The 57671-nt window shown below is 69.3% G+C and carries 48 protein-coding genes (2 of these 48 cut by a window edge); 34 read left to right on the top strand and 14 right to left on the bottom strand.

Annotated elements, in window-relative coordinates; all coding sequences use genetic code 11:
* The 9 genes from AVME950_RS06975 to nudB form a co-directional block, all read left to right on the top strand.
* Positions 1-83 carry the end of a hypothetical protein gene (locus AVME950_RS06975; RefSeq protein WP_272565475.1) on the top strand. It extends 484 nt beyond the left edge of the window, so only the last 83 of its 567 coding nucleotides appear in the window; its start codon lies off the left edge, out of view; its stop codon occupies positions 81-83.
* Positions 80-1645 (top strand): ubiquinone biosynthesis regulatory protein kinase UbiB, encoded by a 1566-nt coding sequence (ubiB, locus tag AVME950_RS06970; protein ID WP_284405492.1) that lies wholly within the window; start codon positions 80-82, stop codon positions 1643-1645. Before AVME950_RS06975 ends, ubiB begins: the two co-directional genes overlap by 4 nt.
* A 61-nt stretch (positions 1646-1706) precedes the next feature.
* The gene (locus AVME950_RS06965) at positions 1707-3158 is read left to right on the top strand and encodes a high affinity choline transporter 1 (protein ID WP_284429240.1); all 1452 of its coding nucleotides are present in this window, start codon (positions 1707-1709) and stop codon (positions 3156-3158) included.
* 62 nt (positions 3159-3220) lie between these two features.
* Positions 3221-3544, top strand: a complete 324-nt coding sequence (locus AVME950_RS06960; RefSeq protein ID WP_284408231.1) for an FmdB family zinc ribbon protein — start codon at positions 3221-3223, stop codon at positions 3542-3544.
* Positions 3545-3554: 10 nt separating this feature from the next.
* On the top strand, positions 3555-4175 hold the full coding sequence (locus AVME950_RS06955) for a DUF502 domain-containing protein (RefSeq protein ID WP_272565470.1): 621 nt from the start codon (positions 3555-3557) through the stop codon (positions 4173-4175).
* A 77-nt stretch (positions 4176-4252) separates the two neighbouring features.
* A complete protein-coding gene (aspS, locus tag AVME950_RS06950) occupies positions 4253-6067 on the top strand; it encodes an aspartate--tRNA ligase (protein ID WP_284405495.1) in 1815 nt (604 codons plus the stop codon).
* A gap of 104 nt (positions 6068-6171) precedes the next feature.
* Positions 6172-6993, top strand: a complete 822-nt coding sequence (locus tag AVME950_RS06945; RefSeq protein ID WP_284405496.1) for a CsgG/HfaB family protein — start codon at positions 6172-6174, stop codon at positions 6991-6993.
* Between the two features lie 224 nt (positions 6994-7217).
* Positions 7218-9872 carry a chemotaxis protein CheW gene (locus AVME950_RS06940; RefSeq protein ID WP_284429239.1) on the top strand — a complete coding sequence of 885 codons (2655 nt, stop codon included), beginning with the start codon at positions 7218-7220 and terminating at the stop codon, positions 9870-9872.
* A 5-nt stretch (positions 9873-9877) separates the two neighbouring features.
* Complete coding sequence (gene nudB, locus AVME950_RS06935) at positions 9878-10339, top strand: dihydroneopterin triphosphate diphosphatase (RefSeq protein ID WP_284429238.1); 462 nt, start codon at positions 9878-9880, stop codon at positions 10337-10339.
* Positions 10340-10359: 20 nt separating this feature from the next.
* Here the strand turns inward: nudB and AVME950_RS06930 are convergent, their stop codons facing one another.
* Positions 10360-12099: a response regulator gene (locus AVME950_RS06930; protein ID WP_284405499.1), complete on the bottom strand. Its 1740-nt coding sequence runs from the start codon at positions 12097-12099 to the stop codon at positions 10360-10362.
* 130 nt (positions 12100-12229) lie between these two features.
* Between AVME950_RS06930 and AVME950_RS06925 the strand changes: the two genes are divergently transcribed.
* The 7 genes from AVME950_RS06925 to AVME950_RS06895 all read left to right on the top strand — a co-directional run bounded on the left by AVME950_RS06925 (position 12230) and on the right by AVME950_RS06895 (position 17672).
* On the top strand, positions 12230-12970 hold the full coding sequence (locus AVME950_RS06925) for an endonuclease/exonuclease/phosphatase family protein (RefSeq protein ID WP_284405500.1): 741 nt from the start codon (positions 12230-12232) through the stop codon (positions 12968-12970).
* A 20-nt stretch (positions 12971-12990) separates the two neighbouring features.
* Entirely contained in the window at positions 12991-14211 is a 1221-nt protein-coding gene (clsB, locus tag AVME950_RS06920; protein WP_284429237.1) for a cardiolipin synthase ClsB, read from the top strand.
* A 120-nt stretch (positions 14212-14331) separates the two neighbouring features.
* Complete coding sequence (gene folE / locus AVME950_RS06915; protein WP_272565459.1) at positions 14332-15057, top strand: GTP cyclohydrolase I; 726 nt, start codon at positions 14332-14334, stop codon at positions 15055-15057.
* A gap of 1 nt (position 15058) precedes the next feature.
* Entirely contained in the window at positions 15059-15481 is a 423-nt protein-coding gene (locus tag AVME950_RS06910) for a BLUF domain-containing protein (RefSeq protein ID WP_284429236.1), read from the top strand.
* A 100-nt stretch (positions 15482-15581) separates the two neighbouring features.
* A complete protein-coding gene (locus tag AVME950_RS06905) occupies positions 15582-16463 on the top strand; it encodes an EamA family transporter (protein ID WP_284405502.1) in 882 nt (293 codons plus the stop codon).
* A 3-nt stretch (positions 16464-16466) separates the two neighbouring features.
* Positions 16467-17327: a DUF429 domain-containing protein gene (locus AVME950_RS06900; protein WP_284429235.1), complete on the top strand. Its 861-nt coding sequence runs from the start codon at positions 16467-16469 to the stop codon at positions 17325-17327.
* 81 nt (positions 17328-17408) lie between these two features.
* Positions 17409-17672 (top strand): hypothetical protein, encoded by a 264-nt coding sequence (locus AVME950_RS06895; RefSeq protein WP_284429234.1) that lies wholly within the window; start codon positions 17409-17411, stop codon positions 17670-17672.
* Between the two features lie 40 nt (positions 17673-17712).
* Here AVME950_RS06895 and AVME950_RS06890 read toward each other — a convergent pair whose 3' ends face one another.
* On the bottom strand, positions 17713-18111 hold the full coding sequence (locus tag AVME950_RS06890; RefSeq protein ID WP_284429233.1) for a 4-oxalocrotonate tautomerase: 399 nt from the start codon (positions 18109-18111) through the stop codon (positions 17713-17715).
* Between the two features lie 110 nt (positions 18112-18221).
* Here AVME950_RS06890 and AVME950_RS06885 point away from each other — a divergent pair, with 110 nt between their 5' ends.
* Both AVME950_RS06885 and AVME950_RS06880 read left to right on the top strand, forming a co-directional pair.
* The gene (locus AVME950_RS06885) at positions 18222-19121 is read left to right on the top strand and encodes a LysR substrate-binding domain-containing protein (protein WP_284424712.1); all 900 of its coding nucleotides are present in this window, start codon (positions 18222-18224) and stop codon (positions 19119-19121) included.
* A 258-nt stretch (positions 19122-19379) separates the two neighbouring features.
* On the top strand, positions 19380-20474 hold the full coding sequence (locus AVME950_RS06880; RefSeq protein ID WP_284405506.1) for a BMP family ABC transporter substrate-binding protein: 1095 nt from the start codon (positions 19380-19382) through the stop codon (positions 20472-20474).
* 50 nt (positions 20475-20524) lie between these two features.
* On the opposite strand, the gene AVME950_RS06875 is transcribed toward AVME950_RS06880, so the two are convergent.
* Positions 20525-21280, bottom strand: a complete 756-nt coding sequence (locus AVME950_RS06875; protein WP_272564920.1) for a sulfite exporter TauE/SafE family protein — start codon at positions 21278-21280, stop codon at positions 20525-20527.
* A gap of 152 nt (positions 21281-21432) precedes the next feature.
* Between AVME950_RS06875 and AVME950_RS06870 the strand changes: the two genes are divergently transcribed.
* From AVME950_RS06870 to AVME950_RS06830, 9 genes are all read left to right on the top strand, one after another.
* Positions 21433-22404 carry a LysR substrate-binding domain-containing protein gene (locus AVME950_RS06870; protein WP_284429232.1) on the top strand — a complete coding sequence of 324 codons (972 nt, stop codon included), beginning with the start codon at positions 21433-21435 and terminating at the stop codon, positions 22402-22404.
* A gap of 180 nt (positions 22405-22584) precedes the next feature.
* The gene (locus tag AVME950_RS06865; protein WP_284429231.1) at positions 22585-25872 is read left to right on the top strand and encodes a 3-keto-5-aminohexanoate cleavage protein; all 3288 of its coding nucleotides are present in this window, start codon (positions 22585-22587) and stop codon (positions 25870-25872) included.
* 37 nt (positions 25873-25909) lie between these two features.
* On the top strand, positions 25910-27370 hold the full coding sequence (locus AVME950_RS06860) for an FAD/NAD(P)-binding protein (RefSeq protein ID WP_284429230.1): 1461 nt from the start codon (positions 25910-25912) through the stop codon (positions 27368-27370).
* Positions 27371-27438: 68 nt separating this feature from the next.
* Entirely contained in the window at positions 27439-28722 is a 1284-nt protein-coding gene (guaD, locus tag AVME950_RS06855; protein WP_284429229.1) for a guanine deaminase, read from the top strand.
* Positions 28723-28818: 96 nt separating this feature from the next.
* Positions 28819-29385, top strand: coding sequence for a dCTP deaminase (gene dcd / locus AVME950_RS06850; protein WP_272564912.1), 567 nt, complete (start codon positions 28819-28821; stop codon positions 29383-29385).
* A 157-nt stretch (positions 29386-29542) separates the two neighbouring features.
* A complete protein-coding gene (locus AVME950_RS06845) occupies positions 29543-29866 on the top strand; it encodes a hypothetical protein (RefSeq protein WP_284429228.1) in 324 nt (107 codons plus the stop codon).
* 155 nt (positions 29867-30021) lie between these two features.
* Entirely contained in the window at positions 30022-30255 is a 234-nt protein-coding gene (locus tag AVME950_RS06840) for a hypothetical protein (RefSeq protein ID WP_284429227.1), read from the top strand.
* Between the two features lie 97 nt (positions 30256-30352).
* Positions 30353-31231 carry a KPN_02809 family neutral zinc metallopeptidase gene (gene ypfJ, locus AVME950_RS06835; protein WP_284402275.1) on the top strand — a complete coding sequence of 293 codons (879 nt, stop codon included), beginning with the start codon at positions 30353-30355 and terminating at the stop codon, positions 31229-31231.
* Between the two features lie 167 nt (positions 31232-31398).
* Positions 31399-32868 carry a DEAD/DEAH box helicase gene (locus AVME950_RS06830; protein ID WP_272564908.1) on the top strand — a complete coding sequence of 490 codons (1470 nt, stop codon included), beginning with the start codon at positions 31399-31401 and terminating at the stop codon, positions 32866-32868.
* A gap of 92 nt (positions 32869-32960) precedes the next feature.
* Here AVME950_RS06830 and AVME950_RS06825 read toward each other — a convergent pair whose 3' ends face one another.
* The gene (locus tag AVME950_RS06825) at positions 32961-33806 is read right to left on the bottom strand and encodes a symmetrical bis(5'-nucleosyl)-tetraphosphatase (RefSeq protein WP_284429226.1); all 846 of its coding nucleotides are present in this window, start codon (positions 33804-33806) and stop codon (positions 32961-32963) included.
* Between the two features lie 247 nt (positions 33807-34053).
* On the opposite strand from AVME950_RS06825, the gene AVME950_RS06820 reads away from it, so the two are divergent.
* The 6 genes from AVME950_RS06820 to AVME950_RS06795 all read left to right on the top strand — a co-directional run bounded on the left by AVME950_RS06820 (position 34054) and on the right by AVME950_RS06795 (position 47219).
* On the top strand, positions 34054-34344 hold the full coding sequence (locus AVME950_RS06820; RefSeq protein WP_272548868.1) for an H-NS histone family protein: 291 nt from the start codon (positions 34054-34056) through the stop codon (positions 34342-34344).
* Positions 34345-34878: 534 nt separating this feature from the next.
* A complete protein-coding gene (locus AVME950_RS06815) occupies positions 34879-37794 on the top strand; it encodes an aconitate hydratase (RefSeq protein ID WP_272564904.1) in 2916 nt (971 codons plus the stop codon).
* A 74-nt stretch (positions 37795-37868) separates the two neighbouring features.
* Entirely contained in the window at positions 37869-41207 is a 3339-nt protein-coding gene (locus tag AVME950_RS06810) for an EAL domain-containing protein (protein ID WP_284429225.1), read from the top strand.
* A 77-nt stretch (positions 41208-41284) separates the two neighbouring features.
* Positions 41285-43807, top strand: a complete 2523-nt coding sequence (locus AVME950_RS06805; protein ID WP_502869383.1) for a putative bifunctional diguanylate cyclase/phosphodiesterase — start codon at positions 41285-41287, stop codon at positions 43805-43807.
* Between the two features lie 102 nt (positions 43808-43909).
* A complete protein-coding gene (locus tag AVME950_RS06800; protein ID WP_284429223.1) occupies positions 43910-45121 on the top strand; it encodes an FAD-dependent monooxygenase in 1212 nt (403 codons plus the stop codon).
* Positions 45122-45407: 286 nt separating this feature from the next.
* On the top strand, positions 45408-47219 hold the full coding sequence (locus tag AVME950_RS06795; protein WP_284429222.1) for a leucine-rich repeat domain-containing protein: 1812 nt from the start codon (positions 45408-45410) through the stop codon (positions 47217-47219).
* A gap of 129 nt (positions 47220-47348) precedes the next feature.
* Here the strand turns inward: AVME950_RS06795 and AVME950_RS06790 are convergent, their stop codons facing one another.
* The 8 genes from AVME950_RS06790 to AVME950_RS06755 form a co-directional block, all read right to left on the bottom strand.
* Positions 47349-48590 carry an MFS transporter gene (locus AVME950_RS06790; RefSeq protein WP_284429221.1) on the bottom strand — a complete coding sequence of 414 codons (1242 nt, stop codon included), beginning with the start codon at positions 48588-48590 and terminating at the stop codon, positions 47349-47351.
* A 47-nt stretch (positions 48591-48637) separates the two neighbouring features.
* Positions 48638-49243 carry a hypothetical protein gene (locus tag AVME950_RS06785; RefSeq protein ID WP_284429220.1) on the bottom strand — a complete coding sequence of 202 codons (606 nt, stop codon included), beginning with the start codon at positions 49241-49243 and terminating at the stop codon, positions 48638-48640.
* Positions 49244-49344: 101 nt separating this feature from the next.
* Entirely contained in the window at positions 49345-50787 is a 1443-nt protein-coding gene (locus AVME950_RS06780) for an amidase (protein ID WP_284429219.1), read from the bottom strand.
* A gap of 17 nt (positions 50788-50804) precedes the next feature.
* Positions 50805-52295 carry an ABC transporter substrate-binding protein gene (locus AVME950_RS06775; protein WP_284429218.1) on the bottom strand — a complete coding sequence of 497 codons (1491 nt, stop codon included), beginning with the start codon at positions 52293-52295 and terminating at the stop codon, positions 50805-50807.
* Between the two features lie 125 nt (positions 52296-52420).
* On the bottom strand, positions 52421-53359 hold the full coding sequence (locus tag AVME950_RS06770; protein ID WP_284429217.1) for an ATP-binding cassette domain-containing protein: 939 nt from the start codon (positions 53357-53359) through the stop codon (positions 52421-52423).
* Positions 53356-54372 carry an ABC transporter ATP-binding protein gene (locus tag AVME950_RS06765; protein WP_284429587.1) on the bottom strand — a complete coding sequence of 339 codons (1017 nt, stop codon included), beginning with the start codon at positions 54370-54372 and terminating at the stop codon, positions 53356-53358. The genes AVME950_RS06770 and AVME950_RS06765 overlap by 4 nt, the downstream gene beginning before the upstream one ends.
* A 28-nt stretch (positions 54373-54400) precedes the next feature.
* The gene (locus AVME950_RS06760; protein WP_284429216.1) at positions 54401-55288 is read right to left on the bottom strand and encodes an ABC transporter permease; all 888 of its coding nucleotides are present in this window, start codon (positions 55286-55288) and stop codon (positions 54401-54403) included.
* On the bottom strand, positions 55288-56250 hold the full coding sequence (locus AVME950_RS06755; protein WP_272548856.1) for an ABC transporter permease: 963 nt from the start codon (positions 56248-56250) through the stop codon (positions 55288-55290). Before AVME950_RS06755 ends, AVME950_RS06760 begins: the two co-directional genes overlap by 1 nt.
* Before the next feature lie 301 nt (positions 56251-56551).
* Between AVME950_RS06755 and AVME950_RS06750 the strand changes: the two genes are divergently transcribed.
* Positions 56552-56821, top strand: a complete 270-nt coding sequence (locus AVME950_RS06750; protein WP_272564890.1) for a YfhL family 4Fe-4S dicluster ferredoxin — start codon at positions 56552-56554, stop codon at positions 56819-56821.
* A gap of 60 nt (positions 56822-56881) precedes the next feature.
* On the opposite strand, the gene pth is transcribed toward AVME950_RS06750, so the two are convergent.
* A complete protein-coding gene (pth, locus tag AVME950_RS06745; RefSeq protein WP_284424693.1) occupies positions 56882-57490 on the bottom strand; it encodes an aminoacyl-tRNA hydrolase in 609 nt (202 codons plus the stop codon).
* A 132-nt stretch (positions 57491-57622) separates the two neighbouring features.
* On the bottom strand, positions 57623-57671 hold the 3' end of the coding sequence (locus AVME950_RS06740) for a 50S ribosomal protein L25/general stress protein Ctc (protein ID WP_272564888.1). 587 nt of this gene lie beyond the right edge of the window; the window shows 49 of its 636 coding nt (coding positions 588-636); its start codon lies beyond the right edge, outside the window; its stop codon occupies positions 57623-57625.

The raw sequence follows: 57671 nt of genomic DNA, 5'->3' as shown, positions 1-57671 counted from the left end.
CGCAGGCGCTGCGCCAGTTCGTCGGCGCACGCCGGGCGTCCTCCGCCGGCGAGGCCGGCGGTACCGACCGATTCGCACCATGAGTCGTTTCCTTCGCGGCGTCACCATCGTCTGGGTGGTGCTGCGCTATGGGCTGGACGAGCTGGTCCTGACGAGCTTCCAGAAGCCCTGGCTGCGCCTGGTGGCGCGCATCGTGTCGATCGGCCGCAACCTGGACGCCCCGCGCGGACAGCGCCTGCGCGAGGCGCTGGAGCGGCTGGGCCCGATCTTCGTGAAGTTCGGCCAGGTGCTCTCCACCCGGCGCGACCTGATGCCGCCCGACATCGCCGACGAGCTGGCGCACCTGCAGGACCGCGTGCCGCCCTTCGATCCCGACGTGGCGGTGGCCACCATCGAGCGCGCCTTCCGCCGTCCGCTGGCCGAGGTGTTCGTGTCGTTCGACCGGGTGCCGATCGCCAGCGCGTCCATCGCCCAGGTGCACTTCGCGGTCGTGCGCGACCGCAAGGGTGTCGAGCGCGAGGTGGCCGTCAAGGTGCTGCGCCCGGGCATGCTGCCCGTGATCGAGAACGACCTGGGCCTGATGCGCCTGATGGCCGGGTGGGTGGAGAGCCTGTCGGCCGACGGCAAGCGGCTCAAGCCCCGCCAGGTGGTGGCCGAATTCGACAACTACCTGCACGACGAGCTGGACCTGGTGCGCGAGGCCGCCAATGCCGCGCAGCTGCGCCGCAACATGCAGGGGCTCGAACTGGTGCTGATCCCCGAGATCCTCTGGGACTTCTGCCATGCCGAGGTGCTGGTGATGGAGCGCATGAAGGGCGTGCCCATCAACCAGATCGAACGCCTTCGGGCCGCGGGGGTGGACATCCCCAAGCTGGCGCGCGACGGGGTCACGATCTTCTTCACCCAGGTGTTCCGCGACGGCTTCTTCCACGCCGACATGCACCCGGGCAACATCCAGGTGAGCCTGGAGCCGGAGACCTTCGGGCGCTACATCTCGCTGGACTTCGGCATCGTCGGCACGCTGACCGAGTTCGACAAGGAATACCTCGCGCAGAACTTCACGGCGTTCTTTCGCCGCGACTACAAGCGCGTGGCGGAGCTGCACATCGAAAGCGGCTGGGTGCCGGCCCACACGCGCGTGAACGAGCTGGAGGCGGCCATCCGCACCGTGTGCGAGCCGTACTTCGACCGCCCGCTCAAGGAGATCTCGCTCGGCATGGTGCTGATGCGGCTGTTCCAGACCTCGCGGCGCTTCCATGTGGAGATCCAGCCGCAGCTGGTGCTGCTGCAAAAGACGCTGCTCAACATCGAGGGCCTGGGGCGCCAGCTCGACCCCGACCTGGACCTGTGGAGCACCGCCAAGCCGTTCCTCGAAAAGTGGATGCTCGACCAGATGGGGCCGCAGCGCCTGTGGCGCGAGCTGCGCGCCGAGGCGCCGCGCTTTGCCAAGATGCTGCCCGAGCTGCCGCGCCTGCTGCATGGCTACCTGCGCGAGCGGCCGCACGACCACCGGCGCGAGCTGCTGGAACTGCTGGCCGCGCAAAAGCGCACCAACCGCCTGCTGCAGAGCCTGATCTACGGTGGCATGGGATTTGTATTGGGGCTGCTGGCGATGCAGCTGCTGATCCGCGTGCGGCTCTTCTAGCCTTTTTCCGACCCCTCCCTTTCCCCTTACCCCTCCCTACGCGACATACGAGGAGCATGCCGTGCTGTTGACCCTGGTCATTGTCTATCTGCTGATCACCATCGCCATCGGCCTGCTCGCGGCGCGGCGGGTGAAGAACTCGGCGGACTTCGCCATCGCCGGGCGGCACCTGCCGCTGTACATGATCGTGACGACCACGTTCGCCACGTGGTTCGGTTCCGAGACGGTGCTGGGCATTCCGGCCAAGTTCATCGAGGGCGGGCTGGGCAACGTGGTGGAAGACCCGTTCGGCGCGGGCTTCTGCCTGATCCTCGTGGGGCTGTTCTTCGCGGCGCGCCTGTACCGCATGACGCTGCTGACCATCAGCGACTACTACCGCGAGCGCTACGGCCGCGCGGTCGAGATCGTGTGCTCGCTCATCATCATGCTGAGCTACCTGGGCTGGGTGTCGGCGCAGGTGACGGCGCTGGGCCTGGTGTTCAACCTGCTGTCCGGCGGTGCCATCAGCATTCCGATGGGCATGACCATCGGGGTGGTCTCCATCCTGGCCTACACGCTGTTCGGCGGCATGTGGTCGGTGGCGGTGACGGACTTCATCCAGATGATCATCCTGGTGGGCGGGCTCACGATCATCGCGGTCTTCGCCGGCAACATGGCCGGCGGGGCGGACAAGGTGATCGAGCTGGCCAGCAGCCGCGACCTGTTCCGCTTCCTGCCCGAGCCCAAGCTGCACGACATTCTGTTCTTCATCGCGGCGGGCATCACGATGATGTTCGGCTCCATTCCGCAGCAGGACGTGTTCCAGCGCGTCATGTCGGCCAACAACATCCGGGCGGCCACGCGCGGCCCGGTGATCGGCGGCATCTGCTACATCCTGTTCGCCTTCGTGCCCATGTTCCTGGTGGCCAGCGCGCTCATCATCATGCCGACCGAAACGGCCGAACTGCTCAAGGACGACCCGCAGAAGGTGCTCCCCACGCTGGTGCTGCAGAAGATGCCGTTCATCATGCAGGTGTTCTTCTTTGGTGCGCTGCTGTCCGCCCTCAAGTCCACGGCCTCGGCCACGCTGCTGGCGCCCAGCGTCACGTTCACCGAGAACATCTGGCGCCAGTTCCGTCCGAACGGCACCGACAGCGACCGCCTGCGCACCATGCGCATCAGCACGCTGGTGTTCAGCGCCCTGGTGCTGGCCTATTCGATCCACATGCAGGGCACGTCGATCTATGAACTGGTGTCGGGTGCCTACCAGGTGCCGCTGGTGGGGGCCTTCGTGCCGCTTGTCTTCGGCCTGTACTGGAAGCGCGCGACAACCCAGGGCGCCATCCTGGCCATCATCGCGGGCCTGTCGTCGTGGCTGCTGTTCCTGGCCACGCCGGCCGGCGCCGTGTTCCCGGCCCAGCTGGCGGGCGTGCTGGCTGCCACGGCGGGCATGCTGATCGGTTCGCTGGCGCCGCAGGGGCTGCGCAACGTGCATGCATCGCACCACCCGGTGGCAGGGGTGGAGCAGGCGTGAAGGGGGTTGGGACGTGGTGCCTATAATTGAAGGTTTTGCACTTTCCATCGCACACGCTCAAGATGCCTATCTATGCTTATAAATGCGGTTCCTGTGGCCACGCCAAGGATGTGCTGCAAAAAATCTCGGACGCCCCCCTCACGGTGTGTCCGGCCTGCGGGGCCGAGGCCTTCACCAAGCAGGTGACGGCGGCCGGCTTCCAGCTCAAGGGCTCGGGCTGGTACGTGACCGATTTCCGGGGCGGCAACAGCGGTGCGGGCGGCTCCAAGCCCGACGCCACGGCCCCCGCCGCCGCATCGCCTGCCAGCGACAGCGCCCCCAAGAAGGAATCCGCCAGCCCGGCGCCCGCGCCGGCCGCCAGCAGTTCCGACACCAAGAAGAACTGAACGGCCCCGGATGTCCGCTTTGCGCAAATGGCTGTTCACCGGCCTTCTGGTCATCGTTCCCGGCGTCATCACGGCCTGGGTGCTGAACTGGATCGTGAGCACGCTCGACCAGACCCTGCAGATCCTGCCCGGCTCCTGGCAGCCCGACAAGCTGCTGGGCTTTCACATTCCCGGCTTCGGGGTGCTGCTCACCCTGGGCATCCTGCTCGCGGTCGGCGCGCTCACCAGCAACTTCGCGGGGCGCAAGCTGGTGGAGTGGGGCGATGCCCTGGTGAGCCGCATCCCGGTGGTGCGCTCGATCTACTCCAGCGTCAAGCAGGTGTCGGACACGCTCTTTTCCGAGGGCGGCAACGCCTTTCGCACCGCCGTGCTGGTGCAGTGGCCGCGCGAGGGCGTGTGGACGGTGGCGTTCATCACCGGCACGCCGAGCGGTGAAGTGGCGGCCTACCTGCGCGATGAATACGTGAGCGTCTATGTTCCCACCACCCCCAACCCGACGGGCGGTTACTTCGTGATCCTGCGCAAGAGCGATTGCATCGAGCTCGAAATGAGCGTCGATGCGGCACTCAAGTACATCGTCTCCATGGGGGTGGTCGCACCCCCGGATCTCACGCCGCCCGATTCCCGATAACACCTCGTCGCATGCCCGCTTGCCGCGGGCGTGCGGAAACCTTGTCGCGCTCCACGAGGGCGCAGGAAGACTCTCCAATGGCCATGCGTTCCCACTACTGCGGTCTCGTCACCGAAGCCCTCCTGGGCCAAACCGTCACCCTCGCGGGCTGGGTGAACCGCCGCCGCGACCATGGCGGCGTGATCTTCATCGACCTGCGCGACCGCGAAGGCTACGTGCAGGTGGTGTGCGACCCCGACCGCGCCGAGATGTTCAAGACGGCCGAAGGCGTGCGCAACGAGTTCTGCGTGCAGGTCAAGGGCCTGGTGCGCGCGCGCCCCGAGGGCACGACCAACGACAGCCTCAAGAGCGGCAAGATCGAGGTGCTGTGCCATGAGCTGAACGTGCTCAACCCCTCGGTCACGCCCCCCTTCCAGATCGACGAGGAAAACCTGTCGGAAACCACGCGCCTCACGCACCGCGTGCTGGACCTGCGCCGCCCGTACATGCAGAACAACCTGATGCTGCGCTACCGCGTGTCGATGGAGGTGCGCAAGTTCCTCGACGCCAACGGCTTCGTGGACATCGAAACCCCCATGCTCACCAAGAGCACGCCCGAAGGCGCGCGCGATTACCTGGTGCCCAGCCGCGTGCACGACGGTCAGTTCTTCGCGCTGCCGCAGTCGCCCCAGCTGTTCAAGCAGCTCTTGATGGTGGCTGGCTTCGACCGCTACTACCAGATCACCAAGTGCTTTCGCGACGAAGACCTGCGCGCCGACCGCCAGCCCGAGTTCACCCAGATCGATATCGAAACGTCGTTCATGGAAGAGCAGGACATCCGCGACATGTTCCAGGGCATGATCAAGACGGTGTTCCAGAACACGCTGGGCGTGGACCTGGGCGAGTTCCCGGTCATGACGTACCAGGACGCGGCCTACCGTTACGGCTCCGACAAGCCCGACCTGCGCGTGAAGCTCGAATTCACCGAGCTGACGGAGGTGATGAAGGACGTGGATTTCAAGGTGTTCTCGGGCGCTGCCAACATGAAGGGCGGCCGCGTGGTGGCCCTTCGCGTGCCCGGCGGCGCGCGCGAGACCGGCGGCCTCTCGCGCGGTGAGATCGACGGCTACACCGAGTTCGTGAAGATCTACGGCGCCAAGGGCCTGGCCTACATCAAGGTCAACGAGCTGGCCAAGGGGCGCGACGGTCTGCAGTCGCCCATCGTCAAGAACATCCATGACGCGGCCATCGCCGAGATCCTCAAGCGCACCGGCGCCCAGGACGGCGACCTGCTGTTCTTCGGCGCCGACAAGGAAAAGGTCGTCAACGACGCCATCGGCGCGCTGCGCATCAAGATCGGCCACAGCGAGTTCGGCAAGAAGAACGGCCTGTTCGAGGACCGCTGGGCGCCTCTGTGGGTGGTGGACTTCCCGATGTTCGAGTTCGACGAGGACTCCCAGCGCTACACCGCCGTGCACCATCCCTTCACCGCGCCCAAGGACGGCCACGAGGACTGGATGGTCACCGCACCCGAAAAGTGCATCTCCAAGGGCTACGACATGGTGCTCAATGGCTGGGAGATGGGCGGCGGCTCCGTCCGTATCCACCGCGCTGACGTGCAGCAGAAGGTGTTCGATGCCCTCAAGATCACGCCCGAGGAAGCGCAGCAGAAGTTCGGCTTCCTGCTGGACGCCCTGCAGTACGGCGCGCCACCGCATGGCGGCCTGGCCTTCGGCCTGGACCGCATCGTCACGCTGATGACGGGCGCCGAGTCGATCCGCGACGTGATCGCCTTCCCCAAGACGCAGCGCGCGCAGTGCCTGCTGACGCAGGCGCCGAGCCCGGTGGACGAAAAGCAGCTGCGCGAGCTGCACATCCGCCTGCGCAACCCCGACGCCGTCAAGGCGGCCTGATCCGTCCAGGCGCACGGCCGATCCCCCGGGACCGCTGAAGCGATGGACCCCCAAGCGGCAGGAGCGTCATGTTCCTGCCGCTTTTTTCATTGAAGGACGCGTTGATGCAAACCCGCAAAGTGACCCGGCTCTCCGTGACCCTGCTGGCCCTGGTGGCTGCGCTGGCCGGCTGTGGCGAGAAAAAGACCGAGCTGGGGCAGGGCGGCTCCGTCGTCACCGGCTCGGCCGGCCCGGAAGGGGCGCGCAACGCCGCGCGCGAACTGGTGCGCTGCGACGCGCCCGTGGCCACGCTGGCGCTGGCCGAGAACCCGAACGGCTACATCATGGGGTCGGGCTACCAGCTGCCGGCCTCGCCCGTGCCGCTGATCAAGCTGCTGGCGCAGCAAAGCGGCTGCTTTCGCGTGGTGGACCGTTCCGCCGGCCTGCGGGGCACGGTGCAGGAGCAGGACCTGAAGGACGCGGGCGTTCTGCGCAAGAACTCCACGGTGCAAAAGGGCCGGGGCTACGAGGCGCAGTACACGCTCACGCCCAGCCTCACGTTCAGCGAGCAGGACGCGGGCCGCGGGCTGTCCGGCGTCATCGCCATGATTCCGGTGCTGCGCGACATCGCGGGCCTGGCCGGCCTGGTGGAGCAGGTCAAGTTCAAGGAAGCGCAGACGGCCCTGCTGCTGTCCGACAACGAGACCACCGAGCAGGTGGCGGCCTCCACCGGTGCGGCGCGGTCCACCGACCTGGGCGTGGGCGGGCTGGTGTTCGGCAAGCTGGGCGGGGCGGCCGGCGCGGGCTGGAGCAATACCAACGAGGGCAAGGTGATCGCCGCGGCCTTCCTGGATGCGCACAACCAGCTCGTCACGCAGGTGCGCGCGCTGCAGGCCAAGGAAATGCCGCCGCCCGTGGCCACGGCACGCCAATCCTCGGGACGCTGACGCACCGGGCGCAGCGACTCGGGGGGCGTCGGATCGCCCGAGTGGGTGATGGGGCAGGGAAGGCGGAACAGGGTGCGGGGTGTGGCACGCATTGTGCTGCTGTCTTCGGCCCCGTCGTGCAGGCCCTGCCTGGATGGCAGAGGGCAAACCCCATGCCGATGGCATGCGGTTTGCGCCATGCATGCATCACAATCTGGGCCATCGCCCAGGCAAAAGGACTTCCTGTGTCTCACGCGTCTCCCTTTCTGGCCACCCCCGAGCAATGGTTACGGTACATGCCGGCGGCGCAGCACCAGCGACAGGAATTGAGACTGGTCGAGAACGCATGGGACCACCTGTCCTTGCTGTCATCCCTGTCGCTGCTGTCGTCCAAGGCCTCCTCCGGCCATGATCTGGCGCAGGCCCGCAGGGACTTCGCGGCGCTGTCGGCCGACCTGATGCGCGGTCTGGCCGGCGAGGCGCTCAAGAACCGGATCAGCGATCTCGCCTCGCGCGCCCAGGTCTGCATCGATGTGCTGGTGCGCAACCTCTTCGAGCGCACGGCCGACATCGGCTTTTTCGCCACCGACGTGGGCGTGGCCGAATTCCTGGGACATCCCGACCCCGGCACCCGCCCCGCCATCGCCGCCCGGCTGCGCGAGTACGCCGACAAGTACACGGTCTACGGCAACATCTTCCTGTTCGACACCGCTGGCCGGCCGTGCGCCCAGTTGCATGCGGTGGAGCCGATCGCCTCCGAGGCGCAGCGGCAGGCTGACCAGGCGTTTCTGCAGTCGGTGCTGCAAAGCCATGCGCCCTATGCCGAGCACTACGCGGTGCACGGTTTCAGCGGCGAGGCTGGCAAGACGCTCATGTACGCCCGGCGCGTGGATTTCGAGGGGCATGCGGCGGGTGTGCTGTGTCTGCAGTTCAAGCTGGCCGACGAAATGCCGGCCATCTTCGCCTCGGTGCAGGACGGCGGTCGCCCGCAGGGCCAGGGCTGCGACGCCGTGCTCGCGCTCACGGACGGCCAGGGCCGCGTGCTGGTGTCCAGCGACCCGCTGCAGCTGCCGGCCGGCTGGCCGGTGCCGCAGGCCGCGGCCGCCGGTGTGCAACCGATCCACCATGCGAGCCGGCGCTACCTGATGGTCGTGCGCGATGCCGAGGGCTTCCAGGGCTATGCCGGGCCGGGCTGGCGCGGCGTGGCGCTGCTTCCCCTGGACGTGGCCTTCGACGAGGCGGCCCAGAGCGATGCCGGCGCTTTTCCCGTCGAACTGGCAGGCCACGCCGATGTGCTGTCGCAGGAACTGCGCGATATTCCGGCGCGCTCGGCCACCATCCAGTCGGCGCTGGAGCGCTCGGTGTGGAACGGCCTGCTGGACCTGCACCAGCTCGGTGGCGACGCGGCGGCGCCCCGCGAGCTGCAATTCGCCAAGACCTTGCTGTCCGAGATTGGCGCCACCGCCCGCAAGACGGCGCTGGCCTTCGCCAGTGCCCTGCAGGACCTGTACGGCGTGGTCATGCGTTCGCTGCTGAGCGATGCCCGGGGCCGCGCGTCGCTGGCGATGCAGATCCTGGACCGCAACCTGTATGAGCGGGCCAACGACTGCCGCTGGTGGGCGTTGACGCCGCAATTCGCCCGCACCCTGGAGGCCGGCACGCCGGGCTGCGAACAGGCCACCGCGGTGCTGCAGGGCATCAACCGGCTCTACACCGTGTACGCCTGCCTGGTGCTGTTCGACCGCGAGGGCCGCGTGGTGGCCGTCTCCCAGCCCGGCCAGGCGCGGCAGGTGGGCACGTCACTGGACGAGGAATGGGTCGGCCGCTGCCTGCGCCTGCAGGGCAGCCAGGGTTACGTGGTGAGCCGCTACGCGCCGAGCCGGTTCTACGGCCAGGGCCCGACCTTCGTCTATGCCGCAGCGGTGCGGGGCGAAGCACGCGGCGAGGGCAACGGCCGCGGCACCCCGGGACCGCTGCTGGGCGGCATTGCGATCGTCTGGGATGCGGCCGAGCAGCTGTCGTCCATCCTGGCCGACTGCGCGCTGGGTGCGGGCGGGCGCGACGTCCTGGCGTTCGTCGATGCGCAGGGCGCGGTGGTCTGTGCCACGGGCAGCGAGGCGCAGGCGGCGCTGCCCGCCTGGACGGCCGGCCGCACCGAGCCCCGCATGGCGGTCCTGGGCCGCCACCTGTACGCCACGGGGTTCGCGCGGGGCCAGGGCTACCGCGAGTTCCGCGCGCAGGACGGCTATGACCACGGCCTGGGCTGCGCGGTGCTGCGCCACGTGTGCGAGCACCAGGCCGCCGCGGCGCTGGCGCCCGCGCTGGCCACGTTGCCCGGCGCGCGCATCGAGGCGGCGCAGGGCCTGCAACTGGCATCGTTTCGCATGGGCGCGCAGTGGTTCGGGCTGGAGGCCGCCTCGGTGGTGGAGGCCGCACCCGACGTGACCGTGCTGCACGCGGGTGGCCTGCGCGCGCCGTTCCTCGGCCTGGCGCAGATCGGCCACCGCGTGTGCCCGGTGGTGGACCTGCGCAGCGTGATCGCCGCGCCGGCAGGCCAGGCGCATGCGCCGGCCCCGCGCGAGGGCGACCCCAACCGCCAGATCGTGGTGGTGCGCGCGACCCTGGACGACGGGCGCCTGCAGGAGTTCGCGCTGCGGGTGGATGCGCTCGGCGCCATCCTCGAACTGGACCGCCGCACGCTGCAGCCGGTGGGCGTGGGAGCGGTCGCCGGAGCGGCGCCCTTGATCGATGCCGTGGTGCCGGTCGCCACCGCGGGCGATCCGGCCGGCCGGGCCATGCTCTGCCGCATCTCGCCGCAGTGGCTGCAGCAGTGCGCGGCCGGTGCGCTGGCGGACGCGCCCCGGCAGGACCTGCAGTCCTTGCTCGCCGCGGCGGCCTGATCCCGTTGCTGGGCGCGTTCAAGATCCCCGAGTCGGTGCTGGTGGTGGTCCACACCCCGGCGCTGGATGTGTTGCTGATCCACCGGGCGGGCGGTGGCGACCACTGGCAGTCGGTCACCGGCAGCAAGGACTGGCCCGAGGAGCCCTTCGAGGATGCGGCGGTGCGCGAAGTGCGCGAGGAAACCGGCATCGATGCCCGCGCCCCTGGCTGCGTGCTGACCGACTGGGCGCTGGAAAACGTCTACGACATCTGGCCGCAGTGGCTGCATCGCTATGCGCCGGGCGTGGTGCGCAACCGCGAGCGGCTGTTCGGCCTGTGCGTGCCCCAGGGCACGCCGGTGGTGCTGAGCCCGCGCGAGCATGTGGCGTGGCGCTGGCTGCCTTGGCGCGATGCGGCGCTGGCCTGCTTTTCGCCCTCCAATGCCGAGGCGTGCCTGATGCTGCCCCGGTTCACACCGCCCGCCTGACCGAGGCCTCCTGGCCAGCGCTACATCGGCCGCAGGCGCAGCACCGCAGCGAGATCGGCCGGTTCGGGCAGTGGCGAGGCGGGTGACGAAGGCGAGGCGGGCGTGGCGGCGGGCGTGCTGGCGGCACTGGACGTGCGCAGCACCAGCTCGCCCGGCTTTCTTTCGGTGGCCTGGCCCAGCACGGCGCGCGGCGTGGTCGGGCCGCAGCGCGAGCGCAGGGCGTCGATGGCCGCTTGCCGCGCCGCAGCGTCGTCGATGCGGGCGGCGTGCCGGGTCAGCATCTGCTGCGCCAGGTCCAGCAGCTTGGTGTTGAGCGTGGTGCCGGCCGCTTCGAGCAACTGCGCCACCGCGCCACCGGGATCGCCCGACAGGCTGAGCGCCACCGCGTTCTCGGCGGCCTTGTTGATCTGGGGCAGGCAGCCGCGCACGATGTCCGAGTAGTCGGGGTGGACCAGGCAGGCATTGGCCATCAGCTCGCACAGGCCGCGCGTGTTGGCGTAGCGCATGCCGATCGCGGTGACCCACGCCGGTCCCTCCTGCAGGTCGATCGAGGTGGCCGCCAGCACGGCCAGCAGGCTGCTCAGGTTGCAGGCGGCTTCGTAGTCGAAATCGCCGATGCCGATCTCGCGCGCCATGGAGCGCACCCCCGCCACGGCCTGGGCGAACTGGCGCTGCTGGATCTGCTGCAGCGCCGCCACGATTTCGCTGAAGCGCTGCACGCGGCGGCTGTCGCCATGGCGCTCCAGGATGCGCACGAAGTCGGCCATGCAGCGCTCCAGGCCCTTGCGGTCGTTGCCCGCGAAGTGCGCGAAGGCCAGCAGCACCAGCGACTGGTAGTCGAACAGCTTGGAGTCGATGCCCAGCACCGCGGCGCGCGACAGGGCCTTAGCCGCCGTTTCGCGGTCGCCCATGTAGTGGGCCATCATGCCGAGCTTTTGCAGCCGCACCACCGAGTCCGGCGTGAGGCCGCTGGCCGTGCGGTAGGTGGCCATGGCGTCCTCGAAATGGCCCATCTCGACCTGCGCGCGCCCCAGCACGTCATACGCGTCGGCGAACGAGGCGTCCTCCCCGATCAGGCCCTGCAAGGTGGTGATGGCCCGCGGCGCCTGGCCGGACTCGATCTGCGCCCGCGCCACCCCCAGTTTGGCCCAGGGCAGGGCGCGCGCCTCGATCACCGCCTCGAACAGGGTTCGGGCCTCGTCGTGCCGCGCCAGGCGCAGCAGCAGCTCGGTGCCGATGCGCGCGGCATACAGCCAGTAGGGCTTGCGCGCCTCGAAGCGCTCCACGCACAGCTGCGCGGCGGCCTCGAAGTCTTCCCGCCCGATGGCATCGAAGATCGGGCGCAGGTGGGTCTTGCGCAGGCGCGCCAGGCCCAGCCGCTCGAACAGCGCGCTGGGCGTGAACGGCTTGAGCAGGTAGCCGTCCAGCGCGGATTCGGCCGCCTCGGCCACCGCGGCGTAGGATGCCTCGGCGGTGACCATGAAGAACACGGTGGAAAACGGCAGCATCTGGGCGCGCCGCAGGTCGTCCAGCAGCGTCTGGCCGGACTGCCCGGATTCGGCGAAATACTGCTCGCACAGCACGTAGTCGAACACGGTGTGCTCCAGCCGGCTGCGCGCGTCCTGCACCCTGCTGCACTGCACCACGCGGTGGATGCCGTACTCGCGCAGCTGCGCCACCAGGATGCTGCGCGAGGTCGCGTTGCTGTCGATCACCAGCGCCTGGGATTCCGTGGAGTCTGGTTCTTTGGCGGTGGCCATGGCGGTGCGGCGCGCGTCCCGTTGAGCAAAGAGCACAGTGTAGGCCGCGCGGCGCGAGCCCGAGGGTGGAAAAAAGCCCCTTCCCGCAGGCTGACACCGGAACGACGCGCGCCTGCGACACAATCGCGCCATGGACCCCTCCGACATCCTGCGCGTTGCCACCTACAACATCCACAAGGGAGTACAGGGCCTGGGCCCAGCCCGCCGCCTGGAGATCCACAACCTGGGCCATGCCGTCGAGCAGCTCGACGCCGACATCGTCTGCCTGCAGGAGGTGCGCAAGATGCACCGCCGCGAGCAGCAGTACTTCCAGCGCTGGCCCGACATGCCCCAGGCCGAGTTCCTGGCGCCCGAGGGCTACGAGGCGGTGTACCGCACCAACGCCGTCACCCGCCATGGCGAGCACGGCAATGCGCTGCTGTCGCGTTGGCCGGTGATCGGGCACCGGCACGAGGACATCTCCGACCACCGCTTCGAGCAGCGCGGCCTGCTGCATGTCGAGGTCGAGATCCACGGCCGCCGCGTGCATGCCATCGTGGTGCACCTGGGCCTGATCCCCGGCAGCCGCGTGCGCCAGGTGGCGCAGTTGCAGCGTTTCATCGCCCGCGAGGTGCCGCCGGACGAGCCGCTGGTGGTGGCCGGCGATTTCAACGACTGGGGCCTGCAGGTCAAGCGCGCGCTGGCGGCCTGCGGGCTGTACGAGTACGAGGAGGCGCCCCGCACCTTCACCTACCCGGCGCGCCTGCCCATGGTGCAGCTCGACCACGTGTACGTGCGCGGGCTCACGCCGCTCGGCCTGCACGTGCCGCGCGGGCGCATCTGGTGGCGCATGTCGGACCACCTGCCGCTCATCGCCGAGTTCCGCCTGTGAGCCGCGGGGGGCTTTGAGCCATGTCGCATGCCGCCGTGCTCGGCGCGGACCACCGCGTCCGCTTGCTGCAGGGGTCCGAGGAGCTGTTCGCGGCCCTCGTGGCCGACATGGACGCCGCCACGTCCGACATCCAGTTCGAGACCTACATCTTCGACTGCACCGGCACCGGCGCCGCCATTGCCGAGGCGCTGGTGCGCGCGGCCGAGCGCGGCGTGCGCGTGCACCTGGTGGTGGACGGGGTGGGCACCGGCTCGCTGCCAGGCCCGTGGCCCGAGCGCTTCCAGGCCGCGGGCGTGCAGATGCAGGTGTATTCGCCGGTCGGCACGCTGGGCCTGCTGCTGCCGCATCGCTGGCGCCGGCTGCACCGCAAGCTGTGCGTGGTGGACGGCTGCGTGCTGTTTTGCGGCGGCATCAACGTGCTGGACGACCTGCACGACCCCAACCACGGCGTGCTGGAAGCCCCGCGCTTTGATTTCGCGGTGCGTGCCGAGGGCCGGCTGGTGGAGCAGGCCGACGAGGCCATGCAGCACGTGTGGTGGCGGCTCAAGGCGGTGCGCGACGCGCGCCGCCACCGCCTGGCCGATGCGCTGCGCGACCTGCGCGCGGCCGCCCGGGCCCGGCGCGCGCAGGAGGACGCGGACGACGCGGGCCCCCGCATGCGGGCCGCGCTGGTGCTGCGCGACAACCTGCGCAACCGCAGCCGTATCGAGCGCGCCTACCGCCGCGCCATCGCCAACGCGCGGCACGAGATCATCATCGCCAACGCCTACTTCGTGCCCGGCGGCAAGCTGCGCCGCGCGCTGGTGCTGGCCGCGCGCCGCGGCGTGCGCGTGCGCCTGCTGCTGCAGGGGCGCTACGAATACTTCATGCAGTACCACGCGGCCCGGCCCGTGTACGGCGCGCTGCTCAAGGCCGGCGTGGAGATCCACGAGTATTCGCCCAGCTTTCTGCACGCCAAGGTGGCGGTGGTCGATGCGCTGGGCGAACACCCCTGGGCCACCGTGGGCTCGTCCAACCTGGACCCGCTGTCGCTGCTGCTGGCGCGCGAGGCCAACGTGGTGATCGAGGACGCGGGCTTCGCCGTCGACCTGCGCGAACGCCTGGTGCACGCCATGGAGCATGCCGGCCAGCGCATGGACCCGCGCGCCTACGCCGAGCGCCCCTGGCGCCAGCGCGCGCTGGACCGCATCGCCTTCGCCATCATGCGCGCCGCGCTCTGGGTGACCGGCAACCGCTACTGAGCCGGTGCGGCTTGGGTTTGATGCTATTATTTTTATAGCTATACGCCCTAGAGGAATATGCGCTGGGGGCCAAAAACACTCGGCAAGCCGGGGCGGGCATTCGCTGGTACGATGCCGCCCATGTTCAGACAACTCGCCGCCGAATCGAACGACGCGCCGCCCGAAGAGGGCACGCCCGTTTCCGTCAAAATCCGCGAACGGCTGGCCGCGGCACGCAAGCGCTTCAATGCGAACGACAACATTGCCGAGTTCATCGAGCCCGGCGAGCTGGAACTGCTGCTCGACGAGGTCGAGGCCAAGATGCAGGGCGTGCTCGACAGCCTGGTCATCGACACGGCGACCGACCACAACACCCAGAACACCGCGCGGCGCGTGGCCAAGATGTACCTCAACGAGGTCTTCAAGGGCCGCTACGCGCAGCAGCCGGCCATCACCGAGTTCCCCAACGCCGAGCACCTGAACGAGTTGATGATCGTCGGCCCGATCACCGTGCGCAGCGCCTGCAGCCACCACTTCTGCCCCGTGATGGGCAAGATCTGGATCGGCGTGCTGCCCAACGAGCACACCAACGTCATCGGCCTGTCCAAATACGCGCGGCTGGTGGACTGGGTCATGGGCCGCCCCCAGATCCAGGAAGAGGCCGTGGTGCAGCTGGCCGACCTCATCATGGAAAAGACCCAGCCCGACGGCCTGGCGATCGTGATGGAGGCCAGCCACTTCTGCATGTCCTGGCGCGGCGTGCGCGAGATGGACAGCAAGATGCTCAACTCCGTCATGCGCGGCGTGTTCCTCAAGGACCCGGCCCTGCGCCGCGAATTCCTCTCGCTCATTCCCGGAAGGAACTGACATGCTCGTCCGACTGCTTTACGCCAGCCGCACCGTGGACACCTCGCCCGACGCCATCGAAGCCATCCTCAGCCAGTCGCGCCAGCACAACCCCACCTGCGGCATCACCGGCGTGCTCTGCTACGGCGGGGGCGTGTTCCTGCAGGCGATCGAGGGCGGCCGCTCCGCGGTGAGCGCCCTGTACGGCCACATCCAGAAGGACCCGCGGCACAAGGACGTGGAGCTGCTGCACTTCGAGGAGATCCACGAGCGCCGCTTCGGCGGCTGGACCATGGGCCAGGTCAACCTGACCCGGATCAACCATTCCATCTTGCTCAAATACTCCGAAAAGCCCGAGCTGGACCCGTACTCGGTGTCGGGCCGCGTGTCGTTCGCGCTGCTGGAAGAACTGATGGCCACGGCGTCCATCATCGGCCGCGCCTAGGCGGGCCTGCCTCCCCCGTCCCCCACCCGTCCTCCGAGGCCGCAGGCGCCATGCGCTGCGGCCTTCTGCATTCAGGCTTCCTCTCCCCCGTTTCACCACCGTGACCTTCAACGCCTTCGCCCTCATCCTGCTGGCCGGGCTCATCCACGCATGCTGGAACATCGCGGCCAAGAAAGCGGGCGGCGATTCGCGCTTTGCCTTCTTCACCTCGGTGCTGATGATGCTGGGCTGGGCGCCGCTGGGCTGGTGGCTCGGGCGCGATGCCGTGCCCGAATGGGGCGCCAGGGAATGGGGCTTCGTCGTGGCCAGCGGGCTGCTGCACGTGGCGTACTACGTCATCTTGCTGCGCGGCTACCGCCAGGCCGACCTGACCGTGGTGTACCCGCTCGCGCGCGGCTCGGGGCCGCTGATGTCGTCGCTCGTCGCCATCACGTTCCTGGGCGAGCAGATCTCGCTGCTCGGGGGCCTGGGCATCGCGGGCGTGGTGGGCGGGGTGTTCCTCATCGCCGGCGGCCCCGCGCTGCTGCGCGCCGCGCATGATCCGGCCGCGCGGCAGCGGGTGCATGCGGGCATCCGCTACGGCGTGCTCACCGGCGCGTTCATCGCCAGCTACACGGTGGTGGACGGCTACGCGGTGAAGGTGCTGCGCATGTCGCCCATCCTCGTGGACTACATGGGCAACTTCGTGCGGGTGGCGGTGCTCGCGCCCGTGGTGCTGCGCGACCTGCCGGCCGCGCGCGTGCTCTGGCGCGTGCAGTGGCGCTTCGCCCTGCTGGTGGCGGCGGTGAGCCCGGTGGCCTACGTGTTGGTGCTGTACGCCATGCAGGAGGCGCCGCTGTCGCACGTGGCGCCGGCGCGCGAGGTGTCGATGCTGTTCGCCGCTCTCATCGGCGGTCACCTGCTGGGTGAGGGCGATCGGGCCGCGCGCATCGCGGGCGCGGTGCTGATCGCAGCGGGGGTCACCGCCCTGGCGCTGGGGTAGGGCATGGATGCGGGTGACAGCGCCGTGCCGCCGCTGCCGATGCTGATCGGCTGCGATTTCTCCAGCAGCCCCAGCCGGCGCAAACCCATCGTGGTCGCCAGCGGGCAACTGGCCGGCGCGCGCGTGGTGCTGTCGGGGCTGGAGACCTTCGACACCCTGGCCGGCTTCGGCCGCTGGCTGGCCGAGCCGCGTACCTGGGTGGGCGGGTTCGACCTGCCGTTCGGCCTGCCGCGCGAGCTGCTGGCGCACCTGGGCTGGCCGCTCACCTGGCACGCGAGCATGCAGCACTACCGCGGCCTGAGCCGCGCGCAGATCCGTGACACCTTCGCTGCGTTCTGCGATGCGCGCCCGGCGGGGGCCAAGTTCGCCCACCGCGCCGCCGACGGGCCGGCGGGCTCCAGCCCGTCGATGAAGTGGGTCAACCCGCCCGTCGCCTACATGCTGCACGCGGGCGTGCCGCTGCTGCTCGATGCCGGCGTGCACCTGCCCGGCCTGCATGCGGGCGACCCGGCCCGCGTGGCGCTGGAGGCCTACCCCGGCCTGTTGGCGCGCGAGATCCTGGCCCGGCGCAGCTACAAGAGCGACGACCGCGCCAAGCAGACGCCCGACCGCCTCATCGCCCGCAAGGACCTGGTCACGGCGCTGGAGAACGGCGCCACCCGGCTGGGGCTGCGGCTCAAGCTCACGCACGCGCAGCGCGATGCGCTGGTGGACGACGCCAGCGGCGACCGCCTGGACGCGGTGCTGTGCCTGGTGCAGGCCGCCTGGGCGGAGCAGCGCCACCGGCAGGGCGATGCGCTGTACGGCCTGCCGCCGGGGCTGGACCCGCTGGAGGGCTGGATCGTCTCGGCGCCCGTGGATTGAGGCCCGGGCCCTCACAATGGCAACGGGGCGGCGCCGCAGGCCGCGCCCGTCCATGCTCAACAGCCATGTCAAAGACACGCCATGACTTCGTCGCTTCCCGATTTCCGCACCCGCCCGGCCGGCGCCTTCGCCCTGCGTTGCGGCGCCGCGCTGCTGGCAGCCGCATGCCTGGCCGGTGCTGCGGGGGCCGCGCCCGCGCCGTGGTACTTCTGGCGCAGCAAGGTCGACGGCAAGCGCGTCTGCGCCCAGGTGTCGCCAGGGCCAGGCTGGGAGCGCGACAGCACGCCTTACGACGGCCCGGGCTGCGAGGCGCGCCGCCGGGTGTTCGTCATCCCGATGCGCTGACGTTGCCGCCGCAGGGCGTGGCAGCACCTGCACCGCGCCGCTATACGCCGGCCTGCTGGTGCCGCCATTCCTGGCTGCGTCCGCCGTAGCCGTAGGCGGCCGCGCGGGCATCGATCAGGTGGATGTAGCTCACCTCGTGCAGGCGGGGCAGCAGGCCGGCGAACGCGGCATGGATCTCGCGCAGGTAGCGCGCCTTCTCCGCCTTGGTGTTGGTCTCGTCGGTGATGCTGATGTCCAGGTGGAAGGCGGTCTGGCCCAGCTCGGCCAGCGAGACGCCCCCGATGAACCATTGGTCGGCCGCGATGAACTGCACCGTGGTGGCGATCACGGGCAGGGCCTTGCCCAGTGCGTTCTGGGTGATGTCGGCGACAGCCGCGGTCGCGCGGCGGGCCAGGGCGGCATCGGCGGGGCCGGACAGGTGGATGGCGATGTGGGGCATGGTGCGGGTGCTCGTTGAGAAGATGCCGTGATTTTTCGCCGCATCCACCGTCCTGAAAAGCGGGATTCATGGATACCATCCATCGGTTATTCCGTTGGATGCACTGCGCCATGCACGCCTTTCCCCTCGACCAGCTTCGCACCTTCGCCGCCGTGATCGACGCGGGCAGCCTCACGGCTGGCGCGCCGCGGGTGTTTTTGTCGCAGTCGGCCGTCAGCGAGCAGTTGCGCAAGCTCGAAGAGCAGGCCGGCCAGTCGCTGCTGCTGCGCTCCAAGGCCGGCGTGGCGCCCACGGCAGCAGGCGAGCGGCTGCTGGGCCATGCGCGCCAGTTGCTCGCGCTGAGCGAGGCGGCCTGGCGCGATCTGCACGGCGTGGCGCTGCAGGGCACGCTGCGGCTCGGGGTCACCGATTACTTCCGCCCGGCCGATCTGGCGGGCCTGCTGGCGCGGGTGGAGGCGCAGTACCCGCAGGTGCGGCTGCAGGTCACGGTGCAGAAAAGCGGGCTGGTCGAAGCGGGCTATGCCGGCGGCGAGTTCGACGTGGGGCTGACCATGGCCTTGCCCGCCGCGCGCACGACGGCCGGCGCGGCCCGCGCACGGCCTGCCGCCAATGCCGCCACGGCGAAGGCGTCGCTGCTGCGCCAGGAGGCCCTGCACTGGATGGCCGCCCCCGGCGTCACGCGCGTGCGGGGCGAGCCGCTGCGCCTGCTCGCGCTGCCCGACAGCTGTTCGCTGCACCAGTTCACCGTGGCGCTGCTGGAACGCCGCCGGGTGCCTTACCGCATCGCGCTGCTGGCCTCGGGCGTGGCGGGGCTGCAGTCGGCGCTGGCCGCGGGCCTGGGCGTGGCCTGCCTCAATGCCTCGGCGCTGTGCCCCGGCGTGCGGGTGCTGCCGGCGCCCCACGGCCTGCCGGCCTTGCCGCAGGCGGGCTTTTATCTGCTGCCGCCCCGGGCCGGGGAGTCGGACTTCGTGCGCGAGGCGCGCGGGGTGCTGGCGGCGGGCTTTGGCTGATCCCCGCACGTCCGTGCGGATTGCTATTAAAAATATAGCGATATGCCCTAGTTCCAATTGCGCTGGAGGCACTTTTCGCCCCCAATCATTGAAGGGCTGCCCGTCCATGCCTCGGCCCGGATGGCCGCAGGGGCGCCCGCCCGCATGGCCCTGCCGGCACGGGGGGCGGGCCGGCTGACTACAATCGCGCTCCCCGAAAGGCGGCTGTCCCGGCCGCCTTTCGCGTTTCCATCCCCCGGGACCATGTAGAGGACCACCATGTACAAAAACCTCGCAGCCACGCTCGTGGCCGCTTGCTGTTGGCTTTCCCCCGCCTTTTCCCAAACCGGCCAGACCGCCCAGACCGTCCCCCCGGCCGTGGTGAAGGCCGGCTTCGTCTATGTCTCGCCCATCACCGAAGCGGGCTGGACGCGACAGCACGACGAGGGCCGCAAGGCCGTCGAGGCCGCCTTGGGCGACCGCGTGCGCACCACGTTCGTGGAGAACGTGGCCGAGGGCGCGGACGCCGAGCGCGTCATCCGCGACCTGGCGGCCACGGGGCACCAGATCATCTTCACGCCCAGCTTCGGCTACATGGAGCCCACGCTGCGGGTGGCGCGGGACTATCCCGGCGTGAAGTTCGAATCCATCACCGGCTACCAGACCGCGCCCAACGTGGCCACGGCCAACGCCCGCTACTACGAGGGCCGCTACCTGGCCGGCGTCGCCGCCGGGCGCATGACGCGCACCAACGTGGCGGGCTACGTGGCCGGCTTTCCCATCCCCGAGGTGCTGCAGGGCATCAATGCGTTCACGCTGGGCCTGCGCTCGGTCAACCCCCAGGCCACGGTCAAGCTGGTGTGGCTGGACGTGTGGTTCGACCCGCCCAAGGAACGTGATGCGGCCATGGCGCTGTTCAACCAGAATGTGGACGTGGTGGCCTTCCACACCGGCTCCACGGCGGTGATGGCCGCGGCCCAGGAGCGCGGCAAGCTCGCGATCGGCTACCACTCCGACATGCGCCGAATGGGGCCGGACGCGCAGATCCTCGCCGTCACGCACCAGTGGGGCGGCTACTACACCGAACGCGTGCGCGCCGTGGCGCAGGGCACGTGGAAAAGCGGCAACCTCTGGGGCGGCGTGCGCGAAGGCATGATCCGCGTCGAGGGCTTCGGCAGCAAGGTGCCGCCGGCCGTGAAGGCCGAGGTGCTGGCCCGCCAGGACGACATCGCCAAGGGGCGCTTCCACCCGTTCCGCGCGGGCGCGACGCCCGTGCGTGACAACACCGGCCGCGAGGTCATCGCCGCGGGCCAGACCCTCGGCGATGCGCAGATCCTGCAGATGAACTGGCTGGTCGAGGGCGTGCAGCGCTGAAAAGGGCGGGGAGGGGCCTTGGCGAGGGGCCGTCCTCTCTCTTTCGGCCGCTACAGGTGGCGCGCCACCAGCTGCGGCAGCGACGAGGCCAGCAGGGCGACGCCCGACGCGGTGAGCAGGCCCAGCACGATCTGCCGGAAGGCCACGTCGCTCAGACCGATGTACAGCCGCGTGCCGAGCAGCGTGGGCACCAGCATCGCCGGCGCCACGATGGCGAAGAACGGCAGCATGTCCCGCGTGACCATGCCGGTGCCCAGGTAGGTGCCCATGGTGACCAGCAGCATCGACAGGTTGAAGTTCTGGATCACGGCACGCTGCTGGTCCTTCTCGTAGCCGCGCAGGGTGCACCACAGCGTGGGCAGCGTGCCGGTGAATCCGCCGATGCCGCCCATCACGCCGCCGGCCAGCCCCACGACGCCATCGGCCACGCGGCCACCCGAGCGGATGCGCGGCAGGCGCTTGGCCATCAGCATGGTCGGGCACCACAGCACCAGCAGGGCGCCCAGCAGCGTCTTGAACCACACCATGTCCAGCCGTGGCAGCAAGGCCACGCCCAGCGGAATGCCCAGCAGACCGCCCAGCACGAATGGCGCCAGCGTGCGCACGTCGAAGCCGCGGCGCACCGACACCGCCGCGACGATCTGCCCGGTGAGCGCCCCGAACACGGCCAGCGCCGCCGCCAGTCGCGGCTCCAGCGTCCAGGCCCAGAACGACATGGCCACCATGCCGAACGCGAACCCCGACAGCCCCTGCACGAACCCGGCCACCACGGCCCCGATGCCCACCACCCAGTAGATCGTTTCCATTGCGTGCTTCTCCCCCTTTTTTTGGATTGGAAGGCGTCCGGCCCCGCAGGGCCGCCGCCGCATGGGCTGCGATTGTGGGGGAGCCGCATGAGCCAATCTTTCTCATTTAGTATTGCCCCATAAGCCAATGGGTATGGCTCTGGGAGCGTTCGATGACCCCTGCCGAGATGGAGGCCCGGCTCGCGTCGCGGCTCAAGATGCGCCACCTGGTGCTGCTGCGCATGATTGCGGAACACGGGTCGCTCACCCGCGTGTCGCACCGCATGGCGACCAGCCAGCCGGCCGTCACGCACGCGCTGGCCGAGCTGGAAGCCATGTTCGGCGGCGCGCTGTTCCACCGCTCCGCGCGCGGCATGGCGCCCACGGCGCTGGGGGAGCTGGTCATCGCCCGGGCTCGGGCGATGCTGGAGGACCTGGGCCATTGGGTGCGCGACATCGAGGCCGTGGGCCTGGGCCGCGCCGCGCACCTGAAGGTGGGCGTGATCCCTTTCGTGTCCGGGCGGCTGCTGGCGGCCGCCATCGGCCAGACGCGGCCGCAGGGCCTGCAGGTGACCGTGACCATCCACGAAGGCACCAGCGACCGCCTGCTGGAGCGCCTGCGCCAGCACGAACTGGACTGCGTGATCGGCCGTGCATCGGCCGTGCTCGAAATGCAGGGGCTGGAGCATGAGGTGCTCTACCACCAGGAGCCCCGCCTCATCACCCACCGCCGCCTCGCCGCCCGGCTGGGGCGCCGGCCCCTGGCCTGGCAGGAACTGGCCCGGCTGGAGTGGATTCTGGGCGCCCGCCAGACGCCCATGCGCGAGCAGATCACCGATTTCTTCCTGCGCGCCGGGGTGGCGCCGCCCGCGCCGTTCGTCGAGAGCCTGTCGTCCAAGCTCATCGGCGAGCTGATCGCGGCCAACGAAAAAGCGGTGTCCATCGTGCCCGCCGACATCGCGGAGGAACTGGCCCGCATCGCGGGTGTGGGCATCGTCGCCCACCGCTTCGGCTGGACGCTGCCGCCCATCACGCTGTTCCAGCGGACCGAGGGCGCGCGCTACGAAGAGCAATCGCTGTTCGTGGCGGCGCTGCGCGCGGTCTGCGCCCGGCAGGCGGCAGCGCAGGCAGGCGACGCGGCATAGCGCCGCTCACTGGGCTCCTTGCTGGCCTGGGTTTCATCTGCGCCGGTCTGGCAACTACCCGAAGGGATAGTTTCCGGGCGCCCCGGGCATTGCTGTAATGCCACCGACATGCCCGCCAGGCGCGCGATGCGCCGGCCGCGGCGCGCGGCGGGTTCAGAAAAAACCAAGGGGAGAAGGTCGATGCGAATGTTCATCACGGCAGCGCCTGTGGGCGCCGTTCCACAGCAAGCCCTGGCCCGGGAGCCGAAATTCCTGCCTGCCCGGTCGGTTGAGGCCGCGGACGCCCAGGGCATGGGCCTGGCCCATCGGCTGGCCGCCGATGGCTGGGAGGCGGTGCCGACCGGCGGCCTGGGGATCTGCGACAGCCTGGACGCCCTGCAGGTGGCCAGCGCGGCGGACGGGCCCGAGGCGCCGAGCCGCCGCCTGGGCGACGTGGAGGCACGCCGGCATCTGCCGGGTGTGGCCCTGCACCGCATCGCCTCGGCGAAGACGGCGCGCGAGCTGGTGCTGACGCTCACCTCCCAGGGTTGGGACGTGGCGGGCGCCGGCGATCTGGCATGGCGCGCGGAAACGATCGAGACCTACCTGCCGCCCGCATTGGTGGCCGCGTTGCAGGCCGAGGCGCCGCAACTGCTGGACACCCTGCGCGAGCGCGGCTGGGCCGACCACGGCGCAGGCCATTGGAATCCGGGCAGGACCGCATCGCCGCACCTGCCCATCGCACCCGAAGCCATCGTCGCGCAGAGCGTGGCGGCCGTGCGCGAGGGGGCCGCCATCGTGCACCTGCACACGCGGGACTGCAGCGGCCAGCACCCGGTGCACGTGCCCGGGGTGGCCGTGCCGGTGCGCCTGGGGCGGCAGGCCAACCACATCGACGAGGCGCAGTACGCGGCGATCGTGCCCCGGCTGCACCAGGCGGCGCCTGCCGCCATCCTGAACCTGTCCACCAGCGTGCGGGGCGGCGCCGCCGACTTCGAAAGCCCCGTGCGCCGGGTGCATCTGCGGGCCTATGGTGCGCAGCAGCGCGCGCCGGAGATGGGCTCCTTCAGCCCCGGGCCGGTGGTCTTCCAGGCGGGGGGCGGCTATCAAAACCCCCCGGCCTTCCTGGCGGCGCAGATCGCGCACTGCCGGCAATGGGGTGTGCGGCCCGAGGTGGAGGTGTTCAACGGCGCGATCCTGGACGGCGCTCTGGGGTCCTATCAGGCCGGCCTGCGTTCGGTGGGTGGGCCGGTGCTGTTCATGCTGGTGGTGGGGGTGGACCAGCACCGGCGCCTGCCCGAGGGCGGGGTGCAGGACGACTCCCTGTTGCCGGTGCAAGAGCGCAAGGACATCCTGCGCCTGTTGGCAGAGGGCTCTGCAGAGGCCTTCGAACAGGCCCTGGCCCAGGCGGTGGCGCGGCTGCGGCCGGTGGTGGCGCGCATCCGCGCGGAGTGCCCCGGCGCCAAGGTGTCCGCCCTCGTGCCCGGCCCGATGATCGTGCTGCTGCCGCGCCTGGCTGTGGCTCTGGGCCTCGACGGCGTGCGGGTGGGCCTGGAAGATGCCCTGAACGTGCCGGATCCCGAGGTGGCGGGCGGCTGGCGCCGCGGCACCACGGCGGAGCAGGTGCGCTATGTGCGCGAGCAGTTGCAGGCCCTGGGGGCCACGGTGTTGACGGCCGAGGAAACGCGCGTGGCGCTGGACATGCCCCACCCCGATGTGGCGCTGCTGCAGGCCGCGATCGCCCGGCTGCAGCCGCTGGCCGCGACCGTGCCGCTGGACCGCCCCCGGGCCATGGCCAGCGCCGTGCTGGCGGCGTTGGCACCGCTGCAGCCCGCCTACGCGGCCCGGGAATCCCGGTTCCTGGACGCGCTGGAGGCCGCGGCCAACCACCTGCCGCCCGATCCGCAGGCACCGGGTGCGGGCGACCTCGCGCTCGCGGCCCTGCGCGACCATGGGCTGTACGCGCGCTTTTTCGTGGAGGAGCGTGATCGCTATCCCCGTGAAGGTGCGGCGGCGTTCCGGCACGTCTATCCGCTGCAGGCCCTGAACTTCGTGCGCGAGTTGCTGGCCGAGCGCCAGCGCCCTGGCGGCCGGTGGGACGCGGCGCTGCAGGCCATGGCCGCCGAAGCGGGCCTGCCGCCCCATGCCTTCCAGGTGCCGCCTGCGCAGTTCAAGGGGCCAGAGGGGCGGTTTCTCGAATTCCTCACCGCCATTCCTTGCCACTACACGGACGACCGCACCGACATCGTCCATACCGCCGTGCGCAGCGAGCCCGGCTACAGCGCCGCCATGGCCGTGCTGTTCGAGGCCATCCACGAGCGGGCGGTGGCCCTGCGGGCCAATTCGGAGGCCGAGCCCAAGAGCGCCGGCATCCGGGTGTACCGGGACGCGCCGCGCAGCGGCGGCCTGGCGGGGCCCATCGACATGGACGTGGCGGCCGTGCAGGGCGCCATCGCCCGCGGCGCATGGATCGTCCTGCCGAGCACGCCCACCACCCACTACCCGGAGGGGCTGAAGCTCTCCACCGGGCTCACGGCCACGTTTGCCCGGTTCCTGGAGCGCACGCAGGCCGCCGCCGAGGTGCTCGGCATCGCGCACGCGGGCCTCGATGCCGACGGCACCGTGCTGATCGAATCCAGCATGCTGCACAACCGCTTCACGCTCAACACGAAGGCGCATGCGCAGGTGGTCAGCCACTCGTCCCGCCTCATCTACGAGCGCGTGGTGCTGCCCCGGCTGGTCGCGTTGCCGCGGGCGCTGGCCTGGACTGCCACCGGGCTGGTGGAGCGCGATGCGGCGGGCCGGCCGCTGAACCGCGACGGGCAGCCGGCGGGGCGGCTCTCTTTCCAGGGCATCGAAGACCTGGTGCGGCTGCATTTCCTGGCGCACAGTTCCGGCATCGCGACCATCCAGCAGATCGACAACGCCGCCCGGGCGGACCTGCAACGGCTGGGCTATTCGGTGCAGGAGCAGGAGGAAATCTTCAACCGCTCCGTCGCCCTGTCGTTCGCGTCGGCCTGCGATGTGAACCTGTCCGTGCTCGGCACACCCACCGTGGACGTCACTGCGCTGAACGATGTGCGCAGCGTGGCCGGCACGACCACGCCGGACTACCTGTGCGGCAGCGGCAACGGGCTCTGGAGCCTGGCGCCGCTCCTGCCGCACCGCGATGACGAGGCGTTCCGCTACGGCAGCGCGCACTGGATCTTGCGCAAGGGCGAGCAAAAGAAGCTGCTGCTCCGCCTGGCGGGCGTGGTGCTGCGGGAAGACCCCGTGCGTCTGCACGACGGGCACTCCATCCGCCGCTACCTGGAAGGCGCGCCCGCTTCGCTGGTCGAACTGGTGGCACTGCTGCAGACCGCTCCCGCCTCGCTGCGCGCCGACATGCTGCTGCGCCAGCATTTCGCACGGCATGGCTCCCCATCACGCCCCGTGTCCGCGGCCCGGGATCGCGCGGCGGACCTGGCCCTGGCCGGTGGTGCCGCCTGATGCGGCGGCGCACCGCATCCGCGAAGGAGACATGACCATGGCCAGGATCGCCATCATCGGGGGCGGCTGCAGCGGCACCCTCGTCACGCAAGCGCTGAGCCGCATGGGCGGCCATGCCGGGATTTCCGAGGTGCTGCTGTTCGACGAGTCCGGCGGGTTCGGCCCGGGACTGCCCTATGGCCGGGACACCAACGACGGCGAGTTCATCCTCAACATGGCTTCGTCGTTGCTGAGCGCACGGACCGGCGAGCCGGACGGGTTCGACCGCTGGCTGCAGCAGCTCTGCGCGGGACAGGCCGAAGCGCCCGGCGGATACGTGCGGCGCTCGCTCATGGGGGCCTACCTGCAGGATGTCGCCCACCAGGCCGAGAGCGCGTTCGCCGCACGCGGCGTGAAGCTGGTGCGCGTGGCGCAGGCGGTGACCGACATCGAGCGCGGGGCCAGTGGCTTTCACGTGGCCACGGCCCAGCATGCCTGGCATGTGGACCAGGTCGTGCTGGCGCTGGGGCATCTCAAAAAGCGGTCGCCGTTTCCGGGCGTGGCGCACTACCACGCGAACCCGTACCACGACCTGGGCGCCATCAAGGCCGAGCTGCCGCGGAACGCACGCATCGGCATCCTCGGCACCAAGCTCACGGCCATCGACATGGCGCTGCTGCTCGGCCGGCTCGGTGTGGAGCGCATCCACATGTTTTCCCATTCCGGCCAGTTGCCCCTGGTGCGCGGCGCCTTGCCCACCACCCCCCTGGTGCGCCCCGAGCACCGCTATGCGGGCGACACGCTGCGCGGCTTCCTGCGCTGGTTCCGCGAAAGCCATCCTTGTGGGCACGAATACCCGGGCCTCATGACGATCCGCGACCCCCTGGTCCGCATCGGCCGGGAGATCGAGGCGGCCCAGGCCGTGCGGGACTGGCAGCTGCAGCTGGACGCCACCAAGGAGGACATCGACCGCTACTGGACCGCGCTGCGTCCGGACCAGAAGCGCCGGTTCTTTCGCAAATACCAGGGCCTTTGGATGAGCTACCGGCACCCGATGCCGCTGGACAACGCGCGCAAGATCCAGGCGCTGCTCCAGGCGGGCCGGCTGACCGTGCATCCCGGCTACCGGGCCACCCGGCTGGCGGAGGGCCGGCCGGGATTCCAGGTGGAACTGGCCGGCGGAACGCTGGCGCTCGACGGCATCCTGGATGCGACCGGCGTGGCCGGCAACCTGGCGCGCATCGATTCGCCGCTCATCGAGAACCTGATCGACCGCGGCTTGGTCCGCCAGCACGAACTGGGCGGCATCGCGATCGATGCGCAAAGCTTTCAGGTGCTGGGCCAGCCCGGCCTGTTCGCCATCGGGGCGCTGACCCAGGGCGCGCTGTTCTACGTGTCTGCCATCGAGCGGCTTTTGCTGCACGCCCAGCGCATCGCGGGGCAGCTGAGCCGCTCAGCCGCCCCGACGGCGGTCGGAGACCGCGAGGCGTTGCCGCCCCGGGAGCGGGTGGCGGTGTAGCGCCGCCGGTATGGGCCCCATGCGCTGCGGCGCATGAAAGGCGCCGTGCCCGGCGTTAAGCTGCCGCCATGCAAATCTACCGCTCCGGCCTGCTGCGTTTCGACGACGACCATTCGGCCCTGTATGAAGAAGACGGCCTGCTGGCCATCGGCCCCGATGCCCAGGGGCGCCAGCGCGTCCAGGCCGCAGGCGCCTGGAACACCTTGGCGGCCCATTACGCGCAATGGCCGGTGGTGCATTGGCCCGGCCGCATCATCGCGCCGGGGTTCGTCGACATGCACGTGCATTTTCCGCAGACCGACGTGATCGGCTCGCCCGCCGACGGCCTGCTGCCCTGGCTGGAAAACTACACCTTTCCGCACGAGTCCCGCTTTGCCGATCCGGCCTATGCCGCCGGCGTGGCCACCGTGTTCCTGGACGAATTGCTGCGCAACGGCGTGACCACCGCGCTCACGTTCGCCACCTCGCACCCGGCGTCGGTGGACGCGCTGATGGGCGAGGCGCAGGCGCGCGGACTGCGCCTGATCGCCGGCAAAGTGCTGCAGGACCGCCACTCGCCCGATGGCGTGCGCGACCAGACCGAACAATCCTTGCGCGACACCGAGGCGCTGATCCGCCGCTGGCACGGCCAGGACCGGCTGGGCTATGCCATCACGCCGCGGTTCGCGCCCAGTTGCACCGAAGCCCAGTTGCGCGGCGCGGGCGAACTGGCCGCGCAATACCCCGACGTGTGGATCCAGTCGCACGTGGCCGAGAACCTGGACGAGATCCGATGGGCCCGCGAGCTGTTTCCCGCCGCTCGCAGCTACCTGTCGGTGTACGACGATTTCGGGCTGATGCGCGAGCGCGCCGTGTACGCCCACTGCATCCACTTCGACGATGCCGACCGGGCGCTCATGCGTGACACCGGGGCGGTGGCGGCGGTCAGCCCCACCAGCAACCTGTTTCTGGGCAGTGGCTTCTTCGACTACGCCGGGGCCGACCGGGTCGGCTTTCGCTACGGACTGGCGAGCGATGTGGGGGGCGGCACGAGCTTCAGCCCGTTCCACACCATGCTCGCCGCCTACTACGTGGGGCGTGAAGGGCAGACGAAGCCCGGCCTGTCGCTTTCGCCGCAGGCGCTGTGGTGGCAGCACACGGCCGGCGCGGCGCGCGCGCTGGGGCTGGCGGGCGTCATCGGCAACCTGCAGCCCGGGTGCGAAGCCGACTTCGTGGTGCTGGACCCGCGCGCCACGCCGCTGCTGGCGCGCAAGACCGCGCACGCGGCCAACCTGGACGAACTGCTCTTCGCGATGATCGTGCTGGGCGACGACCGGGTGATCGAGCGCACCGTGGTTTCCCAAGCCGAATAGGCCCCTGGCGCAGGTTGCACTAGCGCAGGTCGCTATGAAAAATATAGTGCCTGCCCGCGCGTCCTCTCTACAATGGCGGCCCAGCAGGAGTGAGCAATGAGCATCAAAAGCGACAAGTGGATTCGCCGCATGGCGGAGCAGACCGGAATGATCGAGCCCTTCGAGCCGGGCCAGGTCCGTGAGGCGGAAGGCCGCAAGATCATCAGCTACGGCACCAGCAGCTATGGCTACGACATCCGCTGCGCGCCGGAATTCAAGGTGTTCACCAACATCCACAGCACCGTGGTGGACCCGAAGAACTTCGACGAAAAGAGCTTCGTCGACTTCGAAGGCGACAGCTGCATCATCCCGCCCAACAGCTTCGCGCTGGCACGCACGGTGGAGTACTTTCGCATTCCCCGCAACGTGCTGACCATCTGCCTGGGCAAGAGCACCTATGCCCGCTGCGGGATCATCGTGAACGTGACGCCGTTCGAGCCTGAGTGGGAGGGCTATGTCACGCTGGAATTCAGCAACACCACGCCGCTGCCGGCCCGCATCTACGCGGGCGAGGGATGCGCCCAGGTGCTGTTTTTCGAAAGCGACGAGGTTTGTGACGTGAGTTACAAAGACCGGGGCGGCAAATACCAGGGACAAAGCGGCGTCACCCTGCCCAAGGCCTGAGGCGGGCCTGATTTTCCGGGCGGTGGAGTCCTACACCGCCACGGCTTTTTTGCCGTGAGCGGGGGCGGCTACGGTTTTTTACGATTCAGCCAGGTTCTGTGTTGCATCCGGTTGGATGCTGTAAATCCCACGCAGAACGCTGCCTGAGGAGCCCACCATGCCTGCCACCCACCACGCCGTATCGTCGCTCCAGGCCGAGCGCACGGGCCTTTCGCATGTGCTGCACGAGGCTTCGGGAGGCAGTACCCACCGGTGCTACTGGCCCGCCGAAGCGCTTGATGCCTTCCTGCTGCAGATGGCTGCCCGTGGCCATTGCATCAGCGCCGCGATGATGCTCGGCGACCGCACCTACGCCCTCCAGCAGATCGAAATTGCGCGCGCCCTTCCGGGATGCGCCCTGCAAGCCCTGGTGCAGGAGTTGTCCGGGTATTTCGAAGACGCCGAGCCCGCCGCCGCCAGCGTGCATTGGTGCACGCGTTGATCCAGGCAGGGAGCGCCTGAAGGTCGGCGCGTTGCGTGGATGCCTCTGGGCCGGCCGCGTCCTACGCCCCCGCAGGCCATCGACCGGGTTTTCGACCCTGGCGCGCTGCCTAGCATCCCACCCATCCATTTCAGCCCCATCCGCAAGAGACTGCCATGCACGACGATTTCCATCCCCCTATGTCCTCCGCACCCAGGCTTCGCCCCTGGCCCATCGTGATCGGCAGCGTGGTGATCGCGGCGCAACTCGTCGCGCTGGGCTGGGTGGTGCAGGGGCAGGTGCAGCAGGCATCGGAGCGCCAGGCGCACTGGGCGCCCCGGGGCCTGCAGAGTTCACCGGCCACCTATGCAGCGGTGGACGCGCCCTCGTTCAGCGAGCCGCAGCCTTGATGGCGTCGCGAATCGACCCATGGGAACTGCTGCCCGGCGTGCGGCACGGGCGTAACATCCGGCGCACCGCATCCGCAGGTGCGAGCAGGAGAACCGTATGAAATGGGAAGGCAACCGCGAGTCGGACAACGTCGAGGACCGCCGCGATGGCGGCGGCGGTGGGGGCATGCCGGTGTTCGGCGGCCGCAGCATCGGCATCGGCACCATCGTGGTGGCGTTGCTGGGGGGCTGGATTTTCGGGATCAATCCGTTGACGATTCTGGGACTGCTGAGCGGCGGCGGAGGCGCTCCCGCCCAGGTCCAGCAGGCGCCGGCACACCGCCCGCCGGCCGACGACAAGATGGCGCGCTTCGTCTCCACCGTGCTGGCCGACACCGAAGACGTGTGGACCGACATCTTCCGGCAGGGTGGCAACGCCTATCAGGACCCGAAGCTCGTGCTGTTCCGTGGTTCCACACCCACTGCCTGCGGCACCGGCCAAGCGGCGATGGGCCCGTTCTACTGCCCCGGCGACCGCAAGGTGTACATCGACCTGGGCTTCTATGAAACCTTGAAGAACCGGCTGGGCGCACCGGGGGATTTCGCCCAGGCCTACGTGATCGCCCACGAGGTGGGCCACCACGTCCAGAACCTGCTGGGTATCAGCGCCAAAGTGGACCAGATGCGCGGCCGCGTCAGCCAGGTGCAGTACAACCAGCTGTCCGTTCGCCTGGAACTTCAGGCCGACTGCTTTGCCGGGGTCTGGGCCCACCATGCCCAGAATGCCCGCCAGATCTTGGAGCAGGGCGATGTGGAGGAGGCCATGAACGCCGCAGCCAAGATCGGGGACGACGCCCTGCAGCGGGCGGGCGGCGGCGCCGTCGTGCCGGACAGCTTCACCCACGGCACCAGCGCGCAGCGCCAGCGGTGGTTCCATGCAGGCCTGGAAAACGGCAGCGTGAAGGCTTGCGACACGTTTTCGGCCCGCAGCCTGTAGTGTGAACGCCGCAGTGGAAGCGTTCACCCTGCAATGCCTGGGGTGGCGTTTGCGCTTTTACAGCCATCGTATGGTGCTATGAATTGAATAGCATCGTGCCTTTGGCACACGAATGCCTACCCGAAAAAACACCCCGTTCAGCCCCTGGTGCGACAATAGCGGGCTAAATGACAAGTTCTTTCTCCAATTTATCGCTGGCTGAACCGCTGGCACGCGCCGTGGCCGAAATGGGCTACGAGTCCATGACGCCCATTCAGGAGCAGGCCATTCCGGTCGTCTTGACTGGCAAGGACGTGATGGGTGCGGCCCAGACAGGCACCGGCAAGACGGCCGCCTTCTCGCTGCCCTTGCTGCAGCGCCTGCTCAAGCACGAAAACAGCTCCACCTCCCCCGCCCGCCATCCGGTGCGCGCCCTGGTGCTGCTGCCGACGCGGGAGCTGGCCGACCAGGTCGCCCAGCAGGTCGCCCTGTACGCCAAGTACACCAAGCTGCGCAGCACCGTGGTGTTCGGCGGCATGGACATGAAGCCGCAGACGCTGGAGCTGAAAAAAGGCGTGGAAGTGCTCGTGGCCACGCCGGGTCGGCTGCTGGACCACATCGAAGCCAAGAATGCGGTGCTGAACCAGGTCGAGTACGTGGTGCTCGACGAAGCCGACCGCATGCTGGACATCGGCTTCCTGCCCGATCTGCAGCGCATCCTCTCGTACCTGCCCAAGCAGCGCACCACGCTGCTGTTCAGCGCCACGTTCTCCCCCGAGATCAAGCGCCTGGCAGGCAGCTACCTGCAAGACCCGATCACGATCGAAGTGGCGCGCCCCAACGAAACGGCTTCCACGGTGGAGCAGCGTTTCTACAGCGCCAACGACGACGACAAGCGCCGCGCCATCCACCAGGTGCTGAAGACGCGGGGCCTGAAGCAGGCGTTCATCTTCGTGAACAGCAAGCTCGGCTGTGCCCGGCTGGCCCGCAGCCTGGAGCGCGAAGGCCTCAAGACCGCGGCGCTGCACGGCGACAAGAGCCAGGACGAACGCTTGAAGGCGCTCGATGCCTTCAAGCAGGGCGAAGTCGATCTGCTGGTGTGCACCGACGTGGCGGCACGCGGACTGGACATCAAGGATGTGCCGGCCGTGTTCAATTTCGACGTGCCGTTCAATGCCGAGGACTACGTGCACCGCATCGGCCGCACGGGCCGCGCAGGCGCCTCGGGCCTGGCGGTCACGCTGGTGTCCAGCAGCGACACGCGCCTGGTGGCGGACATCGAAAAGCTCATCAAGAAGAAGATCGATCTCGAAGCCCTCGAGTACGAGGAAGACCGCCCCCGCGGCCGCATCAACGACGGTCAGCGCGCGTGGCGCGAGGATGGCCAGCGCGAAGGTGGCCGGCGTGAGCGGGGCGGCGAGGCGCACGACCCGCGCGGCAGCGCGCCGCGCAGCAGCTACCGCGCCCCTTCGGCACCCCGCGATCCGTTCTTCGACAAGCCCTACGAGGCACCGGCCACCGAGGCGGCGCCCCATTGGGAGTCCGCGGCCAAGGCCCAGCCGGCGCGCAGCGGCATCTCGGCCAACATCAAGCCCAAACGCAAGGTGGCGGCCCTGTTCAAGGCCGTGCAGCCCGAAACCGAAACTTCCTCGCAGTGAGCGCCCAGGGCCGATCCGTCGGCCGGGGCCAGACCCGCTCAGGCCCTGGGTGATTTCTTGTTGCCGTTGGGCAGTGGGTGGCCCGTTCTTGTTCAGGCCCCTGGCTTTTGCGCCTCCTCGCAATCGACATGGCAGTGCTCGCGGTCTGCCAACGTGCGGCCAAAGCGGACCGCGCTGAGGCAGCCTCCCCACACGCAACCGGTGTCCAGCGCCAACAGGTTGGAGCGGTTCATCCAGCCCAGGGTGGACCAGTGCCCGAATGCCACCAGCCCGTCCTGCGTCTTTCGGCCCGGTGCTTCGAACCACGGCATCAGGCCGGCGGGGGCAGCGCTGGCACCCTCGCTGCTCTCGAAATCCATGGCGCCCTCGGGGGTGCAGAAGCGCAATCGGGTGAGGGCATTGACGATCACGCGCAAGCGGTCCGTCCCGGTCAGCGTGGGGTCCCAGCGGTCGGGCGTGTTGCCGTACATGGCGTGAAGGAATGCGGGCATGTCGGCACCGCGCAGCACGGCCTGCACCTCGTCGGCATGCGCCAGCACCTCCTGGGCCGACCACGAGGGCAATACGCCCGCGTGGACCATCAACAGGGGCTCTCCGCCATGCACATGCTGGCGTGCCAGCGGCTGATGGCGCAGCCAGTCCAGCAGGGCCTCGCGGTCGGGTGCCTGCAGCACCTGGTCCAGCGTGTCGCGGCGGGAAGGCTTGCGGGCCCCGTGGGCGGCCGCCAGAAGATGCAGGTCGTGGTTGCCCAGCAGGCTGCGCAGGCTGTCACCCTGCTGCATGCAGCGGCGCAGCACGGCTGCGGAATCAGGGCCTCGGTTCACCAGGTCGCCCAGCAAATAAACCGTGTCGCGGCTGGGAGAGAACCCGATGTGGTCCAGCAGGCGCTGCAATGCCGTATCGCAGCCTTGAATATCCCCGATGCAGTAGAGCGCCATGGCGTTTCCGAAGGTGGTAAACCCGCATTGTCGCGGCTGCACGGAGTTGTGCCAGGTAATCGCCCAGGCCGGGATAGCCCAGCCGATGCAAATCGGGGCGCGCGCTTCGATATGGCTGAGCTGGCAGAGTTCCCCGAAATTCCAGAAATCGATGGGTTATTCAAGAGGTGGATTGCGCCCGCTTTCTCTGCACGATATTGAAAGATACCTATAATGCGGCCTTCGTTATTAATCTCCGCACACTACCATGAGCACTAGCTACAAAGACCTGCTGAAACAGCGTGAAGAACTTGAGCAGCAAATCGGCGAAGCACGTCGCCGCGAACTTTCCGATGCCATCAATCAGGTTCGCAATCTGGTGGCGGAGTATGGCCTGACCGCCCAAGACGTATTTCCTACGGGCCGCGCCCGCAGTGCCAGCGCCGGCGTCAAAGTCGCTCCCAAATATCGCGATCCTGCGACGGGCCAGACATGGACGGGCCGTGGCAAGGCTCCCAAGTGGATCCAGAACCAAGACCGCGAGCAATTCGCCATTTGATGGGCAAACCTTGAATTCCAGATCCCGCGCAGACCTTGTCGGCGCTGCGGATTGGCAAGAGCAGCCCACGCAATAAACAGCCCGCCTTGGCGGGCTTTTTTCATGGCCACGGAATACCGTTCCGTTTGGTGGGGCGGCATGGGCATCCATGATGTGTGTCTTGGCTTCCCGTTCATGGGTGCACTGAGTGCTTTCTGCGTTGCGTCTTGTCTCGAAATCCCAACCATTGGGAATTGTCTTCACCTTCATCAGGGGTAGTGCTGCACAGCGATTAATTTCAAGAGAGATGATTCAATAAAAACGGAGATTCCACGGTGCGGTATTTCATTAATCGAAATGGCCCGCGGTATATGGTTGCGCACTTACTCGCGCTGCGGTTCCCATCGCGTAGGACGGCAGGCCTTGTGATCGGGCGTTTTGCCTGGAGTTTGGCGGTGGACTCTCTGAAATGTCGTGCATGCGATTACCCCACGATTGCATCGATATGTAGGACTGCCAGAATAGGTGCTCTCGTCCCCACAGGAGTAGCACTACATGGCCTCGATGTCACCCCCGGTTTCCCGCCACGCGTTCGCATCCACCCTGAAGAATTTCACGACGGGGTCCGGTAAAAGCGGCAAGTTCTATTCGCTCCCGGCACTGGCCAAGCAATACCCGTCGATCAAACGGCTGCCGGTTTCGATTCGGATCGTTCTGGAATCGGTGCTGCGCAACTGCGATGGCCGCAAGGTCACGGCGGAACACGTGGAGCAGTTGTCGCGCTGGCAGCCGGTGGCCGACCGCAAGGACGAGATTCCCTTCGTCGTGTCGCGCGTGGTGCTGCAGGATTTCACCGGAGTGCCTTTGCTGGCCGATCTGGCCGCCATGCGCAGCGTGGCCCAGCGCCTGGGCAAGAAGCCCAAGAAGATCGAGCCGCTGGTGCCCGTGGACCTGGTGGTGGACCACTCCATCATGGTGGACCACTACGGCACGAAAAAGGCGCTGGACCTGAACATGAAGCTGGAATTCCAGCGCAATCGCGAGCGCTACGAATTCATGAAGTGGGGCATGCAGGCATTCGATACCTTCGGCGTGGTGCCGCCCGGGTTCGGCATCGTCCACCAGGTGAATCTGGAATACCTGGCGCGGGGGGTGCACAAGAGGGCCGATGGCGTGTACTACCCCGACACGCTGGTGGGCACGGACAGCCACACGACCATGATCAACGGCATCGGCGTGGTGGGCTGGGGCGTGGGCGGCATCGAGGCCGAGGCGGCGATGCTGGGCCAGCCGGTGTATTTCCTGACCCCGGACGTGGTGGGCTTCGAGCTGACCGGCCAGTTGCGCGAAGGCGTGACCGCCACCGACCTGGTGCTCACGGTGACCGAGATCCTGCGCCAGCACAAGGTGGTGGGCAAGTTCGTGGAATTCTTCGGCGAGGGCACGCGCACGCTGTCGCTGCCCGACCGGGCCACCATCGGTAACATGGCGCCCGAGTACGGCGCGACGATGGGCTTTTTCCCGGTGGATGAAAAGACCATCGATTACTTCAAGGGCACCGGCCGCACCGACAGCGAGATCGAAGCGTTCGAGGCGTATTTCCGCGCCCAGGGCCTTTTCGGCGTGCCGCTCGCCGGCGAAATCGACTACTCCAAGATCGTGCGCCTGCACCTGGGCGATGTGACCCCCAGCCTCGCAGGACCGAAGCGGCCCCAGGACCGGATCGAGCTGGGCAACGTGAGCAGCGACTTCGTGTCGCTGTTCAGCAAGCCCGCGGCGGAAAACGGCTTCAACCGCCCGGCCGAACTGCTGCACACGCGGCACCACATCCACCGGGGCGACGAAGGCGTGAGCGAGGCGGTCCCGGCGGAGAAGCCCGCCCCTGCGGGTGGCCCGCGCTTCCTGGTCGAGATGGAGCACAACAAGCCGCCGCTGGCGGTCACGCATGCCGATGCCGCCGTGCGCCTGCCGACCAAGGGGGTGGACCCCACCATCGGCAACGGCGATGTGCTGATCGCCGCCATCACGAGCTGCACCAACACCTCCAATCCGAGCGTGCTGCTGGCCGCCGGACTGCTGGCCAAGAAGGCCGTGGAGGCCGGCCTGAAAGTGCGGCCGCACATCAAGACCTCGCTCGCGCCAGGCTCCCGCATCGTCACGGAATACCTCACCGAAACCGGCCTGATGCCCTATCTGGAAAAGCTCGGTTTCGCGCTGGCGGGTTATGGCTGCACGACCTGCATCGGCAACGCCGGCGACCTGGCGCCCGAGCTGAACGAAGCCATCACCGGCAACGATCTGGTCTGCGCGGCGGTGCTGTCGGGCAACCGCAATTTCGAGGCCCGCATCCACCCCAACATCAAGGCCAACTTCCTGGCCAGCCCGCCCCTGGTGGTGGCGTACGCGATCGCCGGTACGGTGCTGCGCGACCTCATGACGGAGCCGGTGGGCAAGGGCAAAGGCGGGCGCGACGTGTACCTGGGCGACATCTGGCCCACCAGCGATGAAATCCACGCGCTGATGCGCTACGCCATGAACGGAAAGGCCTTCCGTGACAACTACGGCAAGGTCAAGACCGATCCGGGCGCGCTCTGGAACAACATCAAGGGCGTGAAGGGCGACACCTACGACTGGCCCGCCAGCACCTACATCGCGGAGCCGCCCTTCTTCGCGCGGTTCACATTGGAGGCCAAGGAGCGTGCGGTGGGCGCGGACGGCTCCAAGGCGTCGGAGTCGGTCGTGGGCGCACGCATCATGGCGCTGTTCGGCGACTCGATCACCACCGACCACATCTCGCCGGCGGGCTCCATCAAGGAGACCTCGCCCGCCGGGCAGTGGCTGCTGCACAACGGCGTGATGAAGCAGGACTTCAACAGCTACGGCGCGCGCCGCGGCAACCACGATGTGATGATGCGCGGCACTTTCGCCAACGTGCGCATCAAGAACCTGATGATTCCGCCCACCGCCGACGGCTCGCGCGAGGAGGGCGGCGTCACGCTGTTCCAGAACGAGGGGGAGCTGCAGGGCACGAAGATGTTCATCTTCGATGCGGCCATGAAGTACATCGCCCAAGACACCCCCACCGTGATCTTCGCAGGCGAGGAATACGGCACCGGCTCCAGCCGCGACTGGGCGGCCAAGGGCACGCAGCTGCTGGGCATCAAGGCGGTGGTGGCCAAGAGCTTCGAGCGCATCCACCGTTCCAACCTCGTGGGCATGGGCGTGCTGCCCCTGCAGTTCAAGGCGGGCGATTCCTGGGAGTCGCTGGGCCTGACCGGCAACGAGACGATCGACGTGGCTCCGGATTCGGAACTCACCCCGCAAAGCGACGCGCTGCTGACGATCCGCCGGGCCGACGGTTCGCGCCAGGAGGTCACGGTCACGCTGCGCATCGACACGCCGATCGAGGTGGACTATTACCGCGCCGGCGGCATCCTGCCCTATGTGCTTCGGCAGTTGTTGACCGCCTGATTGGGGGACATCCGCCCAGGGGGCGAGCGGCCCGATACACTTGTGACGATATGTTCAGGTAACCCGCCGCCGCCATGACCCCCCCTCCCCACCGTCCGGTCACTGCAGCCATCGCGCGGACGCTTTTGTCGGAGGCGCCCGCGGTCACGCTGATGCTGGTGGTGGCGGTACTGGCGCTGCTGCTGGTGCCGGTGGTGCAACTGCTGGGTTCGGGCCTGCAGGGGCTGCACGGCCTGGAGCCTTTCCTCGACATGGTGGTGGTGCTCATCGGCCTGCTGGCCGTGGCGGTGTCCCTGCACATGCTCGACGACACGCAGCAAGGCCGCGCCAATGTGCTCGTGGCGGGGCTGGCCACCGCTGCGGTCTGCAATTTCCTTCACGCCGTCCTGCTGCACCAGATGGAAAGCATGGCGTCCGTCACCCGGGCGAATGTCTCTTCCTATTTCGGCTTGCTGGCCCATGGGGTCGAGGCGCTGACCCTGCTGCTGTTCGCCTTGCGGGTCTCGTTCCACGGGCCCGGCCGGGCTTGGGCCGTGGCCTCGGCCGGCGTGTCGCTGGTGCTCGTGTGGTCCGCCTCCAGCGGGTTGCCCGAGCAGTTTGGACTGGCGCATGGCGAGCGTTTCGCCATGGGGGCGGATGCCTTGCTCGGCAGTGCCATGGCGATGGCCGCCTGGGTCATGTATCGGGTGGACGACACCGCTGGCAACGAGCGCGGCCGGGGGCGCCGGCGCATCATGGCCTGCGCGGCGGCGGCGCTGGCGCTGGCGGAATTCGCCATGCTGCTGTACCCGCTGCACCCGGTCTTCGTCGACACGTTCGCGCACGCCTTGCGCGTGCTGGGGTATGCGCTGATGTTCCAGGCGGTGTTCATCGCCGGCATCCGCATGCCGTTCGCCCGTGCGCGCGAGGCCGAGGCCCGGTTGCTGGAGAGCGAACGCCGCCTGCAGCTGCTGGGCCGCAACCTGCCCGACAGCGTCCTATACCAGCGCGTGCGCGAGGCAGACGGCCGCTGGCATTTCGTGCACATGGGCGATGCGATCGAGCGCCTGAACGGCATTTCGGCCCAGGCGGTGGTGAACGATGCCACCCTGTTCTTCGAGCAGATGGAGCCGCAGGACCGCCTGGCCTGCGCTGCGTCGGACGAGGCGTCCTACCGCACCATGGGCGTCGGCGACTCGGTGGTACGCATGCGCGTGGCCAACGGCCAGTTGCGCTGGATGCGCATGAGCTCCACCCCCCGGCCGCTGGACAAGGGCCGCGTGATCTGGGACGGCGTGCTGACCGACGTCACGGAGCAGCGGGAGGCCCAGGACCTGAGCCGCGCGCACGAGGTGCAACTGGCGAGCCTGCTCAGCCACCTGCCGGGCGGCGTCTCGCGGCTGGACCGCGATCTGCGCATCGTGTACGTGAACCCTTCGCAGGCGCACTGGCTGCGCCGTCCGGTCGAGGAACTCGAAGGCCAGTTCCTCGTGGACGTGCTGCCCGCCGACCTGATGGCCCCGATCCAGCCGCATTTCGACCGGGCGCTTCAGGGCGAGACGGTGGTGTTCGAGCACCGCATTCCCAAAACCCATGGGGCCCAGTTCTGGCACACCACGCTGGTGCCGGAGGTCGCCGCCGATGGCCGCACGGTGGCCGTGGTGGTGTTCGCGTTCGACCTGACCGAGCAAAAGCGCATGGCGCTGGAACTCACGCAGCAACGCACCCGCCTGGCCAGCCTGGTGAGCGCGATCCCCGACGTGGTGTTCCTCAAGGATGCGAACGGCTGCTACCTGTCGTGCAACCCCGTTTTCGAGCGCTTCATCGGGCGGCGCGAGCGCGACATCATCGGTCTGTCGGACGACGATCTCCTACCCGCCGTCGAGGCCCAGCGGGTGCGCCAGCTCGACCAGCGCGCCATGGCTGCCTGGCAGCCACTCGTGTACGAAGAGACCCTGACGTTCCAGGAGGACGGCTACGAGGGCTACTTCGAAACCATCAAAACCCCCATCCGCGACCTGCACGGCCATGTCACCGGGCTGCTGGGCGTGTGCCGCGACATCACCGACCGCAAGAAGGCCGAGCAGCAGATCGAATTGCTGGCTTTCTTCGATGCGCTCACCGGCCTGCCCAACCGCCGCCTGCTGCTGGACCGCCTGCAGCGCGCCAGCGCCGTCTGCCAGCGCAACGGCCAGCTGGGCGCGTTGCTGTTCATCGACCTGGACAACTTCAAGGACCTGAATGACACGCTGGGCCACGACATGGGCGACCAGCTGCTGGCGCAGGTGGCCACGCGCTTGGTGTCATGCGTGCGTGCCACCGACACGGTGGCGCGCTTCGGCGGCGACGAGTTCGTGGTGATGCTGGAAAACCTCGATGCCGGGCTGACCGAGGCAGCGACGCAGGCCGAGCACGTGGCCGACAAGCTCTTGCTGCAGCTCAACCAGCCCTTCATGCTGGGCACCCAGCAGCACTACAGCACGCCGAGCATCGGCATCACGCTGTTCGGCGACCAGCCGCGCAGCGTGGACGAGCTGCTCAAGCGCGCCGACCTGGCCATGTACCAGGCCAAGGCCGAAGGCCGCAACACGCAGCGCTTTTTCGACCCGGAAATGCAGGCCCAGGTGCATGCCCGTTCGCACCTGGAAGCCGATCTGCGCCAGGGTCTGGCCCGCCACGAACTCACGGTGCACTACCAGCCCATCGTGGACCACCGCGCTCAGCTGTGCGGCGCCGAAGCCCTGGTGCGCTGGCGCCACCCGGAGCGCGGCATGATCAGTCCCGGCGACTTCATCCCGCTGGCCGAGCAGACCGGGCTCATCCTGCCGCTGGGGCGCTTCGTGCTCGAATCGGCGTGCGAGCAGCTGGTGCGATGGGCCGAGCACCCCGACACCGCGCGGCTGACCATCGCCGTCAATGTGAGTGCACGGCAGTTCCGGCAGCCGGCCTTCGCGGCCGAGGTGCTGGAGACGCTGCAGCGCACGGGCGCCAACCCCCAGCGGCTCAAGCTGGAGCTGACCGAGAGCCTGCTGCTGGGCGACATCGAGGATGCGATCCAGCGCATGGCCCAGCTCAAGAAGCAGGGCGTGGGCTTCTCGCTCGACGACTTTGGCACGGGCTATTCATCGCTGAGCTACCTGAAGCGGCTGCCGCTGGACCAGGTCAAGATCGACCAGGGCTTCGTGCGCGACGTGCTCACCGATCCCAACGATGCCGCCATCGTGCGCACCATCCTTGCCCTGGCCAAGAGCCTGGACCTGCAGGTGGTCGCCGAAGGGGTGGAAACCACGGGACAACTGGCCTTTCTCAAGCTGCACGGCTGCGAAGGCTTCCAGGGCTACCTGTTCGGCAGGCCGAGCCCGGTGGCCCAGTTCGAACGCGACCAGCAATTGCCGGGCACCCTGCCTGCGGCCGCAGAAGCTGGCATGGCATGAGCGCGCTGTCCACCGCTCCCCCTGCCGCACCCGCCCAGTGCCCTCTGGGAACGGGCGGGGCGCCGGTATCCACCGCCATGGCGGCGCGGCCGCGCATCGGATGGGTGGGCGCCGGCGCGGCACCGGCCCGCGCGGCGATGCACTGGCTGGCCAGCCACCGACCCGACTGGGAAGTGTCCCCCGCGGAATTCGCGGCCGGTAGCGATGGCGTGGCACGGTCCCCCGTGGTCGCGGTGCCGCAGGCCTGCCAGGCGTTGGTGCTGGACCTGGAACGCGGTGCGAACGCCTTGCCGGATTGGGCGGCCCAGGCGCGCACCCAGCCCCTGGTGCTCTGCCTGGACCCTGCGCAGGAGGCGCTCGCCGCGCGTGCCCTGCGCCTGGGGCCCGGGGATTACGTGCTGCGCGCCGAAGGCGGCGCGCACCTGCCGCAACTGGCCCAGCGGCTGGCGGCGCTGCTGCAGGCGCATGCGCCGCACGGTCCGATGCCCGCCGCCTTGCCCGCGCTGCCGTGGCCGGACGAACCCCCTTCGCAGCGCGCGCTGCTGCAGACCACGCTGGCCAGCATGAGCCAGGGTCTGTACACCGTGGGGCCCGACGGCCGCATCACCGTCTACAACGACCGGGTGCTGGAGTTGCTGGAGCTGCCGCGCGAACTGCTCGATGCCCGGCCCACGCTGATGGAGCTCAAGCAGCTGCAGCAAGCGCGCGGCGATTTCGGCGAAAGCGCGGAACTGGTCGATGCGCAGGCGCGTGCCTATGTGCAAAGCGCTGGCGGCCTTCCGTCTCCTGCGGTGTATTGGCGCCGCACGCGCCACGGCCGCACGCTGGAAGTGCACACCACGCAACTGCCCGATGGCGGCATGGTGCGCACCTTCACCGACGTGACCGACCATGTGCGCACCCAGGCCGAACTGCGGGTGAGCGAGGCGCGCTTTCGCAGCCTGAGCGACCTTTCCTCCGATTGGTACTGGGAGCAGGACGCGTCCTTCCGGTTCATCCACTTCGTGGGCGGGCGCAACCCCGTGGGCATGGAGCCCGGCGAAGTCGTGGGGCGCACCCGCTGGGAGCTGGGCGCCCTCAACATGACCGAGGAGGACTGGGCGGCCCACCGCCGGCTGCTCGATGCGCGCGAACCCTTCCGGGAGCTCGAACTGCAGCGGCTGGCATCGGACGGCACGGCCTACTGGGTGTCGATCAGCGGTGTGCCCGTGTTCGACGAGGCCGGTGCGTTCCAGGGCTACCGGGGCGTCGGCCGCAGCATCACCGACCGCAAGCAGGTCGAGGCCGAGATCGAGCGGCTGGCGTTCTTCGACGTGCTCACCGGCCTGCCCAACCGGCGGCTGCTGATCGACCGGCTCTACCGTGCCACGCTGTCCGTCGGCCGCACGGGGCGGCACGGCGTGCTGCTGTTCATCGACCTGGACAACTTCAAGGACCTGAACGACACGCTCGGCCACGACATGGGCGACCGCCTGCTGGTGCAGGTCGCCCAGCGCCTGCAAGGCTGCGTGCGCCAGAGCGACACCGTGGCCCGTTTCGGCGGCGACGAGTTCGTGGTGCTGGCCGAAGGGCTGCCCGCCGAGGCCTGGGCCGCCAGCGCCGATGCCTCGCTGCTGGCGCGCAAGATCGGCAACGCCCTGAGCCTGCCGTACCTGCTGGACGGCATCAGCCACCACAGCACGCCGAGCATCGGGCTCACGCTCTTCGGCGAATCCGCGGGCAGCGTGGACGACCTGCTCAAGCACGCCGACATGGCCATGTACCAGGCCAAGGCGGCCGGCCGCAACGCCGTGCGCTTCTTCGACCCCGGCATGCAGGCCGCCGTCAGTGCTCGGGCCGCCCTGGAAGCCGAGCTGCGCCGCGCGCTGCAGGGGGGCGAGCTGATGCTGCACTACCAGCCCATCGTGGACCGGCGCGGCCAGATGCTCGGCGCCGAGGCGCTGGTGCGCTGGCAGCATCCGCAGCGCGGCATGGTGTCGCCGGGCGAGTTCATCCCGGTGGCCGAGCAGAGCGGCCTCATCGTGCCGCTGGGGCAGTGGGTGCTGGAGCACGGCTGCCGGCAGCTCGTGGCCTGGTCCCGCAGCGCGGCCACGGCGCACCTGGTGCTGTCGGTGAACGTGAGCGTGCGCCAGTTCCGCCAGCCCGACTTCGTCGATCAGGTGCTGCAGGCGCTGCGCGAGAGCGGGGCGCAGCCGCGGCTGTTCAAGATCGAACTGACGGAAAGCCTGTTGCTCACCGACGTGGAGGACGTGATCGCCCGCATGGAAAAGCTGCGCGCGCACGGCGTGGGCTTTTCGCTGGACGACTTCGGCACCGGCTACTCGTCGCTCAGCTACTTGAAGCGCCTGCCGATCGACCAGCTCAAGATCGACCAGGGCTTCGTGCGCGACGTGCTGACCGACCCCAACGACGCGGCCATCGTGCGCACCATCCTTGCCCTGGCGCACAGCCTGGACCTGGACGTGGTGGCCGAGGGCGTCGAAACCACGGGCCAGCTGCAGTTCCTGCAGCGCCACGGCTGCCATGCCTTCCAGGGCTACCTGTTCGGGCGCCCGGCGCCCGCCACGGTGCTGGAGCGGGCGGTGCGGCCCGCGCTCTGAGCCCCGGCGGGGCCGGCACCCGGCCCTTGCGAAGGGCGGGATCATTTCTTCCTTGATCTGCCACGTGTGGGTGCCAGCCCCGCCGCGGGCACAATCGCCCGCATGCAGAAACAACAGGTGTTGGTCGCCGGCGGCGGCATCGGCGGGCTCGCGGCGGCGCTGGGCGCCTCCCGGGCGGGATGGGACGTGCGCCTGTACGAGCGCGCCGAGGCCTTCAGCGAAGTGGGCGCGGGCGTGCAGCTCGGCCCCAACGTCGTGCGCCGGCTGCAGGCCTGGGGCCTGCAGCACCGGCTGCAGTCGGTGGCCGCGTTCCCGGAGCGTCTGCAGGTGCGCAGCGCGCTGAGCGGCGCCGAACTGGCCGTGCTGCCCCTGGGGCCCACGGCCGTGGCGCGCTACGGCGCGGCCTACGCCACCATCCATCGCGCCGACCTGCACGGGCTGCTGCTCGCCGCCGTCACCAAGTACACCGACACGCAGATCTCGCTGGCCCACGCCATCGACCATTTCTCCGATGCCGAGGGCGTCGTCACCGTGCGCACCAGCCGCGGCAAGGAGGTGGAGGGCGATGCGCTGGTGGGCGCCGATGGCCTGTGGAGCCGCACACGCGCCGCGTTGCTGGGGGACGCGCGCCCCCGCGTGACGGGGCACCTGGCCTACCGCGCGCTGGTGCCGCAGCACGCCCTGCCCGACGTGCTGCGCACCCGCCAGGTCACCGCGTGGCTGGGGCCGCGCCTGCATGCCGTGCAGTACCCGGTGCGCCGGGGCGAGCTGCAGAACCTGGTGGTGATCGTGCAAGGGCCGGCGCCGGACGACCTGGAGGGCTGGGACCACGCCGCCAACGCCGCCGGGCTGGCATCGGCGCTGCGCGGTGCCTGCCCCGCGCTGCAGCAGGCGGTGAGCGGCGTGGCCGACGCCGGCGGCGGCTGGCGCCTGTGGCCGCTGTGCGATCGCCCGCCCGTGCGCGGCGCCGACGGCATGGCGCGCGGCCGGGTCGCCCTGCTGGGCGATGCCGCGCACCCCATGCGGCCCTACCTCGCGCAGGGCGCCGGCATGGCCATCGAGGACGCCGCCGAGCTGCAGCGCGCCCTGTCCATGCACGACCTCGACGTGCCCCTGCGCCTGCGCCGCTACGCCCTCAACCGCTGGCAGCGCAACGCCCGGGTGCAGGCGCGCTCCACGCGCAACGGGCGGATCTTCCACGCCACCGGCCCGGTGCGCTGGGCGCGCGATGCCTCGCTGCGGCTGCTGGGCGAGCGCCTGCTGGACGTGCCCTGGCTTTACCGGGGCGATGGCTCCAGTGCCAGCTCCTTGTAGTTTGCTATTGAATTTATAGCGATATGCCCTAGTGTCGATTGCGCTGGAGGCCGATTGGGCTTGAAGTCCTCCCCGACGCGGTGCGCGGATGCGGACTTCCTTCCGGTCTTCCGATCCTGGCGACAGGGCGTCGGCGCGCCGTCAACGCCCCGTGTTGGCATCACGGCAGGAAGTCGGTTCGCGCAGCGCTGTGACCTTTTCGGTTTTGGCGCAGCGATTGCGCTGGACGGAAAGTAGCCTGAGGTGCGCTGCAACTCCAAAGCCGCCAAGCCTTCGGCGCACCTCCATGTTCAACACCATCCATCGCCTTTTCCATTCCCGTCCCCGAACCGGTCCAACGGAACGTGCACCTGCCGAGAACACGCCGCCACGCGGTTCTCCCCGTGCAGCCGAAGGCTCTGGCAGTCCGCTGACCGCGCGGCGCCGTGAAAATGCCCAGGCGGAAAACACCATGGCGCCCCGAAGCTCCGTGGTTGGGCGCGCTTCCAGTTCACCGCCGCGTTCGCCGCTGCATCCGGCCGCAGCGGCGGGTACCTCGTCGGCTGCCCTGGCCAGCAGCGTGGTGCGCGATATCGACGACTGGCTCGAGCGCAGCCTGCCGCTGGCAGACAAGGTGAATGGCAACGTCGACTTCTACGATGACGTTGAAGACAGAGACACGACACAGGATGTCTTGCGAGGGGTGGCCACCGCGATGCGCCGCGTGGCCATGGGAGACAGTTCCAGGCTCGTGGTGGCGTGGGGCCTTCCTGCCAAGACGTTGCCCGATGCGATCGGACGGCTGCAAGGCCTGCTGGAGCTGTCGCTGACCAACACCGGGCTGACCTCGCTGCCTGAAACCCTGGGTGAGCTTCGCCAGTTGCGCCATCTGACGCTGGCCACCAACCAAGAGATGGAGAGCCTGCCGGCGTCGCTGACGGCCCTCCCCAACTTGCACACTCTGCAATTGATCGGGAATTCATTGAAAGAACTTCCCTTGGACTTGGGTCGCATGCAAAGCCTGCGCACGCTCGAGTTGGGTTGCGGGGAATATTCGAGCCTGCCAGCCAGCATCACCGAACTGCGCCACCTGACGCAATTGAGCGTGTCGCACTCTCGGCACATCCGGGAATTGCCCGAAAACATCGGCGACATGCAGGGGCTCCAGACATTGATCCTCCAAGGGAATGCCAAACTGGCGCGTTTGCCCGACAGCGTGGGAGACCTTTCCAACCTGCAGTTCCTGGACTTGGAGGGCACAAAACTGCAGACCCTGCCCCAGTCCCTGGCCCGGTTGCCCGCCAACTGCGTCATCCAGGTGCCCGATCATTTGCGCGGCCAATTGCAGCAAATCCGCCACCCCCAGGCTGCACGCCAAGCGGCGCAGGCGCCCACAGCGAGGATGCGGCCACCGACGACGCCCGCGACCCGGCAGGCTGGACCATCACGGAACCACGGGGCTGAACTCCGGCGTGAGCTCAAGCGCATCGACCCCGACCTGACCGCGCGCTTTGACAAGTGGAGGGCGGGGCTGTCCCACGACGCGGTGATGTTGGGCCGATCGCTGACACGGGAAGACCGGGCCCTTCTGGATCAGATCGTGGCCGAGGCCATCGCTTCTGCCGGGTTTCGAAGCAGCTTCGACCAGTTTTTGAGCGAACACACCCTCAAGGCCGTGGATGCCGATGGCGTGACGCAGGTGCGTGACGGCCCGGCCGTGTTGGGCGACGTCAAAACCGGGTTCTCCAAAATGCTGGAGCACAAGATCATGCATACGCAAGACCCGCGCGCGGCGCTTGACCTGCTGCAGGGCGCTCTTCGCGATCCCGGTCTGGGCATGTCGCGCGAAGCGCTTCTCCACGAAAGAGACCTGCTCGATCCTCGCCTGACGCGCATGTGGGCGCCGTTGCGGGCCTACATTTCCATGCACGACGTCAAGGTAAAAGCCAAGCAGGAAGCCGCGACCAAACTGGCCATGGCGCAGTTCGAGAACGCGGAGAAGGGCGTCATCAGCGAAGCGAAAGCGATGCGGGAGTCTAAAAAGGCGGAGGCCAAAGTGAATGACTCCATCGACCGGCGGGCCCGGGCGCTGGTGGATGGTGAATGGCGCATCCGGTAGGCAGCGCCAGCGCCTTTGGTGCGCTATTGAATTGGTAGCGTCATGCCCTGGTGTCGATTGCGCTGGAGGCCGATGGGGCTTGAAGCCCGGTTGCGGCCTGCGGCGCAGTGGCCGGCCGCGCCCTCCCGCTCAGGCGTGCGCTGGCGCGGGCAGCCGCAGGAACGCCAGCACGCCGGTGGCCAGCAGCGCCGCGATCGTCAGCATCACGGCCGTGTATGGCTCCACGCCGTGCGCCGCTGCCATGGCCGCGGCCACGCCGGTCAGCCACTGCATCAGCGCCACGCCGAGGAACATCGCCATGGTGAACACGGCCATGGCGCGGCCGGTCATCGCGGCGGGGTAGGCCGAGCGCACGTCGGCGTACTGCAGCACCATGTAGCCCGACAGCAGCCCCACGCCGATGGCGCCGCCCACGTCCAGCCAGGCCTGGTGCAGCAACCCGATGGCCACAAACAGCCCCGCCAGCACGCCGGTGAACCCGGCGATCCAGCGCCGGCGCCGCGCGGGGCCCGGGTCCAGCCGCCCGAACAGCGCGGGGCTGAAGAGCGACACGAGCGACACCACCACGGCCACGTTGCCGCTTTGCACCAGCGAAAAGCCGTGCCGCTCGATCAGCAGCGGCCCCAGCCACAGCCCGCGCAGTGCGAGGAACGACGCGTAGGTGTTGAGCGCCAGCAGCACGATGCCCGCTGTGTGCGGCAGCAGGAACAGCGCCGCGAAGCCGCGCACGGCGGCGCCCACCGATTCGCGCGGGGCGCCGTCAGCGTGCGGCCGCGCGGGCTCGTGCACCTTCCAGAAGATCAGCAGCCACGCCAGCGCGGCCAGGCCCGCCAGTACGCCGAACCCCCAGCGCCACGACGCGTGCTGCACCAGCCAGGCCAGCGGCGTGCCCGTGAACAGCATGCCCAGGCCGCCGACGCCCATGGCCACGCCCGACACCACCGCGAACCGCTGGGCCGGAAAATGCCGCGCGATGAACACGGTGCACACCAAAAAGGCCGGGGCGCAGCCCACGCCGATCAGCGCCTGCCCGAGCAGCACCAGTCCGTAGCCCGGCGCCAGCGCCGAGAGCAGCGCGCCCGCGATGGCCAGCGGAAACGCCGCCAGCAGCGTGCGCCGCACGCCGTACAGGTCGATCCCGATGCCCATGAACAGCTGCATGGTGCCGAAGGCGAAAGCAAACGCCCCGGCGAAGGCGCCCAGCGCCGCGGCCGACAGCCCGAACTCCGCCCGCAGGCCTGTGGCGATGATCGCCGTGATGGTGCGAAACGCCTGGCTCAGCGCGAAGCCCGACACCAGCGCCAGCAGCATGCCCCAGGCCTCGCGCGGCGCGAGGGCGGCGGGTGGCGGTGCGGCGGGCGCGGTCGGCATGGGCGATGGCGGGGTGGGGTGGGGCGGGGTGTGGACGATGAGGGCGGTCAGCCGTTGACCAGCGCCAGATAGGCTTTTCGCGTCTCCGGCGACACCGAGGCCACGAGTTGGTCGTAAGGCGTCTGGTGCCGCGCCATCATGCGGGCCGAGGCGATGGTCTTCGATTTGCAGAACCAGTGGCAGGTGTGCTGCATCAGGAACAGCTCGGCCGACAGGGTGAAGGCCTTGTCGCGCGCATCGCGGCCGGCTTCGTTGCGCACCGCGCGGTCGATGCCCTGGGCATGCACCAGCAGGGCCTTGCGCATGTCGAACGCGGCCGATGGAAACAGCTGGTTGGCGAACGGCAGGCTGATCGCGATGCGGCTCACGCGGGTCAGCGCCGGGTCCAGGCGCGAGAACTCGGCCGTGAAGCGGTTGAACTGCTCGGTCAGCTGCGATTCGGTGGTGGTCAGCAGGCTCCAGATCTGGTCGCGCCGCTGCGGCTCGCTCTCGCCCAGGGCGCGCAGGTAGCCCTCGGTGAGGTTCTCCATCAGCTTCTCGATCTGGTAGTTGGCCAGGTGGCGCGCCAGCAGCGCGATGCGCCGGCGCTGCTGGCGGGCGTTGAGGGCGTAGGTGCCGGTGGCGATCAGGATCGCCAGAAGAAAGGTGTCCATGTGCGGGGTCGGGCCGTGGTGTCGGAAAACGGGGGTGAAGGAAAGCAGGGCAGGCGTTGAAAGGAACATGGGCCTGAAAGGCGCGCCCGCGGGCGCACCCGTCAGGCCCCGGGGGGCTGGGGCCAGGGGCGTTGCGGCCCGCGGATCTGCTCGAAGGCATGGGCGACCTGCAGCACGCCCAGGTCGTCGAAGCGGGGCCCGGCGATCTGCAGCCCGATCGGCAGGCCCGCCGCCGTGTACCCGCAGTTCACCGAGGCGGCGGGCTGCTCGGACATGTTGAACGGCACGGTGAAGCCGATGTGCTCCAGCGGGCGCAGCGGGTCGTCGGTGGGCGAGGGCAGCTCGGCCGCGAAGGCGGGCATGGGCGCGACGGGCGAGAGCACGTAGTCGAACGCGCTGCAGGCCTGCACCGTGGCCACGCGCGTCGCGTGGAACTGCTGGCTGGCGTGGAACACTTCGGTGCCCGACAGGCCCGCGGCGCTGTCGGCCCAGGCACGGATGTAGGGCAGCACGCGGGCGCGCCGCTCCTCGGGCAGGGTCTGCAGGTCGGTGTAGGAGCGCATGCGCCAGAAATGGTCCATGCCATCGAGCATGCCCGGCGTCATGAAGGGCGCCATGGGCTCCACCCGGGCACCGGCCGCCTCGAACCAGCGCGCGGCCTGCTCGACGGCGGCGCGCACCTCGGGGTCCACCGGCAGGCCGCAGCCGGCATCCAGCAGCAGCCCCAGGCGCAGCCCACGCAGCCGCTCGGGCCCGCGCGCGGCATCGCCCCAGGCGATGGGCTGGAACGGCAGTCCCATGCTGTCGCGCCCATCCGGCTGGCTCAGCACCTGCATCATCAGCGCGGCGTCGGCCACGGTGCGCGTCATCGGGCCGGCGGCGCGGCCGGTGTAGGGCGGATCGATGGGAATGCGGCCCAGGCTGGGCTTCAAACTGAAGATGCCGCACCAGCTGGCCGGCAGGCGCAGCGAGCCGCCGATGTCGGTGCCGATGTGCAGCGGCCCGTAGCCCGCCGCCGCGGCCGCGCCGCCGCCGGCGCTGGAGCCGCCCGGGCCCTTGGAGCGGTCCCACGGGTTGCGCGCCAGCGCATGGAAGCTCGACAGCCCGGACGACAGCATGCCGTAGTCGGGCATGGTGGTCTTGGCCACGATCACCGCGCCGGCCTCGCGCATCCGCGCGGCCGGCGGGGCATCGGCCGGGGCCGGCACCAGCACCGTGGCGGCCGTGCCCAGCGGCGTGGGGTCGCCCGCGGTGGCGATGTTTTCCTTGATGGTGGCGGGCACGCCGTCCAGCAGGCCCTGCGGGGCGCCGCGCAGCCAGCGCGCCTCGCTCGCGCGGGCCTGCTCCAGGGCCGCTTCGGGGCGCAGCAGGTAGGTGGCGCACAGGTGGGGCTCCCACCGGGCGATGTGGTCCAGCACCGACTGCGTGACCTCCACCGGGGACAGGCGGCGGCTGCGGTAGGCGTCGAGCAGGGCGTGGGCGGGCAGGTCGTGCAGTGCGGATGAGGCGGACGATGCGGGCGTTGTGGAGGCGGCCTGGGGCATGGCGGGCTCGTTCACGCTCAGGCCCAGGACATCGCCGACAGGTCGTTCACGAAGATCGGCATGTCCTTCCACAGCCCGCGCAGGTTCTTGTTGGCCACCGTGACCCATTGCGGCTGGTACAGGAAGGCATGCACGGCATCCTCGGCCAGCAGGCGCTGCGCATCGCCCAGCAGGCGCGCCCGGTCGGCGGGGCGGGCGGCGTTCTTGATCTGCTCGTACAGCGCGTTGAATTTGGGCGAGTTGTAGCCCCAGTAGTAGTCGGGCTTGGCGAAGTTGCCCAGGTCGAACGGCTCCACGTGCGAGATGAGGGTGAGGTCGTAGTTCTTGTTGCCGTAGGTGCCGCTCAGCCACTGCGCCCACTCCACGTTCTGCAGCTTGGCGACGATGCCCACCTTGGCCAGCTGCGCCGCGATGACCTCGCCGCCCTGGCGCGCGTAGGGCGTGGGCGGCAGCGTCATGGTCAGCTCCAGCGGCGTCTTCACGCCGGCCTCGGCCAGCAGCTTCTTCGCCTTTTCGGGGTCGAAGGGGTTGATGCCCGTGGTGTCCAGGTAGCCGAAAGCGCCCGGTACGTAGTGGCTGCCGATCGGCACACCCAGGCCGTCCCCGGCGCCTTGGATCACGGCCTTGCGGTCGATGGCGGCCGCGATGGCGCGGCGCACGCGCACGTCGTCCAGCGGCTTCTTCTGCTGGTTGATGGCCAGGATGGTCTTGGCGCGCGAGCCGCTCACGATCACCTGAAAACGCGGGTTGGCCTTGAACTGCGCCACGCTGCGCGGCGTGACGCGCGGGAACGCGTCCACGTCCCCCGCCATCAGGGCCGCCACCTGCGCGGCCGGGTCCGAGATGAAGCGGAAGGTCGCGCGGCGGATGTGCATCGCGTTCGCCGTGCGGTAGCCGTCCCAGCGCGCCAGCGTGACCGAGGCGCCCTTGCTCCACGATTCGAGCCGGTACGGCCCCGTGCCGACGGGCTTGGTGGAGTTGGTGTCGGCGCTGCCCGGCTCCACGATGACGGCGGTGGCCTGGCCCAGCAGGAAGAGCAGGTCGGGGTCGATGTCCTTGTTGATCACCACCACCGTGAGGTCGTCCACCACCTGCGTGGTGAGGTTGGTGAAGGTGCGCTTGTCCTTGTTGGTGCTCTTGTCGCCCGCCGCACGCTCGAACGAGAACTTGACGGCAGCCGCGTTGAACGGCGCGCCGTTGTGGAACTTGACGTTCCCGCGCAGCTTGAAGGTGTAGGTCTTGAGGTCGGGCGAGACCTCCCAGCTTTCGGCCAGCAGCGGCGAGACGCTGCCGTCCGCGTTGATCTTGGTGAGCGGCTCGAACACGTTGTACAGCGTGATCTCGCCGATGGACGAGGCCGCGCCGGCCGTCGGGTCCAGCCCCGGGGGCTCCAGCGTCATGGCGAGGGTGACGGCGTCCTTCTTGCCCTGGGCCAGCGCCTGCAGGGGCGCGGCGAGCGGCACGGTGGCCAGGGCGCCGGTGGCGAGGACGGTGCGACGGTTCAGCATGGGCGGATTCTCCGGATAGGAACAGACCAGGGGCGGGACGGAAGGCGAGGGGGCGGGCGGCGGCATCGGATCGGCGGGGTGGATCGGCCGGCGGCACGCGCCCTCGGCGGCCAACAGGCTTTTTACTACACCCCGGGCCCGGCCGGGGGGCGCCGCGCCGCCGGCGCACGCGCCCGCCCGGGTTCGATGGATGGCACGGCGGCCACCAGCGCGCGGGTGTAGGGGTGCTCGGCCTGGGTGAACAGCGCCTGGGGCGTGCCGCGCTCCACGATGCGGCCCTGGTAGAGCACCACCACCTCATCGCACAGGTGGTGGACCACGGCCAGGTCATGGCTGATGAGCAGGTAGGTGATGCCGAAGCGCTCCTGCAGGTCCTGCAGCAGGTTCAGCACCTGGGCCTGCACCGAGACGTCGAGCGCGCTCACCGGCTCGTCGGCCACCACCAGCCGCGGCCGCGTGACGATCGCGCGCGCGATGGCGATGCGCTGGCGCTGCCCGCCCGAGAACTCGTGCGGGTACTTGCCCAGGTCGCTCGTGCGCAGGCCCACCTGGGCGAGCGCCTCGCCCGCCCGCTCGCGCTGCTCGGCGCGCGACACCTTCGCCGTGCCCGGCGTGGCGGGCAGCGCCTGCAGCGGCTCGGCCACGATGCGCGCCACCGTCTGGCGCGGATCGAGCGAGCCGTAGGGGTCCTGGAACACCATCTGGAAGTCGCGCCGCGCGGCCCGCAGTTCGGCCGCCGGCAGCGCGTGCAGGTCGCGGCCCAGCAGGTGCACGCTGCCGGCGGTGGGTGCATCGAGCGCCATCACCAGCCGCGCCAGCGTCGATTTGCCCGAGCCGGATTCGCCCACCACGCCCAGGCTGCGGCCGGCGGCGATGGACAGGCTCACCCCGTCCAGCACCCGCACCGTGGGCGGCGGCGACCACAGGCGCTCGCGCGGCAGGGCGTATTCGCGCACCAGGCCGGTGGCCTGCAGCAGCGGGGGCTCTTCGGGGTCGAATCGGTCCTGTGCCCTAGTACTGATTGCCGTGGTTGCTATGTTTTTGATAGTGCCATCCAAGGTCATGCCCGGCCCTCCTGCGCCGCTTCCGCCACCGCGTCCAGGCGAATGCAGCGGGCCGAATGGCCGTCGCCCAGCGGCACGGGCGCCGGCAGGGCCGGGTAGCACGCGGGCACCGTGAAGCCGCAGCGGCCCGCGAACGGGCAGCCGGGCGGCAGGTCCACCAGTTCCGGCACCGTGCCGGCGATGGTGGGCAGGCGCACGCGCGCACCGTGGGCGTCCCTTCCCGACGCAGCCGCGTCGAGCCGCGGGCGGGCCGCGAACAGCCCCCGCGTGTAAGGGTGGGCCATGGCCGAGAACACTGCCGCCGTGGGGCCGCGCTCGACCACCGTGCCGCCGTACATCACCAGCATGCGGTCCACGTTCTGCGCGATCACGCCCAGGTCGTGCGAGATCAGGATCAGCGCCATGCCGCGCTCGGCCACCAGTTCGCCGATCAGCCCCAGGATCTGCTGCTGCACCGTCACGTCCAGCGCGGTGGTGGGTTCGTCGGCGATCAGCAGGTCCGGCCCGCAGGCCAGCGCCATCGCGATGGTGATGCGCTGGCGCTGCCCGCCCGAGAACTGGTGCGGGAACGCATCGAAGCGCTGCGCCGCGCGGGCAATGCCCACGCGGTCCAGCAGCGCCACGGCCTGTGCGCGCGCCGCGGCGGCCGGCAGGCCCAGGTGCCGCCGCAGCGGCTCGGCGACCTGCCGGCCGATGGTGTGCACCGGGTTGAGCGCCGTCATGGGCTCCTGGAAGACCATGCCGATGCGGCGCCCGCGGATGCGGCACAGCGCCGCCTCGTCCTGGCCCAGCAGCTCGGTGCCGTCGAAGCGGATGCTGCCGCGCGTGGTGGCGCGGTCCGGCAGCAGGCCCATCAGCGCCATGGCGGTGAGCGACTTGCCGCAGCCCGACTCGCCGATCAGGCCCAGCGTCTCGCCGCGTTCGAGCGTGAAGCCCACGCCCCGCACGGCATCGGCCGGGCCGCGGTGCGTGTGCAGCCGCACATGCAGGTCGGAGACTTCGAGCAAGGGCATGGCGGGCGGGGCGTGGGGGGCCATGGCGTCAGCGCTGGCGCGACAGGCGCGGGTCGAGCAGGTCGCGCAGGCCGTCGCCCAGCAGGTTCAGCCCCAGCACCGCCAGCGCGATCGCCACGCCGGGCCACACGGCCAGCAGCGGCGCCTGGAACATCAGCGTCTGCGCCTCGCTCAGCATGCGGCCCCAGGACGGTTGCGGCGGCTGCGTGCCCAGGCCCAGGTACGACAGCGCGGCCTCGGCCAGGATGGCCAGCGCGAACTGGATCGTGGCCTGCACGATCAGCGCCGCCGCGATGTTGGGCAGCACGTGCTCGCGCGTGATGCGCCACGGGCCCTTGCCGCAGGCGCGTGCCGCCAGGATGAATTCGCGCGACCACACGGCATTGGCCGAGGCGCGCGTGACCCGGGCGAAGGTGGGAATGTTGAAGATGCCGATGGCGATGATCGAATTGACCACGCCCGCCCCGAACACGGCGGTGAGCATGATGGCCGAGAGAATCGCCGGGAACGCGAAGGTGAAGTCCGCCATCCGCATGATGAGTTCTTCCACCCAGCCGCGCCGCGCCGCCGCCAGCAGCCCGAGCGCCGTGCCGATGGACAGGCCGATGCCCACCGCGATCACCCCCACCAGGATGGAATTGCGCGCCCCCACCAGCAGCAGCGAGGCCACGTCGCGCCCGAACGCATCGGTGCCCAGCCAGTGCGCGGCCGAGGGGGGCAGCAGCTTGGCCTCCATGTCCATGTCGTAGGGCGAGCCGGGCGTCCACACGAAGGACACCAGCGCCGCCAGCACCAGCAGCAGCGACAGCACCGCGCCGATGGCGAAGCTGCGGTGGCGCAGCGCGCGGCGCAGGCCGGACGGCGCGGCCTCCGCTGCCGGGACGGGCTGGGAGGGCGTGGCGGGGGACGGGGGCATCACAGGTCGCTCGCTTTCACGCGCGGGTCGATGGCGGCATAGAGAAGGTCCACCACGAAGTTCACCACGATCACCATGGCCGCCAGCAGCATCACGCAGTTGCGCACCACGATCAGGTCGCGGTTGGCGATCGACTGGAAGATCAGCCGCCCCAGGCCCGGCAGGTAGAACACGTTCTCGACCACGATGGTGCCGGCCAGCAGGTTGGCGAACTGCAGGCCCATCACCGTCACCACGGGAATCATCGCGTTGCGCAGCACGTGGCCCCAGAGCGCCGCGCGGCGCGACAGGCCCTTGGCGCGGGCCGTGCGCACGAAGTCCTCGCGTAGCACCTCCAGCACCGACGAGCGGGTGATGCGCGCCAGGATCGCCGCCTGCACCACGGCCAGCGAGATCGCGGGCAGCAGCAGCGCCTTCAGCGCCTCAAGCGGGCTGCCGCCGCTGTCCTCGGTCCAGCCCGGAAAGCCGCCCGCCGAGAACCACTGCAGCTTCACCGAGAACAGCAGGATCAGCAGGATGGCGAACCAGAAATTCGGAATGGCGATGCCGATCTGCGCCAGCCCCATCACGCCCACGTCGCCCCAGCGGTTGTGGCGCGATGCCGCGTACACGCCCGCCAGCAGCGCCAGCACGGTGGTGATCGCCATGGCCATCAGCGCCAGCGGCACGGTGAGCGCCAGCCGCTCCAGCACCAGATCCCGCACCGGAGTGCCGTAGGCGTAGCTGTCGCCCAGCTGGCCCGTGAGCAGCCCGCCCACCCAGTGGCCGTAGCGCTGCAGCGCGGGCTGGTCCAGCCCCAGCTTCGTCGCCAGGGCGGCCACGGCCTCGGGCGAGGCATCCGGTCCCATCAGCATCTGCGCCGCATTGCCGGGCAGGATCTCCAGCACCACGAACACGACCACCGACGCCCCGGCCAGCGTGGCGATGAGCGTGAGCAGCCGTTTGAGGAGGAAGGGTCCCATGGGATGGATCGGAAGGGCGCCGCAAGGCGTCCGGGCTGCCGAAAGGGGCAGGGCGGTGTGGGTGCAGCATAGCGGCAAACACCGCACGGCGGTCGGAGGCGGGACGTGTGCAGTGCACTGGTGCCTGTTGCGGTGCGGGGCCGAATGGGCCGGCGCAGGTGCGCGCGGGGATGGGGCATGGGGGGCAGACCGCCCCGCCTGCGCCAGGGACTTGCCGGGGCGGGGATAATCCCGGCATGACGTCCGCCCTCCGTGCCCTTGCGGCCTTTCGCGCGCCCCAGGCCTGTGCCAGGAGATCGCCATGGCTTTGATGATCACCGACGAGTGCATCAACTGCGACGTGTGCGAGCCCGAGTGCCCCAACCAGGCCATCTACCTGGGCGAGGCCATCTATGAAATCGACCCGGCCAAATGCACCGAGTGCGTGGGCCATTTCGATGAACCGCAGTGCGTGCAGATCTGCCCCGTGGCCTGCATTCCGGTCAGCCCGCAGCACGTGGAAAGCCGGGAAACCCTGTTCCAGAAGTACGAGCGCCTGCAAGCCGCGGCGGCCCAGGGCGCGGCGTCCTGATCCAGGCGGTTCCGTCTCCCACGCAAGAAGGTATTGCGCGGGCAGCTCTCAAAATAGCAGTTAAACGCCGTCAGGCCGTGGCGGCTTGGGGCGCGGGGGCTTGGTCGTGTGCACCAGCAGGGTGGCCTTTTCCATGTCGCCCGCCAGCATCGCCGGGTGCGCCTTCAACGAATGGGCAATGCTGTCTTCGATCAGCGTTCGCTGGTCGGGCGATGGCTTCTTGAGCACCCAGTTGGCCACTTCCGCCTTGATGCCCGGGTGCCCGATCCCGATGCGCAGGCGCCAGTAGTCCGCCGACCCCAGTTGCGCATGGATGTCGCGCAGCCCGTTGTGGCCGGCATGGCTGCCGCCGCGCTTGAGCTTCACATGGCCCGGGGCGATGTCGAGTTCATCGTGCGCCACCAGGATTTCGTCAGGCTGGATCTTGAAGAACCGCGCCAGCGCCGCCACCGATTTGCCCGAGAGATTCATGAAGGTCTGAGGCTCCAGCAGCCAGACGCTCTGCCCATGCACGTTCGTGCGGGCGACGAGGCCGTGGTAGTTGCGGTCCGGCACCAGCGTGGTTTTCAGTTCGCGGGCCAGTGCATCGATCCACCAGAATCCGGCGTTGTGGCGGGTGGCGTCGTAGTCGGGCCCTGGGTTGCCCAGGCCCACAAACAGTTTGATCATGGTGTCCGCGATTATCCGTGTGTGCCCAAGAAAAACGGCCCACGCAGGTGGGCCGTTCGGAGCGGTGCCGCCGGAGCGGCCCGCCAGGAGGTTGCCTGCCGCCGGGACGGCGACAGTTGGGGCGAAGATTACTTACTTCTTCTTGCCCTTGCCGCCCTTGGCGTCGGCGGCAGGTGCTGCG

The organism is Acidovorax sp. SUPP950, assembly GCF_030158935.1.
Lineage (GTDB): Bacteria > Pseudomonadota > Gammaproteobacteria > Burkholderiales > Burkholderiaceae_C > Paracidovorax.
Note: the sequence above shows the minus strand (reverse complement) of the source record. Positions and strands in the feature narration are given on the sequence as shown.

Bases quoted from the DNA above. Each gene is read 5' to 3' on its own strand.
- AVME950_RS06775 (WP_284429218.1), bottom strand. From the start codon at position 52,295: ATGCTGAACCGTCGCACCGTCCTCGCCACCGGCGCCCTGGCCACCGTG.
- clsB (WP_284429237.1), top strand. From the start codon at position 12,991: ATGTCGCATGCCGCCGTGCTCGGCGCGGACCACCGCGTCCGCTTGCTG.
- pth (WP_284424693.1), bottom strand. From the start codon at position 57,490: ATGATCAAACTGTTTGTGGGCCTGGGCAACCCAGGGCCCGACTACGAC.
- AVME950_RS06825 (WP_284429226.1), bottom strand. From the start codon at position 33,806: ATGGCGCTCTACTGCATCGGGGATATTCAAGGCTGCGATACGGCATTG.
- dcd (WP_272564912.1), top strand. From the start codon at position 28,819: ATGAGCATCAAAAGCGACAAGTGGATTCGCCGCATGGCGGAGCAGACC.
- AVME950_RS06880 (WP_284405506.1), top strand. From the start codon at position 19,380: ATGTACAAAAACCTCGCAGCCACGCTCGTGGCCGCTTGCTGTTGGCTT.
- AVME950_RS06930 (WP_284405499.1), bottom strand. From the start codon at position 12,099: ATGGCCACCGCCAAAGAACCAGACTCCACGGAATCCCAGGCGCTGGTG.
- AVME950_RS06785 (WP_284429220.1), bottom strand. From the start codon at position 49,243: ATGGACACCTTTCTTCTGGCGATCCTGATCGCCACCGGCACCTACGCC.
- AVME950_RS06765 (WP_284429587.1), bottom strand. From the start codon at position 54,372: ATGCCCTTGCTCGAAGTCTCCGACCTGCATGTGCGGCTGCACACGCAC.
- AVME950_RS06770 (WP_284429217.1), bottom strand. From the start codon at position 53,359: ATGACCTTGGATGGCACTATCAAAAACATAGCAACCACGGCAATCAGT.
- AVME950_RS06805 (WP_502869383.1), top strand. From the start codon at position 41,285: ATGGCGGCGCGGCCGCGCATCGGATGGGTGGGCGCCGGCGCGGCACCG.
- AVME950_RS06870 (WP_284429232.1), top strand. From the start codon at position 21,433: ATGACCCCTGCCGAGATGGAGGCCCGGCTCGCGTCGCGGCTCAAGATG.
- ypfJ (WP_284402275.1), top strand. From the start codon at position 30,353: ATGAAATGGGAAGGCAACCGCGAGTCGGACAACGTCGAGGACCGCCGC.
- AVME950_RS06865 (WP_284429231.1), top strand. From the start codon at position 22,585: ATGCGAATGTTCATCACGGCAGCGCCTGTGGGCGCCGTTCCACAGCAA.
- AVME950_RS06925 (WP_284405500.1), top strand. From the start codon at position 12,230: ATGGACCCCTCCGACATCCTGCGCGTTGCCACCTACAACATCCACAAG.
- AVME950_RS06895 (WP_284429234.1), top strand. From the start codon at position 17,409: ATGACTTCGTCGCTTCCCGATTTCCGCACCCGCCCGGCCGGCGCCTTC.
- AVME950_RS06815 (WP_272564904.1), top strand. From the start codon at position 34,879: ATGGCCTCGATGTCACCCCCGGTTTCCCGCCACGCGTTCGCATCCACC.
- AVME950_RS06760 (WP_284429216.1), bottom strand. From the start codon at position 55,288: ATGCCCCCGTCCCCCGCCACGCCCTCCCAGCCCGTCCCGGCAGCGGAG.
- AVME950_RS06955 (WP_272565470.1), top strand. From the start codon at position 3,555: ATGTCCGCTTTGCGCAAATGGCTGTTCACCGGCCTTCTGGTCATCGTT.
- AVME950_RS06755 (WP_272548856.1), bottom strand. From the start codon at position 56,250: ATGGGACCCTTCCTCCTCAAACGGCTGCTCACGCTCATCGCCACGCTG.
- AVME950_RS06790 (WP_284429221.1), bottom strand. From the start codon at position 48,590: ATGCCGACCGCGCCCGCCGCACCGCCACCCGCCGCCCTCGCGCCGCGC.
- AVME950_RS06875 (WP_272564920.1), bottom strand. From the start codon at position 21,280: ATGGAAACGATCTACTGGGTGGTGGGCATCGGGGCCGTGGTGGCCGGG.
- AVME950_RS06900 (WP_284429235.1), top strand. From the start codon at position 16,467: ATGGATGCGGGTGACAGCGCCGTGCCGCCGCTGCCGATGCTGATCGGC.
- AVME950_RS06945 (WP_284405496.1), top strand. From the start codon at position 6,172: ATGCAAACCCGCAAAGTGACCCGGCTCTCCGTGACCCTGCTGGCCCTG.
- AVME950_RS06885 (WP_284424712.1), top strand. From the start codon at position 18,222: ATGCACGCCTTTCCCCTCGACCAGCTTCGCACCTTCGCCGCCGTGATC.
- AVME950_RS06845 (WP_284429228.1), top strand. From the start codon at position 29,543: ATGCCTGCCACCCACCACGCCGTATCGTCGCTCCAGGCCGAGCGCACG.
- AVME950_RS06860 (WP_284429230.1), top strand. From the start codon at position 25,910: ATGGCCAGGATCGCCATCATCGGGGGCGGCTGCAGCGGCACCCTCGTC.
- AVME950_RS06910 (WP_284429236.1), top strand. From the start codon at position 15,059: ATGCTCGTCCGACTGCTTTACGCCAGCCGCACCGTGGACACCTCGCCC.
- AVME950_RS06750 (WP_272564890.1), top strand. From the start codon at position 56,552: ATGGCTTTGATGATCACCGACGAGTGCATCAACTGCGACGTGTGCGAG.
- AVME950_RS06810 (WP_284429225.1), top strand. From the start codon at position 37,869: ATGACCCCCCCTCCCCACCGTCCGGTCACTGCAGCCATCGCGCGGACG.
- AVME950_RS06840 (WP_284429227.1), top strand. From the start codon at position 30,022: ATGCACGACGATTTCCATCCCCCTATGTCCTCCGCACCCAGGCTTCGC.
- AVME950_RS06795 (WP_284429222.1), top strand. From the start codon at position 45,408: ATGTTCAACACCATCCATCGCCTTTTCCATTCCCGTCCCCGAACCGGT.
- AVME950_RS06830 (WP_272564908.1), top strand. From the start codon at position 31,399: ATGACAAGTTCTTTCTCCAATTTATCGCTGGCTGAACCGCTGGCACGC.
- AVME950_RS06890 (WP_284429233.1), bottom strand. From the start codon at position 18,111: ATGCCCCACATCGCCATCCACCTGTCCGGCCCCGCCGATGCCGCCCTG.
- folE (WP_272565459.1), top strand. From the start codon at position 14,332: ATGTTCAGACAACTCGCCGCCGAATCGAACGACGCGCCGCCCGAAGAG.
- aspS (WP_284405495.1), top strand. From the start codon at position 4,253: ATGGCCATGCGTTCCCACTACTGCGGTCTCGTCACCGAAGCCCTCCTG.
- AVME950_RS06800 (WP_284429223.1), top strand. From the start codon at position 43,910: ATGCAGAAACAACAGGTGTTGGTCGCCGGCGGCGGCATCGGCGGGCTC.
- AVME950_RS06780 (WP_284429219.1), bottom strand. From the start codon at position 50,787: ATGCCCCAGGCCGCCTCCACAACGCCCGCATCGTCCGCCTCATCCGCA.
- AVME950_RS06960 (WP_284408231.1), top strand. From the start codon at position 3,221: ATGCCTATCTATGCTTATAAATGCGGTTCCTGTGGCCACGCCAAGGAT.
- ubiB (WP_284405492.1), top strand. From the start codon at position 80: ATGAGTCGTTTCCTTCGCGGCGTCACCATCGTCTGGGTGGTGCTGCGC.
- AVME950_RS06820 (WP_272548868.1), top strand. From the start codon at position 34,054: ATGAGCACTAGCTACAAAGACCTGCTGAAACAGCGTGAAGAACTTGAG.
- guaD (WP_284429229.1), top strand. From the start codon at position 27,439: ATGCAAATCTACCGCTCCGGCCTGCTGCGTTTCGACGACGACCATTCG.